49 protein-coding genes (1 of these 49 running past the window's edge) are annotated in these 57,671 nt (G+C 38.8%); 17 read left to right on the plus strand and 32 right to left on the minus strand.

The features are described from left to right. Positions 1–130 precede the first annotated feature (130 nt). The 3 genes from Rain11_RS04340 to apaG all read right to left on the minus strand — a co-directional run bounded on the left by Rain11_RS04340 (position 131) and on the right by apaG (position 1,906). Positions 131–847 (minus strand): LytR/AlgR family response regulator transcription factor, encoded by a 717-nt coding sequence (locus Rain11_RS04340; RefSeq protein WP_101358118.1) that lies wholly within the window; start codon positions 845–847, stop codon positions 131–133. A gap of 25 nt (positions 848–872) precedes the next feature. Further along, the gene (locus Rain11_RS04345; RefSeq protein ID WP_101358119.1) at positions 873–1,391 is read right to left on the minus strand and encodes a C40 family peptidase; all 519 of its coding nucleotides are present in this window, start codon (positions 1,389–1,391) and stop codon (positions 873–875) included. A 128-nt stretch (positions 1,392–1,519) separates the two neighbouring features. Next, complete coding sequence (gene apaG, locus Rain11_RS04350; RefSeq protein WP_101358181.1) at positions 1,520–1,906, minus strand: Co2+/Mg2+ efflux protein ApaG; 387 nt, start codon at positions 1,904–1,906, stop codon at positions 1,520–1,522. Between the two features lie 134 nt (positions 1,907–2,040). Between apaG and Rain11_RS04355 the strand changes: the two genes are divergently transcribed. Then, entirely contained in the window at positions 2,041–3,345 is a 1,305-nt protein-coding gene (locus Rain11_RS04355) for a prenyltransferase/squalene oxidase repeat-containing protein (RefSeq protein WP_101358120.1), read from the plus strand. Between the two features lie 49 nt (positions 3,346–3,394). Here Rain11_RS04355 and Rain11_RS04360 read toward each other — a convergent pair whose 3' ends face one another. Continuing rightward, positions 3,395–3,700: an ArsR/SmtB family transcription factor gene (locus Rain11_RS04360; RefSeq protein ID WP_101358121.1), complete on the minus strand. Its 306-nt coding sequence runs from the start codon at positions 3,698–3,700 to the stop codon at positions 3,395–3,397. Positions 3,701–3,817: 117 nt separating this feature from the next. Here Rain11_RS04360 and rsmA point away from each other — a divergent pair, with 117 nt between their 5' ends. Then, a complete protein-coding gene (gene rsmA / locus Rain11_RS04365; RefSeq protein WP_101358122.1) occupies positions 3,818–4,591 on the plus strand; it encodes a 16S rRNA (adenine(1518)-N(6)/adenine(1519)-N(6))-dimethyltransferase RsmA in 774 nt (257 codons plus the stop codon). A gap of 74 nt (positions 4,592–4,665) precedes the next feature. Continuing rightward, positions 4,666–5,250, plus strand: coding sequence for a ClpP family protease (locus tag Rain11_RS04370; protein WP_101358123.1), 585 nt, complete (start codon positions 4,666–4,668; stop codon positions 5,248–5,250). 98 nt (positions 5,251–5,348) lie between these two features. Here Rain11_RS04370 and Rain11_RS04375 read toward each other — a convergent pair whose 3' ends face one another. Beyond that, positions 5,349–7,523, minus strand: a complete 2,175-nt coding sequence (locus Rain11_RS04375) for a sodium-translocating pyrophosphatase (protein WP_101358124.1) — start codon at positions 7,521–7,523, stop codon at positions 5,349–5,351. Between the two features lie 200 nt (positions 7,524–7,723). Here Rain11_RS04375 and Rain11_RS04385 point away from each other — a divergent pair, with 200 nt between their 5' ends. Beyond that, positions 7,724–8,011, plus strand: a complete 288-nt coding sequence (locus Rain11_RS04385; RefSeq protein WP_101358182.1) for an ATP-dependent Clp protease adaptor ClpS — start codon at positions 7,724–7,726, stop codon at positions 8,009–8,011. 77 nt (positions 8,012–8,088) lie between these two features. Here Rain11_RS04385 and Rain11_RS04390 read toward each other — a convergent pair whose 3' ends face one another. From Rain11_RS04390 to Rain11_RS04445, 12 genes are all read right to left on the minus strand, one after another. Then, positions 8,089–8,322 carry a hypothetical protein gene (locus Rain11_RS04390; protein ID WP_133121503.1) on the minus strand — a complete coding sequence of 78 codons (234 nt, stop codon included), beginning with the start codon at positions 8,320–8,322 and terminating at the stop codon, positions 8,089–8,091. Between the two features lie 144 nt (positions 8,323–8,466). Then, positions 8,467–10,185, minus strand: a complete 1,719-nt coding sequence (locus Rain11_RS04395) for a DUF1501 domain-containing protein (protein ID WP_101358127.1) — start codon at positions 10,183–10,185, stop codon at positions 8,467–8,469. A gap of 26 nt (positions 10,186–10,211) precedes the next feature. Next, positions 10,212–12,011, minus strand: coding sequence for a DUF1800 family protein (locus Rain11_RS04400; RefSeq protein ID WP_101358128.1), 1,800 nt, complete (start codon positions 12,009–12,011; stop codon positions 10,212–10,214). A gap of 109 nt (positions 12,012–12,120) precedes the next feature. Beyond that, positions 12,121–12,840 (minus strand): SDR family oxidoreductase, encoded by a 720-nt coding sequence (locus Rain11_RS04405; protein ID WP_101358129.1) that lies wholly within the window; start codon positions 12,838–12,840, stop codon positions 12,121–12,123. Further along, positions 12,813–13,418, minus strand: a complete 606-nt coding sequence (locus tag Rain11_RS04410; RefSeq protein ID WP_165778077.1) for an acyl carrier protein phosphodiesterase — start codon at positions 13,416–13,418, stop codon at positions 12,813–12,815. Before Rain11_RS04410 ends, Rain11_RS04405 begins: the two co-directional genes overlap by 28 nt. A gap of 13 nt (positions 13,419–13,431) precedes the next feature. Beyond that, positions 13,432–14,223, minus strand: a complete 792-nt coding sequence (locus Rain11_RS04415) for a DUF2306 domain-containing protein (protein ID WP_101358131.1) — start codon at positions 14,221–14,223, stop codon at positions 13,432–13,434. A 92-nt stretch (positions 14,224–14,315) separates the two neighbouring features. Beyond that, positions 14,316–14,930 carry a HupE/UreJ family protein gene (locus tag Rain11_RS04420; protein ID WP_101358132.1) on the minus strand — a complete coding sequence of 205 codons (615 nt, stop codon included), beginning with the start codon at positions 14,928–14,930 and terminating at the stop codon, positions 14,316–14,318. 41 nt (positions 14,931–14,971) lie between these two features. Beyond that, positions 14,972–15,493: a hypothetical protein gene (locus Rain11_RS04425; RefSeq protein ID WP_101358133.1), complete on the minus strand. Its 522-nt coding sequence runs from the start codon at positions 15,491–15,493 to the stop codon at positions 14,972–14,974. A gap of 70 nt (positions 15,494–15,563) precedes the next feature. Next, complete coding sequence (locus Rain11_RS04430) at positions 15,564–16,007, minus strand: DUF4920 domain-containing protein (protein ID WP_101358134.1); 444 nt, start codon at positions 16,005–16,007, stop codon at positions 15,564–15,566. 107 nt (positions 16,008–16,114) lie between these two features. After that, on the minus strand, positions 16,115–16,654 hold the full coding sequence (locus Rain11_RS04435) for a DUF4199 family protein (RefSeq protein WP_133121504.1): 540 nt from the start codon (positions 16,652–16,654) through the stop codon (positions 16,115–16,117). Positions 16,655–16,765: 111 nt separating this feature from the next. Then, a complete protein-coding gene (locus tag Rain11_RS04440) occupies positions 16,766–18,580 on the minus strand; it encodes an acetate/propionate family kinase (RefSeq protein WP_101358136.1) in 1,815 nt (604 codons plus the stop codon). A 172-nt stretch (positions 18,581–18,752) separates the two neighbouring features. Continuing rightward, positions 18,753–20,459 carry an AMP-binding protein gene (locus tag Rain11_RS04445; protein WP_101358183.1) on the minus strand — a complete coding sequence of 569 codons (1,707 nt, stop codon included), beginning with the start codon at positions 20,457–20,459 and terminating at the stop codon, positions 18,753–18,755. A 215-nt stretch (positions 20,460–20,674) separates the two neighbouring features. On the opposite strand from Rain11_RS04445, the gene Rain11_RS04450 reads away from it, so the two are divergent. Continuing rightward, a complete protein-coding gene (locus tag Rain11_RS04450; RefSeq protein ID WP_101358137.1) occupies positions 20,675–22,051 on the plus strand; it encodes a tetratricopeptide repeat protein in 1,377 nt (458 codons plus the stop codon). Between the two features lie 63 nt (positions 22,052–22,114). Here Rain11_RS04450 and Rain11_RS04455 read toward each other — a convergent pair whose 3' ends face one another. Together Rain11_RS04455 and Rain11_RS04460 are read right to left on the minus strand one after the other, a co-directional pair. Continuing rightward, complete coding sequence (locus tag Rain11_RS04455) at positions 22,115–24,634, minus strand: ATP-dependent Clp protease ATP-binding subunit (RefSeq protein WP_101358138.1); 2,520 nt, start codon at positions 24,632–24,634, stop codon at positions 22,115–22,117. Between the two features lie 42 nt (positions 24,635–24,676). Further along, positions 24,677–25,297 (minus strand): WbqC family protein, encoded by a 621-nt coding sequence (locus tag Rain11_RS04460; protein ID WP_101358139.1) that lies wholly within the window; start codon positions 25,295–25,297, stop codon positions 24,677–24,679. Between the two features lie 275 nt (positions 25,298–25,572). Here Rain11_RS04460 and Rain11_RS04465 point away from each other — a divergent pair, with 275 nt between their 5' ends. The 7 genes from Rain11_RS04465 to Rain11_RS04495 all read left to right on the plus strand — a co-directional run bounded on the left by Rain11_RS04465 (position 25,573) and on the right by Rain11_RS04495 (position 35,493). Continuing rightward, positions 25,573–27,543, plus strand: a complete 1,971-nt coding sequence (locus Rain11_RS04465) for a T9SS type B sorting domain-containing protein (protein ID WP_101358140.1) — start codon at positions 25,573–25,575, stop codon at positions 27,541–27,543. Positions 27,544–27,778: 235 nt separating this feature from the next. Continuing rightward, positions 27,779–30,502 (plus strand): 2-oxoglutarate dehydrogenase E1 component, encoded by a 2,724-nt coding sequence (locus Rain11_RS04470; protein WP_101358141.1) that lies wholly within the window; start codon positions 27,779–27,781, stop codon positions 30,500–30,502. An 81-nt stretch (positions 30,503–30,583) separates the two neighbouring features. Next, entirely contained in the window at positions 30,584–32,410 is a 1,827-nt protein-coding gene (locus Rain11_RS04475) for a T9SS type A sorting domain-containing protein (RefSeq protein WP_101358142.1), read from the plus strand. Between the two features lie 80 nt (positions 32,411–32,490). Beyond that, a complete protein-coding gene (locus Rain11_RS04480; RefSeq protein ID WP_101358143.1) occupies positions 32,491–33,039 on the plus strand; it encodes an RNA polymerase sigma factor in 549 nt (182 codons plus the stop codon). A gap of 27 nt (positions 33,040–33,066) precedes the next feature. Beyond that, positions 33,067–33,789: a hypothetical protein gene (locus tag Rain11_RS04485; RefSeq protein WP_133121505.1), complete on the plus strand. Its 723-nt coding sequence runs from the start codon at positions 33,067–33,069 to the stop codon at positions 33,787–33,789. 137 nt (positions 33,790–33,926) lie between these two features. Next, complete coding sequence (gene recR / locus Rain11_RS04490; protein ID WP_101358145.1) at positions 33,927–34,538, plus strand: recombination mediator RecR; 612 nt, start codon at positions 33,927–33,929, stop codon at positions 34,536–34,538. A gap of 43 nt (positions 34,539–34,581) precedes the next feature. Next, the gene (locus Rain11_RS04495) at positions 34,582–35,493 is read left to right on the plus strand and encodes a CPBP family intramembrane glutamic endopeptidase (RefSeq protein WP_101358146.1); all 912 of its coding nucleotides are present in this window, start codon (positions 34,582–34,584) and stop codon (positions 35,491–35,493) included. Here Rain11_RS04495 and Rain11_RS04500 read toward each other — a convergent pair. The 4 genes from Rain11_RS04500 to Rain11_RS04515 form a co-directional block, all read right to left on the minus strand. Further along, positions 35,490–36,491: an NAD-dependent epimerase/dehydratase family protein gene (locus Rain11_RS04500; RefSeq protein ID WP_101358147.1), complete on the minus strand. Its 1,002-nt coding sequence runs from the start codon at positions 36,489–36,491 to the stop codon at positions 35,490–35,492. The genes Rain11_RS04495 and Rain11_RS04500 overlap by 4 nt on opposite strands. A 1-nt stretch (position 36,492) precedes the next feature. Beyond that, positions 36,493–37,866, minus strand: a complete 1,374-nt coding sequence (mnmE, locus tag Rain11_RS04505) for a tRNA uridine-5-carboxymethylaminomethyl(34) synthesis GTPase MnmE (RefSeq protein WP_101358184.1) — start codon at positions 37,864–37,866, stop codon at positions 36,493–36,495. A gap of 17 nt (positions 37,867–37,883) precedes the next feature. Then, on the minus strand, positions 37,884–39,251 hold the full coding sequence (locus Rain11_RS04510; protein ID WP_101358148.1) for an MATE family efflux transporter: 1,368 nt from the start codon (positions 39,249–39,251) through the stop codon (positions 37,884–37,886). Between the two features lie 142 nt (positions 39,252–39,393). Next, entirely contained in the window at positions 39,394–40,650 is a 1,257-nt protein-coding gene (locus Rain11_RS04515; RefSeq protein WP_101358149.1) for an aspartyl protease family protein, read from the minus strand. A gap of 131 nt (positions 40,651–40,781) precedes the next feature. Between Rain11_RS04515 and Rain11_RS04520 the strand changes: the two genes are divergently transcribed. Then, on the plus strand, positions 40,782–43,853 hold the full coding sequence (locus Rain11_RS04520; protein WP_101358150.1) for a M16 family metallopeptidase: 3,072 nt from the start codon (positions 40,782–40,784) through the stop codon (positions 43,851–43,853). Between the two features lie 98 nt (positions 43,854–43,951). Here Rain11_RS04520 and Rain11_RS04525 read toward each other — a convergent pair whose 3' ends face one another. Together Rain11_RS04525 and cdd are read right to left on the minus strand one after the other, a co-directional pair. Then, positions 43,952–47,452: a methylmalonyl-CoA mutase family protein gene (locus Rain11_RS04525; RefSeq protein WP_101358151.1), complete on the minus strand. Its 3,501-nt coding sequence runs from the start codon at positions 47,450–47,452 to the stop codon at positions 43,952–43,954. A gap of 90 nt (positions 47,453–47,542) precedes the next feature. Beyond that, complete coding sequence (cdd, locus tag Rain11_RS04530; protein ID WP_101358152.1) at positions 47,543–48,034, minus strand: cytidine deaminase; 492 nt, start codon at positions 48,032–48,034, stop codon at positions 47,543–47,545. A 70-nt stretch (positions 48,035–48,104) separates the two neighbouring features. Between cdd and Rain11_RS04535 the strand changes: the two genes are divergently transcribed. Both Rain11_RS04535 and Rain11_RS04540 read left to right on the plus strand, forming a co-directional pair. Continuing rightward, positions 48,105–48,638 carry a GNAT family N-acetyltransferase gene (locus tag Rain11_RS04535; RefSeq protein ID WP_101358153.1) on the plus strand — a complete coding sequence of 178 codons (534 nt, stop codon included), beginning with the start codon at positions 48,105–48,107 and terminating at the stop codon, positions 48,636–48,638. An 8-nt stretch (positions 48,639–48,646) separates the two neighbouring features. After that, positions 48,647–49,012, plus strand: a complete 366-nt coding sequence (locus Rain11_RS04540; RefSeq protein ID WP_101358154.1) for an MmcQ/YjbR family DNA-binding protein — start codon at positions 48,647–48,649, stop codon at positions 49,010–49,012. Here Rain11_RS04540 and Rain11_RS04545 read toward each other — a convergent pair. The 5 genes from Rain11_RS04545 to Rain11_RS04565 form a co-directional block, all read right to left on the minus strand. Beyond that, the gene (locus tag Rain11_RS04545) at positions 48,997–49,992 is read right to left on the minus strand and encodes a beta-ketoacyl-ACP synthase III (RefSeq protein WP_101358155.1); all 996 of its coding nucleotides are present in this window, start codon (positions 49,990–49,992) and stop codon (positions 48,997–48,999) included. The two genes, Rain11_RS04540 and Rain11_RS04545, sit on opposite strands and share 16 nt — an antisense overlap. Before the next feature lie 12 nt (positions 49,993–50,004). Further along, positions 50,005–50,943: a phosphate acyltransferase PlsX gene (gene plsX, locus Rain11_RS04550; RefSeq protein ID WP_101358156.1), complete on the minus strand. Its 939-nt coding sequence runs from the start codon at positions 50,941–50,943 to the stop codon at positions 50,005–50,007. Between the two features lie 32 nt (positions 50,944–50,975). After that, positions 50,976–51,167, minus strand: coding sequence for a 50S ribosomal protein L32 (gene rpmF / locus Rain11_RS04555; protein ID WP_101358157.1), 192 nt, complete (start codon positions 51,165–51,167; stop codon positions 50,976–50,978). 18 nt (positions 51,168–51,185) lie between these two features. Further along, the gene (locus Rain11_RS04560; protein ID WP_133121506.1) at positions 51,186–51,725 is read right to left on the minus strand and encodes a YceD family protein; all 540 of its coding nucleotides are present in this window, start codon (positions 51,723–51,725) and stop codon (positions 51,186–51,188) included. Positions 51,726–51,800: 75 nt separating this feature from the next. Continuing rightward, entirely contained in the window at positions 51,801–52,121 is a 321-nt protein-coding gene (locus Rain11_RS04565; RefSeq protein ID WP_101358159.1) for a hypothetical protein, read from the minus strand. A 124-nt stretch (positions 52,122–52,245) separates the two neighbouring features. Here Rain11_RS04565 and ruvX point away from each other — a divergent pair, with 124 nt between their 5' ends. Next, the gene (gene ruvX / locus Rain11_RS04570) at positions 52,246–52,665 is read left to right on the plus strand and encodes a Holliday junction resolvase RuvX (RefSeq protein ID WP_101358160.1); all 420 of its coding nucleotides are present in this window, start codon (positions 52,246–52,248) and stop codon (positions 52,663–52,665) included. Here ruvX and Rain11_RS04575 read toward each other — a convergent pair. Together Rain11_RS04575 and Rain11_RS04580 are read right to left on the minus strand one after the other, a co-directional pair. After that, positions 52,654–53,409, minus strand: coding sequence for a polysaccharide biosynthesis/export family protein (locus tag Rain11_RS04575; RefSeq protein ID WP_165778078.1), 756 nt, complete (start codon positions 53,407–53,409; stop codon positions 52,654–52,656). The genes ruvX and Rain11_RS04575 overlap by 12 nt on opposite strands. A 140-nt stretch (positions 53,410–53,549) precedes the next feature. After that, positions 53,550–54,152: a DUF937 domain-containing protein gene (locus Rain11_RS04580; protein ID WP_101358162.1), complete on the minus strand. Its 603-nt coding sequence runs from the start codon at positions 54,150–54,152 to the stop codon at positions 53,550–53,552. Positions 54,153–54,341: 189 nt separating this feature from the next. Here Rain11_RS04580 and ileS point away from each other — a divergent pair, with 189 nt between their 5' ends. Further along, a protein-coding gene (ileS, locus tag Rain11_RS04585) for an isoleucine--tRNA ligase (RefSeq protein WP_101358163.1) crosses the window boundary here: on the plus strand, positions 54,342–57,671 show its 5' portion. The gene runs 87 nt beyond the window's last position; 3,330 of the gene's 3,417 nt are visible here — the first part of the coding sequence; the start codon lies at positions 54,342–54,344; the stop codon falls past the right edge of the window.

Genomic DNA, 57,671 nt, shown 5'->3' on the forward strand with positions numbered 1-57,671 from the left:
GTCAATTTGTGGTCTGGAATTATTGCCTACAAATTCCTAGATAAAAAGCCCACTATTAGAGATTTTCAAGAAAAAAATCTACTTACAAATTTTGAACTTTTTCAAGATATTGCCGCTTAACTCACGTTATTTAAAGCTTATTTAGGTTTTTCAAAAACTCTTCTCGATAGGTATTGCCAATGGGGAGCGTTTTTTCTCCAATCAGAACATTTTGATTTTCTTCAATGCTTTTCACTTTTTGCATATTCACAATATAAGACCTGTGGATACGCTTGAAATACTTGTAGGCACTTAATTTTTCCTCAAAGTATTTCATTGTAGCATATACCACATATTGCCGTTTGTCTTCGGTATGTATTAGTACATAATCGGAAAGAGCTTCAATGAATAAAATTTCATTGAGCGGCAGGCGTATTAGTTTTCCTGAAACCTTTACAAAAATTTCAGAAGCACCGCTATCGCTACTGATGTTTTCTTTCTCCTCAACCTCTAAAAATTGTATGGCTTTCTGTATAGCTTTCAAAAAACGAGGGTATTCGGGGGGTTTTACAATATAATCTATGGCATCAAGTTCAAAGGCTTGGAGAGCAAACTCGGTTTTAGACGTAATAAGAATAGTAGCAGGTTGTTTTTTGAGCATTTTCAGCAAATCAAGCCCACTCATTTCGGGCATATCAATATCCAAAAGCAAAATATCTATGTTGTTTTTTTGTAAAAAGTGATAAGCCTCAATCGGATTGGCAAAAATTGCCAATAGTTCCAAATTAGGAGTTTTTTGGATATAATTTTTGAGTAGTGTAAGTTGTATGGAACTATCATCAACAGCGATGCACGAAAATTTTTTCATAAAATAAAATTTTAGTGTTTTGAGGTTATTCTATTACCCGTACCGCGGTTACGATAAGTGGCTTCCAATATTTTGAAAAAAGTTGGCTTTCCATAACACCTTTGGAAGTAGAAGCGTGAATAAAAATAACATCTTTGCCCGCCTCTTTTACAGCACTTACCACGCCCACGTGTGTAATTTTATTACTCGCTTTCACCGATTCTTTGAAAAACACTAAATCTCCTTTTTGTAAATTTTGTAAAGATACTTTTTTGCCTGCTTGGGTTTGGTCGCCTGCTATGCGAGGCAATTTGATGCCCACACTCTCGTAAGCCCTGCTTGTAAGTCCTGAACAATCAATGCCTTTTTTGTCGTTTCCCGCATATTTGTAAGGTGTTCCTAAATATTCCTTGGCTGTCTGAACTACTTTATCAACTTTCCAAGCGTTTTCTGGCTGATTGTTGTTTAAGCTATTACTGCTTTGTAAAACCTTTTTCTGCGAAATACAGGCTGAAAACAGAATAGCCCAAACCCATACAAATGTAATAAATGATTTTTTATTCATAAGTTTTATTTGAAAATTTTTTCAAGTTTTAGATTTAAGTTAATGTTTGGGCAATTATATTTCTCAGTTTATATTTGTCTAACCTCCTGTGCTTACAAGCTCATTTAACATTAAAGAATTAGTAAAAATCAATTCAACCGATAAGGTACAACGAGCTTAAATTCAGGAATGATGACGGTGAGTTTCTTGCCGTCCATCTGACGCTGCATAGTGTAGCTACCTCGCATTTTACCAATTTCCGATTTCAAATTACAGCCCGAAACATATTCATAAATATCCCCTGGTTCCAGAATAGGTTGCTTCCCTACTACACCTTCTCCTTTTACCTCCGTAACTGTACCACAAGAATCATAAATTATCCAATGCCGTGTGAGCAGTTGAATAGTATGATTACTTCCATTTTCAATACGAACCTTATAAGTGAAGGCAAAATGCAATTGCTTTGCATTGGAATATTCGGGGTGATATAAAGTCTGTACACTTACTTTTACCCCGTCTGTAATTTGGGTAACCATAAAAACAGCGTTGTATGTATCAAAATTACAAAAATCTTGGAACATCTCACCAAAATTCTAAATTTTTTTGTGGAAAATTCAAGTGGCTTTCATCTCAATAACAAAAATATGTTCCACTTCAAAATTTTTGTCTTATGAAAGCCATTTTGAAATTTTCCGCTTTTGGGGTTGCCGCTCTTGCTTCAGTTTGGGCAGGCGTTGAAACAAATCGGCTTTTTACGAGCTATTCTGATGAAAATCAGCACCCGAAAGGTTGCGTTTATAGAACCATTATGGGCGAGGAAAGTTCGGAGGGAGAAGCTATCTACAAAACCCCTGAAAATGTAAAAAGTTCTCTCAAAAAAGGGCTAACTTGGGTAGTACAAGCCCAACAAAATAATGGTGGCTGGGGAGCAGGTTTGCATAGCCGCCAAGATATAGTAAATCCTCACGCCGTAAAAACTGACCCTGCCACTACTGCAATGGTACTAATGGCACTACTTCGCAACGGGCATACCTTCTCTCAAGGCGAATATAAAGAAAATGCTAAAAAAGCTCTGGAATATTTGCTCAATGCCGTAGAAAACGCCTCACCTCAATCTTACAACATTACCACAGAAACAGGTACGCAAATTCAAACCAAATTAGGACAAAACATTGATGTAGTGCTTACCGCCCAGTGTCTTGCCAATTCATTGGATTACTTGCAAAATGACAAAAAACTTCAAGAACGTACCCAAAAAGCTCTACAAGTCTGTACTCAAAAAATACAAATGGCACAAAACACTGACGGCAGTATTCGTGGTGCGGGTTGGGCAGGTGTTTTACAATCTTCTTTTGCTACCAATGCATTAGAAACTGCCCAGAAAAAAGGCATCAAGGTTGATGATGAAGCACTACGCAAAGCACGCGACTATCAGAAAAAGAATTACAATGCCCAAACAGGCGAAGTAAATACCGATATGGGAGCAGGTATTGTGTTATATTCAGTTTCGGGTTCTACACGTTCAGCGGCGAAAGAAGCTCGCGAAGCCGAAGACAAACTTACAAAAGCTCGCAAGGAAGGCAAAATTTCTCAAAATGCTCCTGCCACAGAAGAAAATTTAGAAAAAGCGGGCTTTTCACGTTCCGAAGCCAAAAGATATGCCAATGCTTATCAAACTTATCAAAAAGCCAAAGAAGTTGCCCAAGACGATAATGTAATGGTAGGTTTTGGGAATAATGGTGGAGAAGAGTTTTTGAGCTATTTGCAAACAGGCGAATCTTTGATTATTGCCAAAGATAATACTTGGAAAAAATGGTATAACAATATTTCAGGCAGGCTCGTCAAAATTCAAGAGGAAAATGGAAGTTGGCGAGGGCATCACTGCATCACAAGTCCTGTTTTTTGTACTGCTACTTGCTTGCTGATACTTTCAATAGAAAACGATTTGCAAAAATTAGAAGATTTAGGCAAATAAAAATAGTTTTATCCAAACATAGAGACGCAAAAATTTGCGTCTCTATGCTCTATTCTCCAACCAAACGCTCAATTGTTTCTAAAATTTCTTTGATTTTAGGGCTACCTAACATATATTGAATATTTTTCCCTTCTCTTTTGCTTGCAAGCACGCCGCTATTTCGCATATTTGCCAAATGATGCGAAGTAAGCGACTGCTCTAAATCCAAAGTTTCACAAATATCAGAAACAGTCATTTTGGGGTTTTGTAGCAATAAAAGTACAATATTCATTCGGATAGGGTGAGCCATCGCCTTCAAAAAAGCCGTAACCTTTTTATTGGGAATGGTAGGAGTAGTTTTTGTTTTTTTCGCCATAACTACTTAATTTTCAGTGGTGTTCTTTTTTTTAATAAAAGTTTCGCAAGTTTTTGATTTTTTTCAAGTATTACAAGGTAATTTTTTTCATTTGTCTAACTTTCTTACAATTACATTATGGTAAAGCCCAAAAAACATTTAGGACAACACTTCTTAAAAGACCTTACAATAGCTCAAAAAATAGCCGACCTTTTACAAAGCCCAGCAGAAATACCAGTTTTAGAGATTGGAGCAGGTACGGGGGTTCTGACACAATTTCTGTTGAACAAGCCAAATCCCCTTTATATTATTGAAATTGATAGCGAATCTATTCGGTACTTAAAAGAACATTTTGCAACAATAGCCACTCAAAACCGACTTTGGGAAGGTGATTTCTTGACTATGGACTTACACTCCAATTTTTTTTCAAATATAGCAATTATCGGTAATTTTCCCTACAATATTTCTTCACAAATTTTTTTCAAAATTCTTGAAAATCGCAAGCAGGTTGTAGAAGTGGTGGGTATGCTACAAAAAGAAGTAGCCGAACGGCTTGCCTCACCACCGGGTAGCAAGGAATACGGCATTTTGAGTGTACTTTTGCAGGCTTACTACGAAGTAAAATATCATTTTACGGTATCAGAAAATGTGTTCCAACCTCCTCCCAAAGTAAAGTCAGGCGTTATTCGCTTACAAAGAAATTCTACCCAAATATTACCTTGTAATGAATTACTCTTTTTTGAAGTAGTAAAAACCGCCTTTAACCAAAGACGCAAAACCCTGCGAAATGCTTTGCAAAAATTTATCAGAACAGAAAGTTTTAAGAATGAAAGTATGCTTCAAAAACGTGCAGAGCAACTTTCTGTATCAGATTTTGTTTTTCTTACGCAAAAAATTCAAGAGCAATCATAATTTTTTGCATATTTGCATAAATAGTTCTGTAATTTTTAATGTTTCTCAATTGAACGATAAACCCTTTTTAACCTATGATTAAAGCCGAAGATTTGCAAGAATTGCTTGCCGAAATTGGTAGTGCTAAATTTGAAAAAGAATTTTTAGCCCAAAGAAAAGTATTTCTGTGGGGAGCAGTACACGACGAGTCGGCAAAATATGTAGTAGATAGATTGCTCTATTTGGAGGCGAAAGATCCCGGTAAAGAAATTACTTTCTATATCAATAGCCCAGGCGGAGTTGTTACATCAGGAATGATTATCTACGACACAATGCAAATGATTAGCTCGCCTGTAAGTACCGTTTGCATCGGGCTTGCTGCCTCAATGGGTTCTATTTTGCTTTCAGGTGGTAAAAAAGGCAGAAGATTCATTTATCCAAGTGGTAGAGTAATGATACATCAGCCTGCTATTGGAGGCTATATTCAGGGGCAAGCCAGCGATATTGCTATCACTGCCAAAGAAATCTTGAAAACCAAAGAGTTAGGTGCTAAAATTTTAGCCGAAAACTGCGGTAAAAGCGTTGAGCAAATAATGAAAGACTTTGACCGCGACTACTGGATGAATGCCGAAGAATCCGTAGCCTATGGTATTGTTGATGAAATTGTAACAAAAATCTAAAAAGAAATGAGGGCTTCATTATTTTGAAGCCCTCAATCTTTGTTTTTTTTATCAGCTCTAAAAATCACGAAATCAAATTTTACAATTCCTAAAATTGCTTAGCTCTTATTCTGCTTTTGCACAATCATTTTAGATGTTTCAGTATTTTGAGATGTTTTGATGAATGTTTTGGGTTTGGCAATATAGGGGGCTATCACCAATGCCACAATAGAAGTAAGTTTAATAAGGATATTCATAGAAGGTCCTGAAGTATCTTTGAAAGGGTCGCCTACTGTATCACCTGTTACGGAAGCCTTATGAGGCTCTGATTTTTTGTAATAGGTTTGTCCGTCTATTACTACACCTTTCTCAAAAGATTTTTTAGCATTATCCCAAGCCCCTCCTGCATTAGACTGGAACATTGCCATCAGTACTCCTGAAACGGTAATACCTGCAAGCAATCCACCAAGTACCTCTGCCCCAAACACAAAACCTGTAACCGCAGGCACTATCAAGGCAATAGCTCCGGGCAAAAGCATTTCACGAATGGCGGCACGAGTAGAAATAGCCACGCACTTTTCGTATTCGGGACGAGCTTTGCCTTCCATAATTCCTTTAATTTCACGGAACTGACGGCGAACTTCATTCACCATATCCATAGCGGCTTTTCCAACAGCATTGATAGCCAAAGAGGAGAAAATGAAAGGTATCATTCCTCCTACAAAAAGCCCTGCAAGTACTTTGGCGTTAGAAATATCAATTACTTCAATGCCTGCCGTACCCATAAACGCCGCAAACAAAGCAAGCGAAGTAAGTGCCGCTGAAGCTATTGCAAAGCCTTTTCCTACGGCGGCAGTAGTGTTTCCTACGGCATCAAGCACATCTGTTTTCTTACGTACATTTTCTTCCAACCCTGCCATTTCGGCAATTCCTCCTGCATTATCGGCAATAGGTCCAAAGGCATCAATAGCCAATTGCATAGCGGTAGTTGCCATCATACCCGCAGCGGCAATCGCCACGCCATACAAACCTGCAAAATAATAAGAACTCACAATACCCGCCGCAAGAATAATAATCGGTAATGCAGTGGATTCCATACCTACCGCCAAGCCTCCAATAACATTGGTTGCGTGTCCTGTGCCTGATTTTTTAATGATAGATAACACAGGTCTTCTGCCCATTGAAGTATAATATTCGGTAATCCAACTCATCAAAGCCCCTACCAAAAGCCCTATGGCAACCGACCAAAATACACCCATTGATGTAAATACTTCGCCACGAATACTCATTTGTGCAGGCATTACCAATTGTATCACAAAGAAAGAAGCAATAGCAGTAAGCACAATAGAAGCCCAGTTGCCTATGTTCAATGCACCTTGCACATTACCATCTTCTTTGCTTATTCTTACGAAAAGCATTCCAACAATAGAAAAAATAATTCCAATACCAGCAATCAGCATAGGAAGTAAAATAGGGGCAATACCTCCTACGGCATCAGCTGATTTAATCTCTCTGCCCAAAACCATAGTGGCAAGGATAGTAGCCACATACGAGCCAAACAAATCAGCACCCATACCCGCAACATCACCCACATTATCACCCACATTATCAGCAATAGTTGCAGGATTACGAGGGTCGTCTTCGGGGATACCTGCTTCTACTTTACCTACAAGGTCTGCTCCTACGTCAGCGGCTTTGGTATAAATCCCCCCTCCTACACGTGCAAAAAGGGCAATACTTTCCGCTCCAAGCGAAAAGCCCGTAAGTACTTCCAAAGCAATTTCCATTGATTCTCCATTGACATTGCCATCTTTTACGAAAAGAGCCATAAACAAAATAAACAAGCTACCCAAACCTAACACTGCCAAGCCTGCAACACCTGTTCCCATTACAGAACCTCCTGTAAAAGATACTTTCAAGGCTTGTGCCAAACTGCTACGAGCCGCCTGTGCAGTACGAACATTGGCTTTAGTAGCTATTCGCATACCTATAAAACCTGCAATAGCAGAAAATACTGCTCCTACCACAAATGCAAAAACAATTAGCGGGTGCGATTTTTCATTGGTTTGAGAAAGAAAAAATAAAAGCAAACCTGTAATTACTACAAAATACGCAAGCACTTTGTACTCGGCTTTCAAGAAAGCCATAGCTCCACGAGCAATGTTCCCTGCAATTTCTTGCATCTTCTCTTCACCTGCGTCTTGCTTACTCACCCAAGCTGATTTGAGGTAGGTAAAAAGTAACCCTACAACACCTAAAATGGGTACTACATACAATAGGAAAGATAAATTCATACGCTTTTTGGTTTTTATGAGGTTGAAAAATACAAATATACACTTCAAAAAGGAGTGCAAATATAAGTTTTGCTGGAAAATGTTTTACAATTTTTTTTGGAAAAATGTAACATTTTCATTCTTTTTTCGTTTGTTTTTCCTGAAAAATGAATTATTTTTGTGAAAGTCTTTTGGGTTTCACGCTTAAAATTTTGAGCATTATGGGCAACAAACCCTTTACAAACCCCTCGGTAGAGGAGGATATTCTACTTGATGAACTTGAACTCCGAGAACACGAATTAGTTGTATTTAACGATGATGTCAATACTTTTGACCACGTCATCAGAACACTGATTGAAATTTGCAAGCACACCCCCGAACAAGCCGAGCAATGCACTTGGATTATTCACTACAAAGGCAAATGCACCGTAAAATTTGGCTCTTTTGATGAGCTTGTTCCTATGCGTCAGGGAATTTGTGATAGAGGTATTTCAGCAGAAATCTTTTAGATTGGTTTCAAAACATAAAATATTAAGCGACCGCATCGGCAGTGTTCGGTCGCTTATGTATTTTTTAGCACAAGTATTTATACCAAAGTTTTAGTCTTGATTTTATCTCCGTGCCACCTATCTACGAGTAAATCTTCAATTTTTCCGCCCGGTGGCAAATCTATAATGGGGAAATCGTTATTTCCACCAATACCACCATCATCATCAGAATCAGGTGGATAAGGGTTTCTACGAAGGTTACGAAGCATTATTACCGTCATTATGGCAAAAATGACAGAGAAGAATATTAAATAAACAAATACGCCCAACATAAGCCGAAATTTTACGAAAGATAAGAAAATTTCAACAAAAAAGCAAATAAAAATAAGCAAAAACATTACCAAAAATGAATTTTGGTGAAATATTTTCTAAAAAAATAACAAGTAAATCAAAATAAGTGTTTGGCTGAATTAAGATTAAATTTTCACCAACTTTTTAGAGGTTCGTATTTGCTCGGTTTCAAGCGTATAGACATACGTACCTGCACGCAAGAAACTTAGATTGGCAATAAAAGAGTGCCTGCCTTCGGATACAAATTCATTCATTAATATTGCAATGAGATTGCCTTTCATATCCTGCAACTTAACCCTCACAAAAGAAGGCGTATTGATGTAAAAGCCAAAGTTAGCTTCCGCTTTCACGGGATTAGGATACACATCTTCCAAGCGATAGCGTTCATTCAAAAAATTATCCAAAGAGGTCAGACTTTTGTTGAAAAGCGGTATGGTAAGCGAAGGATTAAAATTAGGAAAAATAATAGGTATTTTAGAGGGTTCTACTTCAAACCAATCTTGCAGAATGGTATTGAAAACAGCTCTATAATCTGTAAAATCGCCTATGGCATCGGAAAGATTACCGCTACTTTGTGCTTTACGCAAATCCGTATTTTTACCAATCACACCTGGGTTAATTTTATTACCAAAAACAAACATTGGTGCTACAGTGCCGTGGTCGCTACCATAGCTGGCATTAGATTTTGCCCTTCTTCCAAATTCAGACATTGTAACAGTAACTATTCTACCTTCAAGCCCCCGCAAACGCAAATCTTCCTGAAATGCCTTCATTGTAGCAAAAATATGGTAAGTAAGAGCGGCGTGAGCCCCAAGAGAGTTATCGTAGCGTTCTACTTGATTGATATGCGTATCAAAACCACCTATTCGCACCAAATACACTTTGGTCATACAGCCCCCCGCAATTAGGCGAGCTATGATTTTGAAAGGTGTTGCCAAAGGATTGTTCAAAAAGCCATTAGGAGCGGCAAGCGGATAGCGTTCAGGGTAATTGACTTGCGTATTTCCGCCTCTATCATAACACTCTTTGAGGCGTTTAGCATAGTCGTAAGTACTATCTTCAATACCTAAAATCCAATTGAGTTCATTGGCATATAGCGAACCATTAAGCGAAGTGGGTGGAAAGCCCCTATCATCAATTTGTTTCAAAATCTCTTCATCGTAGCCGGGCAAGGTGCTTACCAAGCCAAAAAAAGTATTCGGACTTGGAATAGAAATTGCCGTAGGAATGGTATCTTCGGTATGAAAGCCCAAAGAAACATCACCCCCGCTGAACTCTAAACCCAAAGGGTCTAACATATCATTATTGGGGAAATCATCGGGAAACTTGGGATTTACCCCGCCTGCTCCTTCAAATTCAAGTTCCAAATATCTACCTATCCAACCCGATGTGATTCTATCATTCGCTCCTACTCCACCAAACCAAATATCACGCCCTTTGAAATGAGAACCATTCATATTTTCGTAACCCACATTTTGTACGATATTTACCTTACCCATATCGTACAATTGTTTCAAAGGAAGCATATCGGGGTGCAAGCCGAGTTGTTGTTCATCGGGGAGCAGGTTATCCAGCTTGATATACTTACGAGAGCCTGTATCGGAAATGGCTATATTAGGGCGTAAATTGTAGTATTCAGCATACTGATTGATAGGAATGGTCTGATTTAAGCCATCATTACCGCCGTGCAGTTGCAAAAGAATGAGAATTCTATCGTTTTTGCTGGCTTTGGCAAGAGCCTGAATTTGGGGCAAGCCATAAAGTTGCTTAAAAAAAGTACCCTCCAAAAAGAATGTTCCTGCGGTAGCCAGCGAGGCATTGCGTATAAATTCACGGCGTTTCATAAGCAAATGTTTTTGTTTGAATAAAGTTAAAAAAGCTGATATTCAGGAGTTTGTAGTATAGCTCCTAAAAGAGCCTTCAAAGGACCGCGAGCATTACTTTCAATAATAGCGGGGTTAGCACTATTCCACCCAAATACCCAAGCATTGAAACGAGCATCGGGGTCATTAGGATTCACCCCTGCAATATCGCGTATGTGGTAGAAAGCAAAATAATTCATTCGCTTTTCTGTTATTTCCGAATTTTCTTGATACAAAGGCAAGAACTCGCGAGCAACGTGGCGAGCAAGATCTTTGGCTACGCTAATACCTCCTACCACCGTCGGTGTGGTTGCTATGGTGTTGGTAATGCCACTCAAAGCCGTATTTTTTGCCCAAGCATACACATCAACCCCAAAACCTAAATTTCCCTCAAATAAATCTCTGACGAATTTGTAGCGATTAGCCAAATTGTTCGTAGTAATCCAATTTCTCTGATAATTGGGGGCTTGATGATAAGGTTCGTAACCTGCCACATCATAAGGCTCAAGAAAATCTAAGCCCATTTCCATCAGCACGCCTGTCATCATACTCATTTTTTCGTAAAATCCTGCGTAGTTGCTATCGTGAGTAGGAATTTGCGAAGCGAGCATACTACGGAAATAACGCATCAAACCCAAAGTTACTTCCAGAGGCGATTTTATCATTGCTCCAAACTTGTCATCAAATTGTCCATTGTTGGAGCTTGTTCCAAACTCAAAGAAATGTTCGCTGGCGAAAAGCCTACGCATTACCCCTGATATTCTAAAACCTTCACTCTGCATTTGAAAAGCCAAAGGCACAATAATATTAGTTTCTACGGCAGGCGTAATTTCGTGATGCACAAAGAAACGATACAACCTTCTGACAAAATATTTGGCGGCAAGCGAAATATTATCGGTATCACGTTTATTGAAAATGGCATTGATGAGCTGTACAACTTCGTCCAAAGCACTGGCGGCGGTTGGTTGCCCTGTGGGTGTAAGTAAGGCAGGGTTCGGTATGATATTCACTCCTAAAACCTGCTTGATAGTATTATCGTGTAGGAAAGCTTCTCCAAACTGATTTACCCGCACAACACCCGTAGGCAAGCCCGTGTCGGGGTCTATGGTAGCCGTATTGATGTTAGAGGCAGGATTAAAAAAATCATCAGTTTTCCAGCCTGTTAGTGCCTTTGCGGCTTCCCTGATGTCATTTTCAGTATAATTGGTATAATCGCCAGCACCACGCGTTTCTCCTTTGCCCAAAGTAAAGAGTTCAAGCAGTTCTCTTGCGAAATTTTCATTTGGAAGTCCTTTTTCGTTGGTTCTGCCGTCCAAGAAAATAAGCATTGAGTTATCCAAAGAGGCTTTAAGAATAAGCTGATGATAGCGATTGAAATTTGGGTTAGTGTTAGTGAAATCATTGAAAAGATAACGGCGAAAAAGTTGGTTTTGATAATATAAAAAACGACTATTCCCTACTACCCCTCTTTTAGTTGTGATAATGGTATGCAAAAAAAACGTTAATTTTTCGAAGGCTGTATTATCTTCATACATTTTACCGAGCCACCAAATACGAAAAGCCTCTTCTTGCTTAAAATCTTCTTCATTGGCTTGGGGTTTATTGGCGGGGTTAGTCCAGTCGGCACCTGTAAAACTACGAGGGGGCGTGGGCATCGTGAAGCTCAAAAGCTGATTAAGAGCTGTGTTGATATTTATTCCTTGAAAAGTATTCACATCAGCCTTACTATATCCAAAAGTAAGTCTTCGCAAAAGATGCTTGGCTCGGTTTTCGCCCAAATTGCCAGTAATAGGGTCTAATGCAGGCATATCAATTTCAGTTTTAGCCTTTTACTATAACTACGACAATTTGGGCAAAAAGTTTCAGTAAAAAAAAGAATAATCTTACATTGTGTTTGTATTCTTGTTTTTCAAATTTTTATCCAATATCTCCCAATTGTGGGCGGATAAGAATTTCTTCTACTACACTTTGTGGCGAAAGTTGAAAGCAAGTCCAGAGAGCATCGGCAACATCTTGGGGCTTCATAAATCGTTCGGGAGGCAAATCTACCCCCGCCCAACTATCGGTAAGTGTAGCCCCGGGCAAAATAGCCGTAACCCGAATATTATGCGTTTTGAGTTCGGCACGAAGCACTTTGGTCATTCCGTAGAGGGCAAATTTTGAGATGCAGTACGAACCGCCATTGGTATAGGCTGTAATGCTTGCCGTTGAGCAAATCGTGAAAATATGTCCTTGCTGACGGTTCATCATCATTGGTAATAATGCCCTTGTCAAGTGATAGGCACTATACAAATTGGTTTCTATCATTGCCTCCAAAGTGCCTTCTGTTTCGTTGTGGATTTGTCCGGGCAGAAAAAAGCCTGTGTTATTCACCAAAACATCAATTTGAGCAGTTTTGCTTTTCACAAATTCGGCAAATTTCTTCACTTCTGCTTGGTTTGATAAATCGGCAGGAATAGCGTGCAAAGGAATATTGGGGAATTTTTGAGAAATTTCGCTTACGAGTGCCTGTACATTTTCGGATTTGCGAGAGCAAGTAAAAATTTGAAAACCATTTTGAGCGAATTTTTCTAAAACTGCTTTCCCAATGCCTTTGGTGCCTCCTGTAACTACAAGGGTGGGTTTTGATTTTTCCATTCTTTTTGCCATTTTTCTACAAAACTAATGATTTGAGGAAAAAACTCCTCAAACTCTTGCTCATAAAGCATATAATTTTCACGCAAACATTCCGTAGCATTGAGCAAATTTGAAGGGAACTTCGTACGCTGGCTCATTCCTTCAAAAACTCTTTCTATGCCTTTCAAACTCTGATAATGATAAAGCCAATTTTGCTTTTGCATATATGGAAACATATATTGAATTTTAGGTGGCAAAAGCGAAAAGTTTTCTTGCACTTGTCCATAAAAATTTTGTGTAAAAGTGTGCAAATCTTGTAAATGATATTTTTGCCAATTTTTCGCAAGAAAATGGTCGTAAAATATATCAATTGCTACCGAAGCGTATTTTCCTTGTGTGGAATACAAACGCTCAATGCCCTGTAAAACAAGCGAATGTTCGTCTGTGAAACTATCAATAGCTCTATGCAAATGAATGCCTTTTTGAATTTCAGGCTCATACTCTTCCCACTGATTGCCTTTGATGGCATCGGCAATAAAATTTCCTATCCGAATTTTCTCCGACTCGCCTGAAAGAAAAATATGGGCTAAAAAATTCACTGCGAATATGTTTTTAGAGTTTTTTCATTAGTTTTTTGCTAATTTGCGAAGCTATCAAGATTTCTACTATCGCAAGATTGGGTAGCCAACTCATTACTGAAAGCATCACATAAATTTCGGTGCTATTCCAACTATCAAGCAGTTTGAAATAGCCTATTGCAAACATATACAAACGCAAAGTGATAGCCGAGAAAGTCAGAGCGTAGCTACGCAACATAAAATTGGCGTGTTCTATCCATTTTCTTTGTAAGGCTTTGCGATATGCTTGCCACGTAAAAATCCACCAAATAATCGTTAGAATGGTGAAACTAACTTTTGAAACTAAATTACCATTGGCATAAAAAGACATCACCAAACCCGCAGGGGCAGAAACAAACAAAATTACTGCTACATACAATTTTCCAATATTTCTGTGCCAAACGGCATTTTCAAACATCAAGTTTCGTGAAAATTGTGTCGCCCCTGCCAGTAGTACCAAAGGCGAAGTAAAAATATGAGCATAAAAAACACTCATATACAAATACCTTTGCCAAGCCTCTCGCTTAAATAAAATTTCATATTTAGTAAGCAGAAAGTCTATTTGTAACTCCCAAGAAGTATAAGGCAAAGTAATCAGGAGCATTCGGTAGGTGAAATAAAACACACAAAAAGTGGCAAAAATTTTCAGCCAAGCCCACTTTTCTTTCCAAAGCAAAGGGAACAGCACAACACAAGCCACTATCACCAAAAGCCAATATACACTAAAAAACTGACTTTGTGTAATGGTTGCCCATTCGTGCTTAAAATAATAAAAAATTAGGTTCATTGAGCGTATTTTGCAGAAATAACTGCAAATTTTATGCTGAATTTTCTTACGTGGCGGGGGCTTCGCCTTTGGCGAAGCCCCCGCCACGTAACTTAACTTTCAAAAACTCTTGACAGCCAAATACTCACCGAAGCCCCAAAAGCAATTCCTGAAAGAAAAGTTGTCCAAGTGAAGTTTTTTACTCGTAAAATCTGCGTAAAGATGAAAGCTACTATCAAGAAAATAAATATTATCAGGACTTGCCCAACTTCAATGCCTACATTGAAAGCAAAAAGTGGCAAAGCGATACCCGATTTTTCAGCACTTGAGCCAAACCACTCGGCACGATTGCTCGTAAGAAGTTCGCTCAACTGATTAGAAAACGCCGCTCCGTGTACCAAACCAAAAATAGCCGCCACCAAATATTTTACAAACATTTTGGTTTGCACTTGGGCTTGACTCACGTTCATAAGTGCTGTTAGCATTATACTGAACGGAATAAGCCAGTTTTCAACCAAAGTGCTATCAATGCGGATAATTTTCAGGGTTACTAAAATAAGTGTAACAGTATGCCCAATAGTAAAAGCCGTAGCAAGTAGAACTACTTTTTTCCAATCGCTAAAAAAATAAGAAGCACAAAGGGCTATCAGGAATAAAATATGGTCTTGGGCATCAATGCCTACAATGTGATGAAAACCTGTACTAAACCAAATTTGAAAAGTATCCATTGAAAACAAAATTAGGAGCTATTCGCTCCCAATCTATCATTTTAATCTTGAATTTCCAACTTTTTAATTTTTTTCACTACACCAGTACAATGAGTTTGGTGGCAACTGATACAAGTCTGCACTACCACTTTATAGAGCTGAATGCGTTTTTTTTTATCTTTTTCTTCATAAAATCTGTTCAAATTATCCATAAAGGCTTTTGCCATATCAGGATAATTTTCCTGTTTGGTATCATTATCGGTGGGGGTTGCATTGTGCAAATAGGCAAATTTTTCTTTCAAATCAGTAGGTAATTCGCCTTTTAGAACCAACTTTTTTATGCTATCCATATCATCATACATTTCACGCATAAGCACGGCAAGTTCGCTACCTCCATTAGGGTAGAGCGTGCTATCGGTGTATTTAGCATAATTCAGTTTAGGTTTGGGCGTGATGGAAAGATTTTGTGTTGCCTTATTTTCTGTTTGAGTTACCTTCTGTGTATTTTCCTGCTGTTTTTGACAACACATTAAGAAAGCCCCCCAAATGAACACAAGCCCAAACAAAAAAATATTTTTTTGCATAAAAGTCTGATTTCTTTATTCACTCTCCCTGCTTGCATTATTTTTTCAGCAGGCAGGGAGAAATGAGGAATTATTTTATAATTACACCTTTTGCCTCAAAAGTGATTTCTTCTTTGGGTTGTGTAATAGCTTCTATTTCTTTTTTAGATTTGCCTGCATCTTCGGCATAATGGCGAAGCGTAGCCACATCAATCACTTCTTTCATCGCTACTCCTTCAATAATTGCAGTTTTACCTGCGGCATTTTTAGGCACAAAAAAGCCGTAATCCTTGAACTTGATACGCATAGACGAGCCATTGCCCAAGTCCATTTTCATCCAACAACCTTTCTTCTGACAAACTTCCTCAATTTTCCCTTTTAATTTCACATTGAGATTTTGTTTGTCTTTCATCAAAGCAGGCAGTTGTTTTACCTCTACGGCACCCGTTTCAGAGATTTTTTCACCAAAATACTTTTGAGCCGAAACCCAAGAAAATATTCCAAATAATACAGCTGTGAGCAATAATTTTTTCATCGTTTTTGAAGTTTTAATTTTCACCTGCAAAGTAACGTAAAAATTTTTTCAAAAATTTCAAAATTTATTGTTTTTCCTACAATTTTTATTCATTCTAAAACCAAATTTTACTTGCTTTTTTTCTTTTTGGTATCACCGCTCCGAAAAGCAGTTGCCCCTACAAGCGAAACCATCAGTAAAATAATACTTTTTGCTCCAAATTCCCGTAAAAGATACCCAGCAATTGTGAGTTTTTGATAGCTTTCAAGCAATTTTTGGTAATCTTGGGGTGTTTTTACTCTTTTGAGCCAAGTTTCTTTGTTTTCAGTAAGTTCTTTGAGCCATTCATTTTTATATGAAAGCAAAATGTTCTCGCTAATAGCGTACCCCACCACAATTGTTAAAGCAAAAGCTACAAACATCGCAAAACTCACCAAAGCCCCTAAAACCAAACCTTCCTGAAATTGTAAAATCCCCTGATTGACTTTTAGTTTGTAATAAAGCATTGCCCAAGCAGGGAAACCTACAAAAAACACCCAAGCAAAACCCATAGGCAAGCTATTCAGCGGACTTTTGTAAAATATTAGTATCAGTGCCGTGAAAAGAATTATACTACCACTGCTCACCAAAGCGGTAGCCCGAAGCGTCTGAAAGAATTTTGCTCGCATACCTTTTTTTGCCCAAAAATCTATATTTTGAGTGATATTGCCAAAAAAAAACGATGCCCTCATTTGAAAGTGAAGGCATCGGTAAGGGACAAAATACATTTTGGAGAAAGTTTATTGTACTTTTTTCTTGGTAAGCAATCCGCCTGCTCCTGTGTGTATCAAAGCTCCTTCTGCTCCTTGGTTCAATTCTGCGGCATTGGCTTCATCGGTATCAATGTGCATTTCCAACTTAAACTTATCCGAGACACGTATCAGTACATTGCCAAAAGTAAGGCTTCGCTCCTGATTTTCTACGCGTACCTCAACGATGTCCTTATCTTTTACGCCAAAATACTCGGCATCATCAGGGTGCATATGAATGTGCCTCCAAGCACAAATGACCCCTTCTTTGAGTTCCAATTGCCCCGCAGGACCAATCAACAATAGCCCCGGTGAGCCTTCGGTATGTCCTGATTCGCGAATAGGTGCATCTATGCCCAAAAAGAACTCATCTGTACGAGAAATTTCTACTTGGTCTTTGGGACGAGTAGGACCCAAAATTCGCACTTTTTCAATTTTATTTTTCGGACCTACCAGCGTAACCATTTCATTGCAGGCAAATTGACCGGGTTGTGAAAGTGGCTTCTGCACCGTCAGTTGATAGCCTTTTCCAAAAAGAATTTCCACACTTTCTTGGGTAAGATGAACGTGGCGAGCCGAAACAGCAATAGGAATACTGCGTGGCGGTTGCCCTTTGAACTTACTTTCTCTAATAACTTTGGCAGTTTGCTCAGCAATAGAAAGTTGTTCATCTGTCTTTACTACCAAAATTTTACACTTGCTATTAGACGCCGAAATATCTTCTACCCAATCTACTCCCACAAATTTGAGCATTTTATTTTTTTGCTCATCAAGAATTGCTCTCAAAAAACCCAGTTTTTGCACAACTTTATAGCGAAGTGAAGCACTATTTTCGCCTATACCTGCTGTAAAAATAATGGCATCTACGCCTCCCATCACCGCCGCATAAGCCCCAATGTATTTACGAAGTCTGTGCACAAACATATCAATAGCAAGTTGGGCATCAATATCACCTTCGGCGGCACGCTCTTCAAGGTCTCGCATATCATTGGTGCCTGCAATACCTTTTAAGCCACTTTCTTTATTAAGCATATCGCTGATTTCCTGCCAAGTTTTTCCTTCTTTCTCCATTAGATATGTAACCACACCAGCATCAATATCGCCACTACGCGTACCCATTACCAAACCTTCCAAGGGGGTCATTCCCATACTTGTTTCTACGGATTGCCCATACTCAATGGCACAAACACTTGCTCCATTACCCAAATGGCACGAAATTAGGCGTAGGTCGTGCAAATCAGTTTCCAAAAATTTAGCGGCTTGTTCAGCAACGTATTGATGGCTTGTGCCGTGAAAGCCATAACGCTCTATATCGTGCTTTTGTATCAGATTTTTGGGCAAAGCGTAATTTTTAGCCCTTGGAGGAATCGTACTATGGTAGGCGGTGTCAAAAACAGCCACGTGAGGGACGTCAGGAAAATATTTTTTGGCAATTCTTACACCCAAAAGATTGATAGGATTGTGTAAAGGAGCTAAACTGAACAAACCTTCTATTTGTTTTTCAACTTCTTCTGTAATAACGACAGGCTCATCAAAAATTTTACCGCCGTGTACAATTCTATGCCCCACCCCTTTCAACTGGCTTTTATCAATCTTTTCTAAAAGCAGTGGAAAGGCAAAGGCGAGTGCATTTTCGTGTCCGCTTCCTTGGCAGGTAAGCACTTCGGTACTTCCCGAAAACTTAACTTTGGGTTCGGGTTCGGAAATTCTATCTACACTCATTACAGCAATTCTTTTGCCCGAAGTTACATCAATTACTTCAGCTTTTACAGAAGAGCTACCACAATTAACAACCAAAATTTGCATAAAAATACAGGGTTTAAGTGGAAAAATCTACCCAACAAGTTTAGAAAAAAAATACATTTTCTACAAATGACTTACATCAATTCTTTGTAAAATTTTTATGATTTTCGGCAGAAATAAGCAAGGGCTTCGTTTGTCAGTGAAGCCCTTGTCCAAAAATCTTGCAGAAATTCAACTACTCCCAAACTACCATTTTATCACTGCTCATTGCTTTGGCAAGTAAAGGAGCGTACCTATCTTCCAAAATATTACGTTTTATTTTGAGCGTAGGCGTAAGCATACCATTATCTACCGTCCAAGCCTCTTTGGTAATGATAATTTTGCTGATACGTGCATAGTTCGGAAGCCCTGCATTTACCTCCTTACAGCTATGCTCTAAACTTTTGCTAACTTCATCTTTGCTGGCTTTCAGACCAATTTCAGAAAGTACTACCAAAGCCACAGGTTGGTCAAGTGTGCGACCTGTAACACAAATCTGCTCTATAAAATGATTGGTAGCAAATCCCCATTCAATAGGGGCAGGAACAATAAACTCTCCCTTGGTAGTTTTGAAAGTATCTTTCACTCTACCCGTAATTTTCAAGAAACCTTGGTCATCAAGTTCTCCTACGTCGCCTGTGTGTAGCCAACCTTCGCTATCAATAACTTCGGCAGTTTTTTCAGGGTCTTTGTAATAGCCTTTCATAATCCAAGGGGCTCGCATCTGAATTTCACCATTTTGGGGGTCTATGCGGAGTTCTACACCGGGAAAAGGCTGTCCTACGGTACCTATTTTCATATTATCCTCACGCATAATCGTACAAGCGGCGTGGTTTTCTGTCATTCCATAAACTTCCTGAATTCTGATATCTAATTTATGAAACCACTTCAAAGTTTCAGCGGGCATAGGGGCGGCACCTGTTACAATCATTCGGGCACGAGAAAGTCCAAGTTTCTTTTTAATTTTCTTTTTTACCAGACTTGAAATTATCGGCAAACTTAAAAGAAAATTGAGCTTTTTTTGGGGCATTTTCGCCAAAATACCCATCTGAAACTTTATCCAAATTCTTGGAACTGCCAAGAAATGCGTTGGTTGAGCATCTTCTAAATTTTTACCAAAAGTATCAATGGACTCTACAAAAGAAACCGTGCCTCCACACTGAATGCTAAATGCCTCTACGATACATCTTTCTGCAATATGACAAAGTGGTAAATAGGAGAAAAATTGGTTGTCGTTGTGATTGAGATGTAGAAACTGAATATTTGTTTCCATAGCCATAGCCGTATTAAGGTGCGTAATCATTGCACCTTTGGGCGTACCTGTGGTTCCAGAGGTGTAAATAATGGTAAAAACCTCATCTAAATCAGGTTTTACGTTTTCTTGTAAAGGTTCAATTTTAGGGGCAATGCTTTCCCATTGCAGAAGTTCTTTGGCGGGGCTATCGGGCAGAGCAATTGTTTTCACATTAGCAGGGATACCCTCTTTCATTCCTTGCCAATTATCCAATTTCCCTACAAATAAAATTTTACATTCACTATGCACAAGCACCTGATTGAGTTGCTCGGCATTGAGAGTAGGGAAAAAAGGCACAGAAATACAATCTGCCATTGCGATTGCCAAATCCGTAATTATCCAATAACTATGATTTTTGGAAACCAAACCAATATGGCTTTTAGCAGGTACTTGCTCACGTATCCAAGTGGCAATTTTACGAGCCTCTCTGCCCGCTTCGGCGAAAGTAAAGGTCTTCCACGTATCGCCATAGGGCTGTCGGAGAAAAACTTTGTCGGGCATTGTTTTTTCCCAGTGATAAAACTTCTCTATCATTGTTTTGAGCGTGCTACGCTCAGGGAATTTAGTGGGAATAGAAAATGATTTGTAATTTTGTGTGAGTGTTGCCATAAGATTAAAATTTTGTGAATAAGCATACATTTTTTTAGGCTATAAACGCTTTAATATAAAAAGTGTTTGCAAATTTTCAAAATCCTGAAAGGAATTTTTACGAGTCATATGTTTAAATTTCAGCCCTAAATTACGAATTTGAAAAAAACTAATTTATCTTTGCAAGAAAGAGAAAAAAACACTAACTTTCTACGAAACTTGATAATCTTTTCGCTATGAATGTCAATGAACTTATCAGGCAATACGAGGCAATGCTTCACGAAAAACGCTCTGCACGTTTTTCTGAAGAAGAATACGAAGATATCATAGCTTTCTATGCTGAAAAAGGGAAATACCACGAAGCCCTCAAAGCCACTCGTTTAGCCTTGCAAGAATATCCCTTCTCTACCGAATTTCAACTCCAACAAGCACAAATGATGCTTTTGGTTGGTGAATATGAAGAGGCTATGGAAATTATTGAAAACTTAGAAAATCTTTTTCCACAAGATTTAGAAACCTTGATGATAAAAGCCAATGCTTTATGTTTTTTGGGAAAATATGAAGATGCCGTGAAAATTTTAGATGATTTGACCGAAAAGCACCCCGAGGCTATTGATGAAATTCATTTCATCACAGGACTTATCGCTCAAAATAGTGGCGATTACAATAAGGCTATCAAATTACTACAAAAAGTTATTTTGCATAATCCCCAGCACCCTCACGCTACAATTGAGCTAATTTATTTACTCAAAAGCCTGAATAGATTGCAAGAAGGCGTTGATTTTTTTCAGAAAATCATTGATGAAAATCCTTACAATGCTTCGGCTTGGTATCACGTAGGCGAATTTTACGAAGAAATGCACAAATTTGCTGACGCTCTGCAAGCCTATGAATATGCCACACTTATCAGAGAAGACTTTGCCGATGCCTATTTTGGAATGGGTGTTTGTTATATGAATCTGGGTAGTTTTTTAGAAGCCCGACAAATGTTCTTGAAAGTTTTAGAATTAGACCAAGCTGATGCTGACTTGTATTGCCATTTAGCCGCTACTTACGAAAAAACAGAAAACTATCATCAAGCTACTGAATACTATCGTAAAGCCATAAAATTAAATTCCCACTGGCACGAGGCTTGGTATGGAGTAGGTTGTTGTTTGTATGCACAAGAAAAATGGATAGAAGCCCTAAATGTTTTCAAAAAAGCCATAGAATTAGATAACAATAATCCTACTTATTGGCTTGCTCTTGCCGATACTGAATACAATTTTGGTAATACATTCTCTGCTCTTGAAGCCTATCAAACTGCCGCCGAATTAGACCCCTCCCAAGCCGATGTTTGGCTCAACTGGTCTATGGTTTTTTATGAGCAAGGTGATTATCACAAAGCTCTCGCCACTATTGAAGAAGGATTGGCAGAAACTCCTGATGAACCGCAACTCATTTATCGTCAAATAGCTTATATGCTCTCTATGGGCAGATACAAGGAAGCCTTGCAAAGTTTGGAAGTCGCTTTAAGCACTCATTACGAGCATCATACCCTTTTGTATGAGTTTTTTGAGGATTTAGAGGTACAAAAAGCCTTGTTTAGGCTAATTCAACAATACAAAGAGTAAAAAGAAAAGACCTGCAACAAGTTAATTTTGCAGGTCTTTTGACTATGTTTATGGGGAAATTTTCTAAACAGCTTTGGTATCTTTTACTGAAAAAGTAAGCACTTCACCCTCACCCGAATAGTCTGCAATGAGTGTGTCGCCTTGCTCCATTTCATTTTTGAGAATTTCTTCAGCGATAGGGTCTTCAAGATATTTCTGTATGGCTCTTCCCAAAGGTCTTGCTCCATATTGCGGGTCATAGCCTTTTTCGGCAAGAAAATCTTTGGCTTTTTCAGTAACTTCAATGTTGTAGCCTAATGCCTCTATACGAGCAAATACTTTTTTGAGCATCAAATCAATGATTTGGTGTAAATGATGCTTTTCAAGCGAGTTGAAAATAATCACATCATCAAGACGATTGAGAAACTCAGGAGAAAAGGCTTTCCGCAAAGCATTTTGGATAGTAGCTTTCATCGCATCGTCCATATTTTCGGTACGAGCTTTGGTAGCAAAACCAATACCTGTTCCGAAATCTTTCAAATCTCTCACACCGATATTAGAGGTCATTATGATTATGGTATTTTTGAAATCCACTCTTCTACCCAAGCCATCGGTAAGGATACCATCATCAAGCACTTGAAGCAATATATTGAAAACATCAGGGTGGGCTTTTTCAATTTCATCAAGCAATACTACACTATAAGGCTTGCGTCTGATTTTTTCGGTTAGCTGTCCGCCTTCTTCGTAACCTACATAACCGGGAGGAGCCCCCACAAGGCGAGAAACGGAGAACTTTTCCATATACTCGCTCATATCAATACGCACCAAAGCATCTTCCCTATCAAAGAGATATGTAGCAAGCACTTTGGCAAGTTCAGTTTTCCCTACCCCCGTAGGTCCCAAGAATACAAATGAACCAATAGGTTTTTTGGGGTCTTTCAGCCCTACACGCGTACGTTGGATAGCCTTAACGAGTTTTTCAATGGCTTGGTCTTGTCCAATGACTTTACCTTTGAGGGCTTCGCCCATTTGTAAAATTTTCGCACTTTCGCTTTGAGCAACCCTTTGCACGGGAATTCCTGTAACCATTGCCACTACTTCTGCGACATTTTCGGCAGTTACGGTGTAACGTTTCTTTTTAGTTTCTTCTTCCCAAGCAAGTTTTGCACGCTCTAACTGGTCTTGCAGGCGTTTTTCTTTATCACGTAATTGAGCGGCTTCTTCATATTTTTGACTTTTTACGACGAGTGTTTTTTCCTTCTTGATATTTTCAATCTGCTCTTCTAATCTTAAAATATCATCAGGCACTTGGATATTATTGATATGCACTCTTGCCCCTGCTTCGTCCATTATATCAATGGCTTTATCAGGCAAAAATCTATCAGAAATGTAGCGGTCAGAAAGTTTTACGCAAGCCTCTATGGCTTCTTTGGTATAATAAACGTGGTGATGGTCTTCGTATTTATCCTTGATATTGTGTAAAATTTCAATGGTTTCATCGGGTGTAGTTGCCTCTACCATTACCACTTGAAAACGGCGAGCTAAAGCTCCGTCTTTTTCAATATATTGGCGATATTCGTCCAAAGTCGTAGCCCCAATACATTGAATATCACCACGAGCCAGTGCAGGTTTGAACATATTAGAGGCGTCCAACGAGCCACTTGCCCCCCCTGCTCCTACAATAGTATGCAATTCATCAATGAACAAAATTACATCAGGCGACTTTTCAAGCTCATTCATTACGGCTTTCATACGCTCTTCAAATTGCCCGCGATATTTAGTTCCCGCCACGAGTGAAGCCAAATCAAGTGTAACAACTCTTTTATTAAAAAGTACACGAGAAACCTTTTTCTGCACAATTTTCAAAGCCAAGCCTTCTGCAATAGCTGTTTTACCAACTCCGGGCTCACCAATCAGGATAGGATTATTTTTCTTGCGACGAGAAAGAATTTGAGCTACCCGTTCAATTTCTTTCTCTCTGCCAATGATAGGGTCTAATTTGCCACTTTCAGCCATTTTGGTTAAATCCCTACCAAAATTATCCAGAACAGGTGTTGAGCTTTTAGATTTTTCTTTACCCTCACGAATACCTCCGCTTCCGCTTCCAAAAATTCTACCTTGGTCATCATCAGCATCATCAGTATCAGGACCTGCGTGTGGAATGGTATAATCTTCATCTTCCAAGGCTCTCTTCACATTTTCATAAGTAACATTAAACCTTGCAAGTATTTGAGAGCCGAGATTATCTTCTTCTCTAAGAATAGAAAGCAAGAGATGCTCTGTGCCAATCACATTGCTTTTGAAAATACGTGCTTCCAGATAGGTTACTTTCAAAGCCTTTTCCGACTGCTTGGTTAGCGATATATTAGCAATATTTTTTACATCGTGAGTGGCTGTACCTTTGATAGTTTGCTCAATTACATATTTGAGTTCATCAAGCGAAACGCCAAGTTGTTTGAGTACCTTGACGGCTTTGCTGTCTTCTTCTTTCAATAAGCCCAGAATAATATGTTCTGTGCCTATGTAGTTGTGTCCTAAACGCAAAGCCTCTTCTTTGCTATGCGAAATAACCTCTTTTACTTGGTTAGAAAATTTTGCTTCCATTGGCTACAAATGCTTTTCAGTTTCTTAAACAATTCTATTCTGTTATTTGTTCGGGATACTTTGTTCTATGATTAAGGAACTTTGCTTACCCTCACAGAAAATTAAGTCTATCACACTTAGATTCTCCTCAAATTTATTGCCAAACACTTGCAAATAAGGATAAGGTTTGTAAAAATCTTTGATTTTATCTGTTTTTTTAGGGTGTATTACTGAACGTAAATCCTGCCAATCAGGACTTAAATCTACATATTTTTCAGAGAAAAACCAAATTTTTTGCCAACCTAAAATTTTTAGACAATTTGTCATTAAGTTTATATTCAAATCTAACAAAAAGGCAGGCTTTTGGTACAAAATATTTTGAAAACTCTCTGCAAAATATTCAAAAAAGGGTGCTTTCCCATACGCCGAAGCAATACTACGCCAATGTACATCTACCCAGTTTTCACTATAATCTATGCGTATATCTTTGAAAACTTGCTTACCCAAGTGTTTTATGGGTACGCTCAAAAGCATTTTTCCCTGCGAAGTATTGATATAGCACCTATTACGATAGCTCTGTTTCTCATAATATTCAAAAATCTCTAATTCAATTTGCTCTGCCTTTCGCCAAGCACAAAAATATGCTATGCTTGGTAGATATTGAGGTTCTATAATTATATGCATCAGAACGAATTAAAAAGCAAATAACGAATATTTTTTGGTATAAGCAAAGAAAAACGAAATTTTACACCAAAGATTTTTCAAGAATTATAAATTTTCTGTGATTTACGAGATTTGTTTCTGTTTTTTCAAAAATTTGCTATGACAAAAATCACCCCAAAATTATCTATCATAAAACAAACAAAATTGTATTTTTTTCAAAAAAAACCAAAAAAAATTCGGCTCTTACAAATAAATTTATTATTTTTGCAGATAAAAATTCTTAAAACAAGAACGCAATGAGAAAAATTTTACTACTTTTCTTGCTTATTAGTTTTGGAAATTACATTGCCCAAGCTACCCACATTGTAGGGGGAGAGTTACAAATGACTTTTCTTTCAGGTACCACTTACCGAATGACTTTGAATATGTACTGGGACAGAGTTTCCGTAGTAAAAGACCCAAATATTAATATCGGCTTTTATCGCAAGTCTAACAATACACGTATTCAAATCTTAAATCTACCGCTTGTGCAAGAAACTGACCTTCAATTTCCTGTGGATACTTGCACTAATCAAATTCTTTTACGCTTTACCAAACTTGTTTATGAAGCACAAGTAACACTTAACCCTGCGAACTATTCTGACCCACAAGGCTATTATGTAACTTGGGAAAGATGTTGCCGAAACAATGCTATCACCAATATCGTAGCCCCAGGCAACGCCGCTAATTCCTTCTATTTAGAGTTTCCTGCTATTATTCAAGGGGGTAATCCTTTTATCAACAACAGCCCTGTGTTTCCTACACCGCAAACGAGCTATTTATGCTTAAACAATAGCTTCACTTTCCCTTTCGGAGCTACTGACCCCGATGGCGACCAACTCGTATATTCAATGGTTACGCCCTACAATGGCATTGCTTCTAACTTTAATGCAAACCCAACCCCTCCTGCAACTTATAGCCCTTATCCTCCCCCTGAAATTACTTGGGCAACAGGCTATTCTGCTACAAATGCAATTCCCAGCAATGTAGGACAGCCCCTCACCGTAAACCCTACAACAGGTCTGCTTTCGGGCAACCCAGGCAGAACAGGATTATTTGTTTTTTCAGTACGTTGTGAAGAGTACCGAGGTGGTGTAAAAATCGGAGAAGTCCGCAGAGACTATCAGATTTTAGTAAAAAATTGCCAAGAACTAAATCCTAATCCCGAAATACGCTTACAATTGCAAGACAATAGCATATACAGCGAAAATACCTTATACGAATTAGATGCCAACAAAGGTTTATGCCTAAACTTACAACTTTTTGACACTCCCAACCAGAATATCCGTTTAACTTATTTGCCTCTTAATGCCAACGCTCAAAGACTAACACAAAATAATTACCGACCTTTCCGAAATGCTAATAATCAGCCTGTTGGTGGTGTTAGTATCAATAGTTCAGGCATTGGTGTAGTGCGTTTCTGTTGGCGAGAATGTTTGTATAGCTTCCGAGGAGATGAAATCTTTGAGTTCGGTATCGTTGCTGATGACCAAGGTTGTCCTGTAAAAGGACTTGATACACTTTTTGTAAAGTTCAAAGTCAAGCCCCGTTTCAATAATCCACCTTCACTTTCTATTATTTCGGCTACACCCAATTTTAATGTTCCCACGCTTACAGCAAATCCTTATTTGCCCGCAGGGCAAGAGGTAAAAGTTACCTTCCAAGCCTTCGACCGAGATAATGATTCCCTTAAAATCTTTGCTGTAGGCAGAAATTTCAATATAGATAGCCTTGATATTACTTTTACACCCAAAGAAGGCAAAGGACGCTTTACCACTGATTTCATTTGGAAACCTGATTGCAGATTTATCAATATCAATGGACAGAATGATGAATATTTAGTGGATATTTTCCTTGTGGAAAAAAATAACTCCTGCGATATTGCCGATGCTCAAATGACTATCAAAATAAAAGTTCGTGATGATTTTTCTAATGTAGATGGATTTTCCCCTGCAAACATCTTCACTCCTAATGGTGATGGCATAAACGATTACTTTGAAATGGAAAATTTGCCCGCAGTCGCAGATTTCAATAGGTTTTTACCTGCTGATAATTGTTTATACAAATACAATGGCATTAAAATTTACAACCGCTGGGGAAAGCCCGTATTTGAAAGCAAACAACGTGATTTCAAATGGGACGGCGGCAACCTTCCCACAGGAGCATACTTCTACGTAATAGATTACACCTCACGAATTTTCAAAGGAACAGTAACGATAATGAAGTAAAATTTCTTTCTCACCCATATTACAGAGCCTTTGCCTACAAGCAAGGGCTTTTGTTTTTTTAGCATATCTGCTTAAACCATTAACATTTACCAAACAAAAATTTCACTTTCTTACCTCCTGTTTCCTGCCTCTTACATCATAACAATTCCCCCTCTTTTTACGTATAGCTTGCAAAAAATTTGTTAGATTTGCAAAATTTCTTTATTTTTCGCTTTTCATTCAACCTTGCAAGTTTATGGATAAATATTCGTATATCGCCAATGCACACGGCAATTACGTAGATGAATTGTACCGTGCTTACAAAGCTGACCCTACTTCTATTGATGAATCTTGGCAAAAATTCTTTGAAGGATTTGAGTTTGCTGAAAACTACAATGGTAATGGCTACGCCTCCGAAGGTTTAAGCCCCGAAATGGCGGCAAAAGAGGCAGGCGTTTCTCGTCTGATTTTTGCTTATAGAAGCAGGGCTCATTTACGCTCAAAAACCAACCCCGTCCGCCAACGCAAATCCCGCAATCCTTGGCTTGATTTAGAGCTTTTTGGTTTGAGTGAGGCTGATTTAGATACGGTTTTCCAAGCTGGCAATGAGCTGGGAATAGGTCCTGCTACTTTACGAAAAATTATTGATACGCTCAAATACATCTACGAAGGTACTATCGGCTTTGAATTTACGTACATACGCGAACCCGAAGTGTTTAATTGGCTTCGTGATAAATTTGAAAAAGATGCCCTTGCTTTCAACCCTTCTATTGAGTTCAAAAAAAGAATTTTACACAAACTCAACGAAGCTGTTGTTTTTGAAAACTTTTTGCATACCAAATTTTTAGGGCAAAAACGCTTTTCTTTGGAAGGTGGCGATAGTGTTATTCCCGGACTTGATGCCCTTATCAATAAAAGTGCCGAATTGGGGGTAAAGGAAGTAGTTATCGGAATGGCACACCGAGGCAGGCTCAATGTGCTTGCCAACATTATGGGCAAAACCTACGAGCAAATTTTCAGCGAGTTTGAAGGAAAATCCAGCCCCGACCTCACAATGGGCGATGGCGATGTGAAATACCATATGGGCTTTGCCAGCGAAATTACTACTCCCGAAGGTAATACCGTAAGTTTGCGTTTAGCTCCTAATCCTTCACATTTGGAGGTAGTAAGTTCTGTTGTGCAAGGTTATTGCCGAGCCCAAATTGATGAGGAACTTTTTGATGAAAAGTATATTTTACCCATAATGATACACGGCGACGCCGCTATTGCAGGACAAGGATTGGTATACGAAGTAGTACAAATGGCAAAATTAGATGCCTATAAAGTTGGCGGAACCGTACACGTAGTAATCAATAACCAAGTAGGTTTTACAACTGATTTTGACGAAGCTCGTTCCAGTATCTATTGCACAGATATTGCCAAACTCATTGATGCTCCTGTTCTGCACGTCAATGGTGATGACCCCGAAGCAGTTGTTTTCTGTTTCCAACTTGCCGCAGAGTTTCGTCAGAAATTTCAGCGTGATATTTTTATTGATTTGGTTTGCTATCGCAGGCACGGACACAACGAAACAGATGAACCTCGCTTCACTCAGCCCAAGCTCTACAATGTAATTGCCAAACACCCCTCGCCACGCGAAGTTTATGCTCAAAAACTTGCCTCTTTGGGTAGCATTGACGCAAAACTGATTGAAGAAATGGATAAAGAACTTCGGCAGATGTTGCAAGTTCGCTTGGACGAAGTAAAACAAAAACCTTTACCTTACCACTATACACAACTTGAAAAAGATTGGCAAAAATTGCGTAAAGCTCGCCCCGAAGATTTTGATGCTTCACCCAAAACTGCCATTTCTTGGGAAATGATTGAAAAAGTAGGAAAGGCACTCACCACAATCCCCGAAGGGTTCAAAACTATCAAGCAAATTGATAAACTTCTGCAAGATAGAAAAAAAATGTTTTTTGAAGAAAAACGCTTGGATTGGGCTTGTGGCGAACTTTTAGCTTATGGCTCTTTGCTTTTAGAGGAAAAAATTGTTCGTATGAGCGGGCAAGATGTAAGACGAGGAACTTTTTCCCATCGCCAAGCCGTATTGCGTGATGCTGAAACCAATGAGCCTTATTTCCTTTTAGACCATATCGTACCTAACCAAAAACAGCCTTTCCGTATCTATAACTCACATCTTTCGGAGTTTGGGGTAATGGGATTTGAGTTTGGTTACTCTATGGCAAACCCCAATGCCTTGGTTATTTGGGAGGCTCAATTCGGTGATTTTGCCAATGGCGCCCAAGTAATTATTGACCAATTCCTTTCTGCTACCGAAAGCAAATGGAATCAGCAAAATGCTTTGGTGCTTTTGCTTCCTCACGGCTACGAAGGGCAAGGTCCTGAACATAGCTCGGCTCGTTGGGAGCGTTTCTTGCAACTTTGTGCCGAATACAATATGGTAGTAGGTAATTTTACAACCTCTGCCAATCTGTTCCACGCTTTGCGTAGGCAACTGGCTTGGGAGTTTCGCAAGCCTTTGGTGGTAATGTCGCCAAAATCATTGCTTCGTGCCGAAGAAGTTTATTCTCCTATTGAGGATTTCATCAATGGTTCTTTCCAAGAAGTACTTGATGATAACTACGCAGACCCTAAAAAAGTGAAAAAAGTACTTCTTTGCAGTGGTAAAATCGCCGTTGATTTGTACCGCTATCAGCAAAAAAATGAACGCAAAGATGTGGCAATAGTACGTTTAGAACAACTCTATCCTTTCCCTCAAAAGCAATTAGAAAAAGTTTTGAGCAAATACAAAAAAGCCAAGCAAGTTTGGGTGCAAGAAGAGCCGCTCAATATGGGTGCATACAGCTTTATGCTGATGCATTACGATAGAAATTTAGAGGTAATTTCTCGTAAAGCCAGTGCCTCTCCTGCTACTGGTTACAACAAAATTCACGAAAAAGAACAGCAAGAAATTATCCAAAAAGCATTTGAGGCATAATTTTTGCAAAATTGCTTGATGTAACCCGCAAGCGACAGCATCATTGGAAGTGGTGTTGTCGCTTTTCAAAATTTTTCACGTATGCTAAACAAACTTTTATTCACTTTCTTTTTTGTTTGTTTTGGGGCAAAATCAATTTTTGCTCAAATCAAAATTTATCCTATCACCCAAAAACAACAACAACCAACAAATACTTTACAAAGAACCGCCCCTTTGAATTTGCCTTTTTTTGATGATTTCCTTGGTAAAGAAATTGATAACAACCTTTGGCAAAATGCAGGGGCAAGTGTTACCAATGGCATTGCCAAAAATCCTAAAAGCAGAGGCGTTGTAACTTTGGATAGCTACAAACAAAACGGAAAAGCCTACAATATTACTTCGCCTATTGCCGAAGGCTACTCCGATACGCTTACTTCTCGCCCCATTGATTTAAGTGGCTATTCTCCTGCAAGCAATGTATTTTTGAGTTTTTTTGTGCAAGAACAAGGTCTCGGCGAACAGCCCGATAACAGCGATTTTTTGCTCTTACAAGCCAAAGATATAAACAACAATTGGCTCAATATTTGGCAGAAAAATGGCAATTCTACCCCAACAAACGAGTTTGAGCAAGTAATTTTTCCGCTTACCAACCCTAATTTTTTTCACGTTGATTTTCAGTTTCGCTTTTTGCGTTATGGTAGAATTTCAGGAAATTTTGATGTTTGGCATATAGATTATGTGTATCTAAATCACAGCCGAAACCCTGCTGATACTTGCTATCCTGATATTGCTACACGTCAGAGCATAGGCGGGTATCTGAAAAAACTTTCTGCAATGCCTCTCAAACATTTCAAAGAACACCCTAATCCTGCTTCACTTCTTGCAGATACTTTATTTTTCAGAGTAAAAAATTTGAGTTGTAATTTCAGGGTCATCAACTACACTGCCGAACTCAACGACCAAATAAGCAATAGCAACCTTTTAGCGAGTTTGCCCATTACTGCTCCTGTTTCAAATCCTTTCATCATTTTTCCTGATGATGATTTTGTTCTCAAAGTAAAACCACAAAATTTTTCCTTGCCACCTTCGGCTACTAAACTCCAATTAGAAACCAAACTAACTATCAATGTAAGCGATGGAAATACGGTTATTCCTCCCATAGATTTTAGAAACAATGATACTATTCGGCAAGTAACAATTTTGGATAATTATTATGCCTACGACGATGGCGAAGCCGAATATGTAGCGGGGGTTAATCAGCGTTTGGGTAGAATTGCAGTTCGGTTCGTTTTGCCCCAAGAAGCCCAACTTTCTGATGTAGATATTTGCTTTTTGCCTTTCATCAAAGATATGAGCAATCAGACTTTTGTACTTTCTGTTTGGAAAAAAGTAAGCGGTAGAACGCAAGAAGTGCTTTTCCAAAAGGCTTTCCCTATCAAATACCCCAGCCAACCGAATGGTTTCGTTCGCTTTCCTGTGGATAGTTTTCAGACTCTTTATGTAAAAGATACCATTTTCGTGGGCATACAACAAACTACTGATGATTTGCTTGCTATCGGTTTTGATGCCAATAACAATTCTTTTGATGAAGTTTTTTACAACATTGCAGGCATTTGGGAGCAAGAAAGCAACATCAGGGGCAGTTTGATGATTCGTCCTGTATTCAGAAATGATGCTATCACGGCTTTGAATGAAAGCCCTGAAAGTTTTATTCAAATTTTTCCCAACCCTGCTCAAAATTACGTTCAAATTACAGGAATTTCTCCCCTTCGTGTAGAACTCTACGACTTACAAAGCCGAAAGCAAAATTTTTCTTGGGATAAAACTACCCAACAATTACATTTCAATCTTGCCAAAGGTCTGTATTTGCTCAAAATACAAGACCCGAAAGGAAAATGGTGGCAGAAAAAATTAGTTGTAAATAACTAATTGAGCATTTTGAAAAGTTATGCTCAAAAAAAATAAAATTTTTTGGTTACCTTTCAGCGTTTTGCTGTATCTACGTACAAATGAGAGATGAGGAAATTTTAGAGCGTATCCGTAAAGGTGATGAAACTGCTCTACAATATCTTTACAAGAACAATTACCGAACTATTCTTCGCTTGGTTGTCAAAAACAACGGCACAGAAAGCGAGGCAAAAGATGTTTTTCAAGATGCTCTCATTTTGCTTTGGGAAAATGTCAGAAAAACTGATTTTACACTGACCTCAAAACTGAGTACGTACTTATACAGCATTTGCCACAATTTGTGGCTTAAAGAGTTAAAGAAAAAAACGAGATTTTCGGATAAAGACATACCCGAAGCAACTATCACGGAAACCCATAGCTGGGAGCGTGAAGAGAGAATTAAAATTATGCAATCTTGCATACAAAAATTAGGTGAATTGTGCCGAAAAATATTGCAGTATTACTATTTTGATGAACTTTCTATGCAAGATATTGCCGAAAAGTTGGGGTTAGCCAATGCCGAATCGGCGAAAAGTAAAAAATATAAGTGCAAAAAAGAATTAGACGAAATAATTAAAACACATTTTTCCACCAAAGATTTATTGGATTGAGTTATGAAGGACACTAAATTTTATGAAATGGATTTTATTGAGGCTTATGTGAAAGGGAAAGTGTCGGAAGCCGAAAACCAAATTATGCAAAAACTTATTTCCCAAGATGCCCAGTTGGCATCAGAAGTTGAATTGCAAAAAGATTTGCAAGAAGCATTGGCACGTACTCGCAGAGCCGAACTCAAACAATTGCTTCAAAACACCCCTGTTCCTACTTCTACTTTTGCACCTACTATCTCGCAATGGATTGCAGCTAGTTTTGGCATAGTAGGTTTGGTAGCAATGATTTGGTTTTTTGTGAAATATTGGGGTAGTGAAAAAACTAACCAAAAGCAGGCTGTTGTTTTGAAAACTCAAAATGAAACCTTGAAAAAAGACGAATCTAAACAAGTTGTTGAAAACACCACTACAACTACTGAAAACTTTGCAAGCCAAAATACTCAAAAACTTACAATTGAAAACAATCAAAAGCTAAACGAAAGCAAAAAAGCAGAAAAAAACAAAGATTTTACCAAAGAAATTTTCTATCAATATGATGGCAAGAACGTTCTACAAATCTTTGGGGACTTTAGCTATGAAATTTTAGAAAATATCCCTACCAAAGATGGTGAAAAGAATTTCATATTTGTTCAAAACAAATTCTATGAATTAGTGCCTACTCCCGAAGATGAAGTGAGAAACTTAAAAGAAAATGAAGTTAAAAATCCTGATTTGATACGTTTACTTTCCGAAAGGTTAAAAAACAAATAGCAAAGTAGTCCGCTCAGTAGCGGACTTTTTTATGCTCTCACCGAGAAATCTTAGCTATATTCCTCAAAAATCCATACTTGCAAATGTAGAGAAAGATTTTTAGTTTTGCGGTGTATTCCGTCCTTGCAAAAAATTATATGACCTCTTTTCCTTCCAAACTTATTGAAGATGCCGTGAGTGAGATAGCCAAGTTGCCGGGCATTGGTAGAAAATCAGCTTTTCGGATAGTTTTACATCTTTTGAAACAAGAAACTTCTTTTACTGAAAACTTAACATCAGCTCTTACACGTTTGCGTAATCAAATTCGTTACTGCTCACGCTGTTTCAATATTTCTGATGAAGAAGTTTGTTCTATTTGTACAAGCTCTCAACGCGATACAAGCGTTATTTGTGTAGTAGAAAATTTCAAAGATTTGCTCGCTGTTGAAAATACAGGGCAATTTAGGGGCTTGTATCACGTTTTGGGCGGGCTGATAGCACCCATTGAAAATATCACACCCGACAAGCTCAAAATTCAAGAGCTTATTCAAAGAGTTGAGAATGAAAACATTTCGGAAATTATTTTAGCTCTCTCGGCAAGTATAGAGGGCGATACCACTGCTTTTTACATCACCAAACAGCTCAAACATCTTACTCATCTGAAAATCACATCTTTAGCTCGCGGCTTACCTATTGGTAGCGAATTAGAATATGCCGATGAAATCACATTAGGCAGAAGCATTCAAGCAAGAGTAGCTTATGGCATATAATAGGTGAAAAATGTTTTTAGACATACAATACTAATTTTTTTCAATGAAAAACACGCACCCTCTTTTCAATCTGATTATTATTACCTTGGTAGTTTTCGGAGCTTCGGTAGTAGCTCAATTTGTGGGCATACTCACAGCCTCATTGGTAGTAGGCAAAGATTTGGTTGAAGTTACAAATATTTTACTTGAAAAATCCAGCAATTTTCCCCAACAACGAGAAATTCTGTGGATTATACAGGCTTTTTCTTTGCTTGCAGGTTTAGGCGGTGGAGCTTTCTTGTATCAATCGTGGGTAGCACGTGGCAGTTTTTCAGATTTGAACCTTAATCCAAAAATAGATAGACCTGCTTTGCTTTGGGTAATAGCTGTTTTCTTTTTTGTTTTACCGCTCATTGCTCAAATTATGCAGTGGAACAAGGAAATTCATTTCGGAATTTTTGATGAGTCTATCCGCCAAACCGAAGCAGAGTTAGAGCTACTTACCCAAAAACTTACTCAAATGCACGATTTCGGTGATTTTCTTATAGTGCTTTTGATAATTGCCATTATACCCGCCTTTGCTGAAGAGTTTTTATTTCGTGGGCTTGTGCAAAATGAATTTCTGCGTTGGTTCAAAAATCCGCACTTGGCGGTTTGGGTTACAGGAGCAATTTTTTCAGCTATTCATTTTCAGTTTTTGGGCTTTTTCCCCAGAATGATTTTAGGGGCATTGCTGGGATATGTGTATGTATGGTCGGGAAATATTTTCTATCCAATGCTTGGGCATTTTGTAAATAATGGCGTACAAGTGCTTGCCTTGTACTTAGCTCAAAGAAACCTTGTCAGCGAAGAAATAGGCAAAGATGATTATCAATTCCCGTTTCTGGTAACTCTTTCTTTTGGACTACTTTTTGCTATTTCTTTACATTTTTTCTATAAAAGGCAAAAAGCAAATGCTCAAACTTTTGAAACTTAACCCTTTGAACCCCCACTTAACCATTCCCAAGTTTTTTGCAAGCCAATTTTCAAGGGAGTGATAGTGTAACCTAATTCTTTTTGAGCTTTTTGGCTACTCACTTGCCAATCGTACAAATATTTTTTCACAAATGGCGGTGTAATGAGCGGTGCAGAACCTATCAGGCGGGTTTTTAGCATTTGCAAATGAGCAAAACCACTCATAACAGGTACAGGCAAAGGCATAAGCCAACGTTTCTTCCCTGTAATTTCTGCAAAAGTTTCAAAAAGCTCTTCATAACTAACATTTTCGCCTCCTAAAATGTATCTTTCTCCATTTTTACCTTTCTGCATTGCAAGCAAATGCCCTTGTACAACATCATCAATAAAAACATAATTGCCAATTTTTTTACCATTGCCGGGCAAAATTCGCCACTTGCCTTGTGCATATTTTTCTAAAAGCATTGTTACGGCATTGCTTTGAGAACGTTGCCCTCCGCCATACACACGCGTAGGATTGACCGTAACCACTTCTACTCCTTTATCCAAGAACTTTTGGACTTCTTTTTCTGCTTGGGCTTTGGTTTTTTCATATTCGGTGCTTAATGGGACACGCAAAGGGGTATTTTCGGTAATCATTTCGCCATTGAGCGAAGCACCTAAAACCCCCGCCGTAGAGGTCAGCACAATGCGTTTTAATCTCAATTTAATTGCCGTTTGAACGATATTTAATGTACCTTGCACATTCATTTCGTAAAAGCTATGCGGATTTTTATCCCAGACTTTCGCCTGTGCCGCCAAATGATACGCCTGCTCACATTCCTGCATAGCCTTTTGGATTTTTTCTGCCTCCAGTAGGTCTCCCTGAAAAGGAAACACATTCGGCAAGTTACTAAACATCTCTTTGGCTTTGGAAATAGAACGCACCAAAATATGCACCTCATTTTGAGGATTTTCGGCTAATTTCTTAACCAACTGCTCACCTACAAAGCCTGTAGCTCCTGTTACAAAAATTTTCATATTATTTCCCGATACAAAATTTTGAAAAAATGTAATCCAGTAAGTCTTCGCTTGTTACTTCGCCAATAATTTCCCCCAAATACCGAATAGCCTCACGAATATCCGCCGCCAGCAAATCGGTTGTAATCGCTGTTTCAATATCAGCCAAAACTTTTTGCAAGGACTGATACGTTTTGGCAAGGGCATCGTAATGTCTTACATTGCTGATAACAATATCCGAATGACTTATTTTTTGCTTCTTGACAAGCTCAATGAGGTTTTTTTTCAGTTTTTCTATCCCTTTTTGTTCTTTGGCAGAAATACACAAGGCATTAAGTGTTTTTTCCAATTCAGCAATTTTTTCAGCAGAAAGTTTATCTGTTTTGTTGAATAAAATAAAATAAGGCTTTTGCAGATTTTGCAGTTCTTTTTGCAAAAAGTCAAGATTTTCGCTCATTTCTGAGCTATCCACAAGGTATAAAATCAGAGAGGCTTCCTGCATTTTTTGCTTGGCACGCTCTACGCCAATGGCTTCAATAGTATCTTGCGTTTCACGCAAACCCGCTGTATCAATGAAACGAAAACGAATGCCGTCCAAAACGATTTCATCTTCAATAATATCGCGTGTTGTGCCTGCAATATCCGAAACTATAGCTTTTTCCTCTTGCAAAAGCGTATTGAGCAAAGTAGATTTTCCTGCATTAGGCTTGCCCACAATAGCCGTTGGAATGCCATTTTTCAGCACATTCCCCCAAGCAAAAGATTGCAAAAGCTCATTTACGTATTGCGTAACATTTTGAAGAAAACTTTTTAGCTCTGCTCGGTTGGCAAATTCTACATCTTCTTCGGCAAAGTCAAGCTCTAATTCCACAAGTGCCGCAAAACGAATAAGCTCACTACGTAACTCTTTGATTTTCTGCGAAAATCCACCCCGCATCTGTTTCATAGCGACCTGATGAGAGGCTTGTGAGGTAGAAGCTATCAAATCGGCAACGGCTTCGGCTTGGGCAAGGTCAAATCTACCATTCAAGAAAGCCCTTTTGGTAAATTCGCCTGCCTCTGCCATTCTTGCCCCTTTGGAAAGCAAGCGTTTTAAGATTTGCTCTACAATATAAGGCGAACCGTGGCAAGAAATTTCAGTGCTATTTTCTTTGGTAAAGGAATTAGGCTCGTGGAAAACACTCACTAATACCTCATCAATAATTTCACCTTTTTCACTTCTGATTGTTCCAAAATGAATGGTATGCGAAGGAACTTGGGTTAAATCTTTGCCTGAAAAAATTTCATTGGTAATTTCTATGGCATTTTTTCCTGAAACCCGAATTACTGCAATAGCACCTACCCCCGCAGGGCTTGCAGGAGCTACAATCGTATCGCTAAGTGTATGTGTAAGCATTCGTTTTTGGGGCAAATTTACGCAAATTTCAATTTTTCTTTACGCGTAAGGTAGAAAAAACGTCCTGTAAGGAGTACCGCCGAAGTAATAAGCCCCAAAGTAAGCCCCAACCATATTCCCTTTACGCCCAAATCGGTATATTTGCCCAAATAAAAGCTCGCAGGAATGCCCACTATCCAGTAAGCAAAAAGGGTTATCATTGTAGGAATATTGACATCTCCTATGCCTCGCAAAATACCAACCCCTACGGCTTGCACACCATCAGCAAGCAGGTAAAATATGAATATGAAAAGCAGCCCTTTCGCTATTTCCATAACTGCAAGGCTGTTGTTTTTGTAAAGAGCAATGATATTTTCGCCAAATCCTTGCAAAATCAGAGAACAAAAAAGCATAAGAAGGCTTACCAAAAGTATGGAAGCCATACCCGAACGCATTACCCGCTCACGACTACCAATGCCCAAAGCTCCCCCAACCGAAATAGCCCCCGCAAACGAAACCCCCGCCGCAATCATATACGTAATGGTAGCTATGCTCAAAATAATGCCGTGAGCGGCAAGAGCCTCCACCGCCAACCAACCCGATGCCACCGTACAAAATACAAACACGCCTGTTTCAAAAAAGTACTGCAAACCGCTTGGAATACCTAATTTTAAAATTTGTGAAGTTTGCGTTTTGGTAGAGTTTCCTGCGAGAATATTAGGCAAAAAGGAAAGAAAAAAATTAGATTCCAGCACATACACTATCATCAAGCAAGCCATTACTACCCGTGCAATCAGCGTAGAAAGCCCCGAACCATACAAACCCATTTCAGCAAAGCCTAATCTGCCATAAATAAGCACCCAATTAAAAAAAACATTCACCAAAAGTCCCACTACCGTGATTACCATTGCGGGCATTGTTACGCCCAAACCATCGCTAAAATGCTTCACAGCCAAAAAAAACATCATCGGAAACATTGAAAAAGCTATTACTTGCAAATAGCTCTTTGCCAAACTTTCTACGTTCTCTTTTTGCCCAAACCAGTGAAAGTTCCAACTAATAACAAGCAGTAAAAGGGTAAGCAAAAAGCCTAAACTAATAGAAAGTTTCATTCCTGCAAAAAGATATAATCCACACTCCTGACCTCTACCCGAACTTTTGGCTTTAGCCACGAGTGGCGAAATAGTTGCAAAAACCCCTATTCCCAAACAAGCCACCAATATAAAAATGATATTAGCAATCGCCGCTGCTGCCAAAGGGGCATCATCACGCAGTTTTCCGACCATAATATTATCCGTTACGCCCATAAGCACACTGCTGATTTGTGCCACAATAATCGGTGAACTAAGCCGTAACATCTTTACAATCTCTCGCCAATACAAGCGAATAAAAAAGCGAATACGCATAAAAGCGAAGGTTTAAGCCTCTGATTAGATTGAGTTGCTACTTTGTTGGTTTAATGAGTTTTTGAAAATTTTTACAAGTTGGTAAATTTGTAAGTTTTTTTACAAAATTGCAAAAATTTAGCCGTATTTTGGTCAAAATATACTAAATTATACGTTTGGTTCTGAAAGATACTACCTGCAATTTGCCCGCTCTGCGAATCAGTAAATTCAGGGTTTGTTCTTTGGCATCTATAAGTTCATAAACTTGCGAAATATTAAGCAAAGAAGTAAAATGATTGTTGATAGCCAAAATTTCATCACCAACTTGCAAACCTGCTCTATGGGCTTCGGAAAGCGGGTGAATAGCCACAATTTTATATTCTCGGTAAAACTTTCCCTGTGAAATTAGTTCCAAACCCGAAAAACCTATATCAAAACCTTTATTATATTTCAGGTTAGGCGAAAAAATGCAAAACTGCTGTGGGTAGTTTAGTGTAACATCAAAACGCTCTAAAATGCCCATTCCAATACTACCATTACGACTTACCCCCTCATCACGAAAAGCTACCAAAGAGCTATCAGGGAAGGTTGTAAGTACGTTGAGCCAAGAGAATTTCCCGATTTGCAGTTGTTTAATTCGTGCTATTTTACCCAAAACTACTCCATTAACAGCCACTCCCAAATTACTTTGAATGTGCTTTTTGGGTAGCTCAATTCCCTTTCGGGTACCTATATCCAAAGAAACCGAATGCCCTGCTCCTGTATCTATGAGCAATCGCAAAGGAATAGTATCGTTGCTTTCATTTACGTAGGAAGCCCAAATGTAAGGTTTCTGGCGTTGCAAAGTAATTTTATGAATTTGCGAAGGTTTGCATTTCGGCAAAATTTTTTCTGTAAAATATTGCGGCTCGTAGATAAGCAGTTCTTTTCTGATATAATCAATTTTTACCACCAAGTTTCTGAAAAAATCATAACCCACAATCCCGCAAATACGCATACCTGCATAGGTAGAAATATAGTGTAAGGTCTGTGAGCAAACCAAAACATTTTGCTGGGAAGCTACTAAACTTCCTATCTGTAAGTGCTGTTTGGGAACAAGGTAACTTGTAATAATTTCTCCAATACCCCCACCTTTTACAATCACCTTTCGCAGATTTGAGGTATCCGCTTGCATAGTTTGCAAAAAGGTGCTATCAATAAAAATGGTAGTCCCCACTCCTGTATCTAATACAAAATTAAGCGTATCGGCTTTTTCGTTGAGAAATAAAGGTACAACAATGAGATTGTTGGCAAGTTGAAAAGAGATACGAGTAAATTTTCGGTTGAGTTTAGCAAATTTGAATCCACTGCTCATCTCTTGCGAAAAAGCAGTAAAAAACAAAAAATAAAATACAATCCCAATAGCTTTATGAAAGTACATTGGAAAATTTTTATACTTAACGCCTGTAATTCTTTCTTGTTAAAAAATGTATTTTTCTACGAAAAAATTACATTTTAGCAATAATTTTTTAGCTTTGCAAACGTTTTCTATAAAACCAAAACTTTATCTATATGCTACGCAAAAAACTTATTTTCTCTGCGTTAGGTTTGCTTGTGGCTTTTTGGGCTATGGGGCAAGCCAAATTGGTGCAGAAGGTAACCAAAAAAGGAAATGAAATCGTTATCCCTTACGAAAAGTACGTATTGCCTAATGGGCTGACACTCATTATCCACGAAGACCATTCAGACCCTATCGTACACGTAGATGTAACGTATCACGTAGGTTCGGCACGGGAAGAAATCAAGAAATCGGGGTTTGCTCACTTCTTTGAGCATATGATGTTCCAGGGTTCGGATAATGTTGCTGATGAAGAACATTTCAAAATTGTTACCGAAGCAGGAGGCACACTCAACGGAACTACCAATCGCGACCGCACCAACTACTTTGAAACTCTGCCTGCCAATCAGTTGGAAGTAGCTCTTTGGCTAGAAGCCGACCGTATGGGTTTCTTGCTGGATGCCGTTACACAGAAAAAGTTTGAAGTTCAAAGAGCCACCGTAAAAAATGAACGTGGGCAAAACTACGATAACCGACCCTACGGATTAGTACAGGAAAATGTTGCAAAAAATCTTTATCCTTACGGACACCCCTACTCTTGGCTTACTATTGGCTATGTAGAAGATTTGGATAGAGTTGATGTGAATGACCTCAAAAATTTCTTTTTGCGTTGGTATGGACCTAACAACGCCGTTCTGACCGTGGCAGGTGATGTAAATCCAAAAGAAGTGGTAAAATTAGTAGAAAAATATTTCGGTTCTATCCCTCGCGGACCCGAAGTAAAAAATATGCCTCCAATGCTTGCCAAGTTAGACAAAGACCGCTACGTTTCTTTTGAAGATAATTACATTCGCTTTCCCCTTTTAGCTATGGTTTTCCCTGTACCTCAAGCCTATTCTGCTGATGAAACTGCTTTGGATTGCCTTGCTGAAATTCTTGGACAAGGGAAAAATTCTATTCTTTACCAAAAAATGGTAAAAACCCAACAAGCTCTGCAAGCCTCTACATTCAATAGCACCAGCGAACTTGCAGGCGAATTTTCTTTTCAGGTTATACCTTCGCAAGGCAAAAATTTAGCCGAAATGGAAAAAATGCTTCGTGAAGCTATCGCCGAATTTGAAAAAAGAGGCGTAACTGACGATGATGTCAAAAAATTTGTTGCTAAACAAGAAGCAAATTTCGTCAATCGTCTTTCAAGCGTTTCAGGAAAAGCAAGTTTGCTCGCCGCTTATCAAACTTTTACGGGTAATGCCAATTACATTACAGAAGAGCTTAAAAGAATTCGTAGTTTGAAAAAAGAAGATGTTATTCGTGTTTATAACCAGTACATCAAAGGCAAACCCGCTGTTATTTTAAGCTACTACCCCAAAGGACAAAGAAACCTCATTGCCGCAGAAGATAATTATACCATTGATAAATCGGGCTATGTAGCTCCTGATTACGGCTATGCAGGGCTGAAATACAACAAACCCAAAGATAATTTTGACAGAAGCAAAAAACCTGCTCCCGGTCCTAATCCGGTGGTGAAAGTTCCCAAAGTATGGCGTTCTGAACTCAATAGCGGTATTCAAATTTTAGGAACACAAAACAACGAAATCCCTACGGTTACATTGCTTTTGAGCCTGAAAAAGGGCGGTCATCTGAATTTGTATCCTGAAAAAGCAGGTACTGCTGACCTTTTGGAGGATATGATGAACGAAGGCACTGAAAACTACACCGCCGAACAATTCAGCCAAGAACTTGAAAAACTCGGTAGTTCTATTTCAGTAGGCGTAGGTGATGAAGGTTTGGAATTTAGGGTACAATGTCTCAAAAAGAATTTAGACAAAACGCTGAAACTTTTTGAAGAGCGTCTCTATCGCTCCAAATTTACCAATGAAGATTTTGAGCGTATCAAAAAACAAAATTTACAAGCTCTCAAAAATCGCCAAACACAAGCCACTTTTATCGCCTCTGATGTATATGGCAAACTTTTGCACGGCTTCAAAGAAATTAGAGCTTACGACAACGCAGGAACTATTGAAACCTACGAAAAAATCACTCTTGATGATGTTCGCTATTTACACGAAATGGCAAACCTGAAACCGGGTAAAGTGAGTGGAAATTTGGTTATCGTAGGCGATATTACCGACAAAGAGATTTTGCCTAAACTGGCATTCTTGGGAAAAGTTGGCAAAGGCACACCCGCCGATGATACGCCTGAGGCTCGTCAAGGTTTCCGCTTCAAATATACTCCCGAGCCTATTCAGCCTATTGCCAAAACGCAAATTTACCTTATTGATAAGCCCAAATCGGCTCAATCTGAAATTCGTATTGGCTACGTAACACCTGCTGTTAAGTTTGATGCTTTGGGCGAATCGTACAAAATCAGTTTGATGAACTATATTTTGGGCGGGGCTTTCAATAGCCGTATCAATCTGAATTTGCGTGAAGATAAGGGCTGGACTTATGGAGCAAGGTCTTCGTTTATAGCAGGCGACTACGATATGCGATACACAGCCAGCGGCGGTATCAAAATTCAAGCTACCGATAGTGCCGTATTTGAGTTTATGAAAGAAATTCGTAATTACGCCGAAAGTGGTATTACTGAAAAAGAACTTGCCTTCACCAAATCCTCTATCGGGCAATCAGAGGCTTTGCGTTATGAAACTTCTTTCCAAAAAGCCTCTTTCTTAAATCGTATTCTTACTTACAATCTGCCTACAAACTTTACTGAAAAACAAAATGAAATCTTGAAAAACATCAGTAAATCGGAAATTGATGCGTTGGCAAAAAAATATTTGCCTTACAACAATATGGCTATTGTGGTAGTAGGCGATAAAAACGTTGTTGGCAAAGGACTGATGCGTTTGGGCTATCAGATTACAGAATTAGATGTAAATGGTAAAGTTTTGGTAGAAGACCTCGCCAAAGCAGAAGCCGAAAAAGCTCGCTTGGAAGCTGAAAAAGCCAAAGCAGAAGCCGAAAAAGCTCGCTTAGAAGCTGAAAAGGCAAAAGCCGAAGCCGAGGCGGCGGCTCAAAAAGGTAAAAAGAAAAAGAAAGACCGCAAGAAAAAGAAAGCCAAAGATGCTGAAGCTACGCAGTAAAATTCAATGCCCACATTTTACCGATGTGGGCATTTTTTATACAATTTGCGAGAGCTTTTATTTCTAAGTCCTATTCAAGTTGAGCCATTTCTGAACTCTTACATATTTCTCCTATATTGTCCGCCTACTTCGTACAAGGCTTTTGACATTTGCCCTAAACTGCAATATTTTGCTGTTTCCATAAGAGCCTCAAAAATATTACCATTTTCCACCGAAACTTTTTGCAAATATTTGAGCATTTCAGGGGCTTTTTGGGCATTTCGCTTGTGGAAAGCATCACGCATAGCTATTTGATATTCTTTTTCTTCGGTAGTAGAGCGTATCACTTCGGCGGGTACAATGGTTGGTGAGCCATTGGGGTCTAAAAAAGTATTTACCCCAATAATAGGCAATTCGCCTGTGTGTTTTTTCATTTCGTAATACATACTTTCCTCTTGTACCTTGCTACGCTGATACATTCGCTCCATTGCACCCAGTACCCCACCACGCTCCGAAATAGCTCTAAACTCATTCAAAACAGCTTGCTCTACAAGGTCAGTGAGTTCTTCTATAATAAAAGAACCCTGTAAAGGATTTTCATTTTTAGCAAGCCCTAATTCGTGGTTAATAATCATCTGAATTGCCATAGCACGCCTTACACTCTCTTCGGTAGGTGTAGTGATGGCTTCGTCGTAAGCGTTGGTGTGCAGGGAGTTACAATTATCGTAAATAGCATACAAAGCCTGCAAAGTAGTGCGAATATCGTTGAAAGCAATCTCTTGTGCGTGCAAGCTACGTCCTGAAGTTTGAATATGATATTTGAGTTTCTGACTTCTTTCGTTGCCTCCGTATTTGTATTTGATAGCCTTCGCCCAAATGCGTCTTGCTACACGTCCTAAAACCGAATACTCGGGGTCCATACCATTGGAGAAAAAGAAAGAGAAATTGGGGGCAAAGTCATCAATGTGCATTCCACGACTTAAATAATACTCTACAAAAGTAAAGCCATTAGAAAGCGTGAGAGCCAATTGCGTGATAGGATTAGCTCCTGCTTCGGCAATATGATAACCCGAAATAGAAACCGAATAAAAATTGCGTACTTTGTGGTCAATGAAATACTGCTGAATATCGCCCATCATTCGCAAGGCAAATTCTGTGGAAAAAATGCAAGTATTTTGGGCTTGGTCTTCTTTGAGAATATCGGCTTGCACCGTTCCACGTACTACGGAAAGCGTTTCAGCTTTTATTTTTTCATAAACTTCTTTGGGTAAGACTTGGTCGCCCGCTACACCTAAAAGCATCAGCCCCAAGCCATCGTTTCCTTCGGGTAGAACGCCGTTGTAGGTAGGACGAGGTACATTAAGGTTTTTATAGATTTCATCAATTTTTGCCTGTACTTCTGCTTCCAAGCCGTTCTTTTTGATATAAAGTTCGCACTGCTGATCTATGGCAGTATTCATAAAAAAAGCGAGAATCATCGGGGCAGGTCCGTTGATAGTCATTGAAACCGATGTGGCAGGGTGGCAAAGATTAAAACCTGAATATAACTTTTTGGCGTCATCAAGCGTGCAGACACTCACGCCTGAATTGCCAATTTTGCCATAAATATCGGGGCGGTGGTCAGGGTTTTCGCCGTAAAGTGTTACGCTATCAAAGGCGGTAGAAAGCCTTTTCGCAGGCAAGCCTTTGGAAACGTAATGAAAACGCTTGTTAGTCCTTTCAGGACCGCCCTCGCCTGCAAACATACGTGTAGGGTCTTCGCCTTCACGTTTGAGCGGAAATACCCCGCTGGCATAAGGGAAAAAGCCGGGTGCATTTTCGGTTAGCAACCATTTGAGAATATCGCCCCAATCTTCGTATTTGGGCAAAGCTACTTTTGGCACTTTCGTCCCTGAAAGTGAAGTATGATACAAGTCTTGCTCTATGATTTTATCGCGTACCTGAAACTGATATTTTTCGGCTTTGTAACGTTTTTTGGTAGCCTCCCAATCTTTGAGCATCGCCTTACATTCAGGGTCTAATTTTTTTTCAAGCTCATTGTATTTGTTGATGAGGTCTTTGAGGTAATCAGGCTCACCTTGAATATGCTCAATCACATACACCAAATCTTCACTTTGCTCCTTGATTTCAATCACCTTTTTGCCAATTTCAGCACGAAGCATATCAATCGTGCCTTTGAGTTGGTACATCTGACGAGCAATAGCAGTTTGCTCTCTTACGAACTTATCATAATTTTCGCTAGTTTCGCAGATTTCAGCTAAATAACGTACCCTTTCAGGCGGAATAATATAGACTTTTTCCGACATTTTCTCAGTAATTTCAAAGTCGGATTGTAAAGCCGTAACGCCTGTTTTCTCTACAATTTTATCCATTATGTTTCGGTACAAAACATTGGTGCCTGGGTCGTTGAATTGGCTTGCAATAGTTCCGAAAATAGGTAATTTTTCATCAGGTGTATCCCAAAGTCCTTTGTTTCGTTTATATTGCTTACGCACATCACGCAGGGCGTCCAAAGAGCCACGTTTATCAAATTTATTGATGGCAATTACATCAGCAAAATCCAGCATATCAATTTTTTCAAGCTGTGTGGCGGCACCATATTCGGAAGTCATTACATACAAAGAAACATCAGAGTGTTCTACAATTTCTGTATCCGATTGCCCAATACCCGATGTTTCTACGATAATCATATCAAAACCTGCAAATTTGCAAATATCAATAGCATCTTGCACGTATCTGCTCAAAGCCAAATTGCTCTGACGTGTAGCAAGGCTTCGCATATACACGCGTGGGTGATGAATAGAGTTCATACGGATACGGTCGCCAAGCAAAGCCCCCCCTGATTTGCGTTTAGAAGGGTCTACGGAAATTACGGCTATGGTTTTATCCTCAAAATCCAATACAAAACGCCTTACGATTTCATCAATCATAGACGATTTACCAGCCCCGCCTGTACCTGTGATACCCAAAACAGGAATTTTTTTAGATTGCCCTTTCAGAATTTGGTCTTTAATTTCTTGATAAGTTTCAGGGAAATTTTCTGCCACTGAAATAAGTCTGCCAATAGCTAAATGACTTTTTTCACTTGCCATTTGCAAAAGCGTTTGTAAATCTTCTTGGGGCTGAGCGGCGGCAGAAGCGACATTTCCTCCACTACTCGTAGTTTTATACAGATTAAAAGTAGAAAAATCGCATTTTTGAAGCACATCGTTAATCATACCTTGCAAGCCCATAGCTCTGCCGTCGTCGGGGTGATAGATACGAGTAATGCCGTAAGCGTGTAATTCCTCAATTTCAGAGGGCAAAATAGTACCTCCACCTCCTCCGAAAATGCGTATATGTCCCGCTCCTTTTTGTTTGAGCAAATCGTAAGCATATTTGAAAAACTCCACGTGTCCGCCTTGATAGCTCGTAATAGCAATGGCTTGGGCATCTTCTTGGATAGCACAATCTACAATTTCGGCTACGGAGCGGTTGTGTCCTAAATGAATCACCTCGGCTCCTGTGCTTTGCATAATGCGTCTCATTATATTGATAGCGGCATCGTGTCCATCAAAAAGTGAAGCCGCCGTAACAATACGGATATGATTTTTAGGCTTATAAGGGGCAACTTGTTGCATAATTTTCAGATTTGCGTGAATTTTCAAGAAACCATTGTAGCAAATATAACAAAATTTAGAGGATTTTGTACGAAAACCAGAAAAGTTTTTCTACGAATTTTTTAGTAAGATTTCTTTTTCAAAATGAAAAGGTAGAAGGTCTTTTACTGCAAAAATTTTTATGATACTTGTTCCTGTGTAAAGCAAGACTTCTATATTTTTACCTTGTTTTTCCTCAAACTCCATCATTACTTGCCTGCAAGCACCACAAGGCGAAACATACTGCCATACAGCCTCTTTGAATCGTGCCATAATCATTATTTTTTCTATCTGTACATCAGGAAACTGCACCCCTGCCCGAAAAAGTGCTACTCTTTCGGCACACAAGCCCGAAGGATACGCCGCATTTTCCTGATTTATGCCCTCTACAAACTCGCCATTTGTTAAGTATAAACACGCAGACACCCAAAAATTAGAATAAGGAGCATAGGCTTTTTCGTTGATAGCTTTCGCTTTGGCAAGCAAAATGCGTTCTATTTCCGAAAGTTCTGCTTCATTTTCATAAACCTCATACCGAAAACTAAATTCTCTCGTTTTGCTCATTTTACCTAAAAAGTTAAATTTGCTCTTGAAGTAACTAAATTTTTGTCAATTTATTACAAAAAATCTGAAAATGCTCACTATTTGGCAAGCAACCCCCAAAGATTTGCCTACTCTATTGTATCTTGCCCAAGAAACTTTCCGTGAAAAATGGATACCCATTGATGGCAAAGAACTTGTAGAAGCCTACATTCAGCAAAATATGCAAATTTCTCATTTTCAGAATGCTCTGCTAAATCCTGATATTTCTTTTTGGATAGCCTTTTGGGAAGAAAAACCCTGCGGATACCTCAAAATTATTCGTAACGCAATTCCTGACAAATACATACATTTGGGAAAAAATTTTCTGCAAATTGAAAAATTATATCTTTTTGCTTTTGCCCACAGGCTAAAAATCGGCTCGGAACTAATGAAAATTGCCCTGCAAGTTGCTCAAAATGAAAATTTTGATGTACTTTGGCTCGGTGTATGGAGTAAAAACGAGCAAGCTATTCGTTTTTATGAAAAATTTGGCTTTCAGAAAATCGGTGATTGGATTTTTATAATGGGCGATAAAATTTGCGAAGATGAATGGATTATGGCAAAAGTTCTACCAAGATTGCAATAATTTTCCTTATGGATATTGAAGAACTACGCAATTACTGCCTTGCCAAAAAATGCGTAACCGAAGAATTCCCTTTTGATGAAGTAACTTTGGTCTTCAAGGTTTATGGAAAAATGTTTGCTCTTTGCAATATTGCCGAAGAGATATTATCCGTAAATCTCAAGTGCGAGCCAAGCAAAGCTCTTACCTTACGAGAAGAGTACGATTTCGTTTTGCCTGGTTATCATATGAATAAAAAACATTGGAACACTATAATACTGAAAGCAGGTATTCCGAAAAAGCTCCTTTGGCAATGGATTGATGACTCCTACGATTTGGTAGTTGCACAATTACCCAAAAAAGTTAAGACAGAAATACTTGGCTATACAGGGTCGTAAGCCCATTTGAGGTAGATAGCTCCCCAAGTAAAGCCTCCCCCAAAAGCGGCAAAGATAAGGTTTTGCCCTTTACGAAGTTGGCTTTCGTAATCGGTAAGGCACAAAGGAATGGTGGCATTGGTAGTATTGCCGTATTTGTGAATATTAAGCATTACTTTTTCGGCAGGAAGCCCCATTCTTTGATAAGTGGAATCAATGATGCGTTTGTTGGCTTGGTGCGGCACTAGCCAATCTATATCAGACGATTGTAAGTTGTTTCTTTCCATTACATTGAGGCAAGCCTCTGCCATACCTTGTACGGCATGTTTGAAAACTATTGCCCCTTCTTGATAAACAAAATGCTCACGTTTTTCTACGGTTTCGTGGGTAGGCGGTCTGCGACTACCGCCTGCTTTCTGGTGCAAATGTACCCAACCTGCCCCATCAGAACGCATCCAAGCATCAATAATGCCCAAATACTCGGTGGTAGGTTCAAGCAAAACAGCTCCTGCTCCATCTCCAAAAATAATACAAGTGGCTCTATCTGTATAATCAATAATAGAAGACATCTTATCCGCCCCTACTACAATCACTTTTTTGTAAGTGCCTGTCTCTATGAATTTAGATGCTGTATGCAAAGCGTAAATAAAACCCGAGCAAGCCGCCATTACATCGTAATGAAAGGCTTTTTTGATGCCTACTTCGTTAGCAATGAGATTGGCAGTAGCGGGAAAAACAAAGTCAGCAGTAGCCGTAGCACAGATAAGTAATTCTATTTCATCGGGGTGAGTGCCTGTTTTTTCTAAAAGAGCCTGAACTGCTTTTGCCCCCATATAAGAAGTTCCTAATCCTTCGCCTTTCAAGATGTGTCTTTCTTTGATACCTGTTCTTTCTGTTATCCACGCATCAGTGGTATCTACCATTTTTTCTAAATCTTGATTGGTGAGTACATCATCAGGAACATAAGTAGCAATTCCTGTAATAGCGGCTCTTATTTGCATAGCATACGTGTATTAAGCGTGAAAAGCATTTTTGATTTTCAAATGAACCCGGCTTTCTGCCATTTTTTTGGCTATGCCTATCATATTCTGAATAGCCAAAGCCGAAGAGATGCCGTGTCCAATCACCACATTTCCATTCAAGCCCAAAATAGGACTTCCACCAATGGCTTCGTAATTGAGTTGATTGAGGAAACTATCGTTGATTTGTTGTTTTTGAGCAATATCATAAAAAGATTCTGCCATTTTGAGAATAACATTACCCACAAAACCATCACAAACTATTACATCAGCCTTATCAAAGAAAATATCTCTACCTTCTACGTTGCCTGTAAAATTCAGCTGTTTGTTTTCTTTGATAAGATTGTAGGCTTCTTTTACTTGCAAATTACCTTTCCCTTCCTCTTCGCCTACATTCATCAGAGCTACACGAGGACTGGCTATCTGCAAAACATTTTCGGCGTAGATTTTTCCCAAAATAGCAAATTGTGCAAGTACTTCGGGTTTGCAGTCGGTATTAGCTCCAACATCTAAAATAACTGCTGTTTTGCCATTCAGTTGGGGTACGTGACTAATAATGGGCGGACGAAAAACTCCTTCAATAGCCTTAACACTAAACAATGCCCCTACCATCATCGCTCCCGTATTTCCTGCACCGCAAAAGGCATCTACTTTTTGATTTTGCAAGAGATAAAAACCTACCGCAATGCTGGATTTTTGCTTCTGTTGCAGGGCTTTGGTGGGGTGTTCGCCCATTTCAATTACCTCATCGGCGTGAATAATTTGCAGATTATTAGATGCAATACCATACCCATTTAGCAAGGCTTGAACTTCATCTTGCTTGCCTATTAGCAGGATTTGAGCATCTGAAAACTTTTTTGCCGCCAGTACAGCACCTTCTACGGTAGCTTGGGGGGCAAAATCGCCTCCCATTGCATCAATGGCAATTTTCATAAGGCTACTTTAAGCATTAAAGGTGAAAAAATTTACACTTTTTCGTAGCCTTCAATCATCAATTTGCCATTATAGTATAAATTGCCATCTACAACGTAAGCACGGTGCATTACGTGAACTTCACCTGTTTCTTGGCAGGTAGTAAGAGGCACAGCCGTAATTTTGTAGTGTGTTCTACGCTTATCTCGGCGAGTTTTTGATATTTTTCGCTTAGGATGTGGCATAGTCGTAAGATTTTGGGTTTATGATTTTTTATTCTCTAAAAGTTTTTTAAGTTCTGCCCAACGAGGGTCTATTTCTGCGTTTTTCTCTTCTGTTTCTTTTTTTAATTCTTTTTCTTCACTGCTATACACCAACTTGATATCCCCTTCGTTACTTTTTTCTTGGTAACGTGGGTGAAGTTTTTTCATTGGTACGGCGAGCATAATTAGCTCGTAGATGTATTGAGCAACATTGATTTGCGGCGTACCTTTGGCAATAAGTTCAAACTCATCATCAAGTACTTCGTTGTGGTCGGAAAACTGCAAGACTTGTTTGCCCTGTGTTTGAAAAGGATATGAAAATATATCCAAACTTCTATCGCATACAAGCTCCAGATTCCCCTGAATATCAAAATCCAACTGCAATAAAGCATCGGATTTCCGCAGTTTCATTTTTACCTCAAAGTTGCCGTTCTGCACCAAAGACTCTTCAAAAAACTCAAAAAAAGCTCTGTTCCCACTCCAAGTATAATGATAATCCTTATTTTGAAGTTTGGCAATTTCAACGGTATATTCCTGCAAAATACCCACCTTTCTCTAATTAAGGACGCAAAATTAGAGATTTTTCGGCAAAGTAAAAAACTTTTTTGAAAATTTTTATTTTTTCTCTTCTTCCTTTTTCTCCTCGGCTTGTTTCTTTTCTTTCTCTTCGCTACCTGTCATTTTGTTCCATACGCCAGCAACAAAATTTTTGGCTTTACCAAGAGCTTCTCCTGCCTCTTCTGCCAAGTCTTCTAATTTTTCTTTGGCATCTTCGGCAAAATCTCCCAATTTCTCTTTCGCACCCTCAGCCCAATCACCCAGTTTTTCCATAAAACCTTCCTGTTGAGCTTCCTTTTTGAATACTTCTAAAGCCTTTTTGGCTTGCTCTTCTGTAATGCCTGCCTCAGCAACGAGCTTTTTTACTAATTCTTCCATAAAAAAAGGATTATTTTTCAGGCGAAAGCTACAAAAAAAAATAACTTATCCTCTAATTTTTTGTAAAAACTTATCAAAAATTTTAATTTCAAGCTCATATTGCAAACATTCAAATCTAAACTTTATGCCCCGAGTCCTTGCCATAGATTATGGTTCAAAACGTGTAGGGCTTGCCGTTACAGATAACGAGCAAATCATTGCTACCGCTTTGGAAACCGTATCCACAAGCGAAATCTTTGATTTTTTAGAAAAGTATTTGCAAAAAGAACCCGTTGAGGCTTTTGTGATTGGCAAACCCAATGCCTCCATTCAAAACGAAAGAACACTTGCCATAGAGGGTTTTGTTAGCAAAGTACAAAGCAAATTTCCTCAAATACCGATTTTTTTTGTAGATGAAAGTTTCACAAGCAAAATGGCTATGCAAACAATGCTTTCTGCAGGCAGTAAAAAGAAAGACCGCCGCAAAGAATCAGGCAATTTGGATAAAATCAGTGCAACCATTATTTTGCAAGATTTCTTAGAACAACGCAAACTAACGCGATAACAAAAATATTGTCAGCACGAAAGTTGTCATACTTGTAACAAGACTAATCACAGGTGAAGCATCACTAATCGCTTCCAAGAAAGTTTTACGAATAGGCTCTACATAAATAATATCATCGGGCTGAAGTTGCAGATTTACTCTTCTCATTCCTTCCACAGTAGAAAGGTCTATCACAAAAACATTCGGGTTTTTCAAATCGCCACGTATCAGGCGAATATTGGTAGCACGCGTATCGTTGGGCATACCTCCTGTCTGGGCTAAAATTTCCACAAGTGTAGTGTTTTCATTGAGCAATGGCACTACTTCACCTTTTGCCCCCTTAAAAACAATCACCCTTTTATTGAGAAATTGCGTTCGGACAAAGCAATTTTTGTATAAAACCGCATATTTTACAGAAAGTAAGCTATCGGCTTGGCGAGCCGTAAGTCCTTCCAAAGGCACTGCTCCCACCACAGGCAGATATACGCTTCCATCTACTTGTACGGTATAGGCTGTAAAATTTACAGGATTATTGAGGGTTTGCTGTTGCTGCTGTTGGTTTAGTAAATTAGGGTTGCCAATGCCCGTACTGGGGTCGGGCGGATTTACACCTTCCAAAGCTCCAATATACTGAATAAGTTGCCCTTGGTTGCTATAAAGGCGAAAAACCAATCTATCAAAAGGTTTAATGCGGTAATTATCTTCGGCATTCATTTTGGCGAGTAGTACTTTATCGTAAATAAGGTCGCCATTTGCCTTGAACATAATATTTTGATTATAAAGCCGACAAGACGTTAGGATAACTGCCAAAAGTAGTAACGGAAAAACTCTCATAACTTCATAAAAAAGCCAACAAACTCATTTTCAGAATTTGTTGGCAATTTAAGAATTTAAGTGAAAAGATTTTACTTTTTCTCGTTTTTATTGCTGAAAAAACTGCTCATAAATTTGGAGCCAATATCCATAACATCATCTAATACACTGCCGTCCCTATCTAAAAATTTTTGGATAAAGCTCATTTCTTGCTGGGGAACTTGTTGTGTTGTGGTATTTACGATATTAATTACTCCTTTTACATCTAAGCCTTGTTGTTTTTTCTGCTGTCCCAAGAATTCCAACACTATGGGAGCAACGGCGGCAAGAATATTGCCTACGGTTTCCATACCTACGCCCGCACTTTTACTGATTTGATTTTGGGCATTTTGTTGAGTATTACCTAACACGTGTCCCAAAATTTTCATTCCGTCTTGGATAATATTTTGAGAATTGCTGGTCAGTGCAGAAGTAATATTATTCAGAAGGTTTCCATCGTGTTTTTCAAGAGCTTTATCCAAAGATTTTGCCCCTTCTTCTTGCTGAACGTTTTTGTTCAAACCGCCAAGAATCATAGGTAAGCCCATTGCAACTACCTTTTGCACAGCCTCTTCATTTACACCAAATTGTTGAGCCATATTTTTGAGCGTATCGCCCTGCAACAGCCCTGTTAAGCTTTGAAATAGATTTTCCATTAGATTTCTTGATTTTCTTTGCCAAACTTCCACAAAATAGAAATTTTAAATGAAAAAACCAAAACATATCAAAAAAATTGAAAGTGCGAGAGGATTTCTTGGAGAGAAACAAAATTGCAATTTGCAGATTTACAATTTTTTCCTAACTTTGCCCTCCCAATCAGCTCTGAAAGTTAAATTGAATAGGTTATGTTGTATCCCGAACACAAAAATTTACATTACGCCGAAGTAGCCCAAGAGGTACTTAAATTTTGGAAAGAAAATAAAATTTTTGAAAAATCCATTTCTCAACGAGAAAAAGCTACCGAATTTGTTTTCTATGAAGGTCCTCCTTCGGCAAATGGCACGCCCGGTATTCATCACGTAATGGCTCGCACCATTAAAGATATTTTTTGCCGCTATAAAACCCTCAAAGGTTTTCGTGTAGAACGCAAAGGTGGTTGGGATACGCACGGCTTGCCCGTAGAATTACAAGTAGAAAAATCTTTAGGCATTACCAAAGAAGACATTGGTATAAAGATTTCCATTGAAGAGTACAACCAAAAGTGCCGTGAAACCGTAATGATGTACACTGACCAATGGAATGACCTTACCGAAAAAATGGGCTATTGGGTAGATTTAGAAAATCCTTACATTACTTATGAAAATAATTACATTGAAACACTTTGGTATTTACTCAAAAAACTTTACGAAAAAGGCTTGCTTTACAAAGGCTACACGGTTCAGCCTTATTCGCCTGCGGCAGGTACGGGTTTAAGTTCTCACGAACTCAACTACCCTGGCACTTACCAAGATGTCTCTGATACATCTATCGTTGCTCAATTCAAAGTTATTCTGAATGAAAAATCTGCATTCTTATTTGAAGACGAAAATGAAGATGTAAGAATTTTAGCTTGGACAACCACCCCTTGGACACTCCCTTCCAATTGTGCTTTGGCTGTGGGCGAAGAAATTACCTATGTCAAAATTAAAACCTTTAACCCTTACACGCACAAACCCATTTCAGTGATTTTAGCCAAAGATTTATTGCCTAAATATTTTTCTGATAAAGCCAAAGAACTCAAACTTTCCGACTACAAAGCAGGTGATAAACTCATTCCTTTTGAAATTGCGAAAGAATTTCAGGGCAAACACCTTCTGGAAATTCGCTACGAGCAACTTATGCCTTATGTAAGCAATGAAGAATTACAGAAAAATGCTTTCCGTGTTATTGCAGGCGATTTCGTTACTACCGAAGATGGTACAGGCGTAGTGCATACGGCTTCGGTATTTGGTGCTGATGACTTCCGTGTTTGTAAAGCCAATGGCGTGCCTTCGGTGTTGGTGCTTGATGAAAACGGCAAACCTTCGCCCCTTGTGGATAAAAAAGGAAAATTTGTAAAAGAGGTAGGCAAACATTTAGCCGAAGGTATCAAAAAGTATAATATCAAAACGCATAAAGAGTTCGGAGAAAATGATTTTTACGTAAAAAATTATCTTTCCGAAGATGAAAAGCAAGAAAATTACAAATCCACTGATGTAATTATTTCAATCATTCTTAAAGAAGAAAATAAAGCCTTCAAAGTAGAAAAGTATTTGCACAGCTATCCGCACTGCTGGCGTACAGGCAAGCCTGTTTTGTACTATCCTTTGGATAGCTGGTTTATCCGTACTACGGCTCTCAAAGAGCGAATGGTGGAACTTAATAAAACTATTAACTGGAAGCCCGAAAGTACAGGAACAGGACGTTTTGGCAGTTGGTTGGAAAACTTAGTGGACTGGAACTTATCACGCTCACGCTACTGGGGAACGCCGCTACCCATTTGGCGAACCGAAGACGGCAGTGAAGAAAAATGTATTGGCTCGCTTGCTGAATTAAAAGCAGAAATAGAAAAAGCCAATCAAATTTTAGGCTTGCAACAACCCACAGAACTACCTGATTTACACCGCCCTTATGTAGATAGAATTATTTTAGTTTCGGAAAAAGGCGATAAAATGTATCGTGAGCCAGATTTGATTGATGTTTGGTTTGATAGCGGTGCTATGCCTTATGCTCAGTGGCATTATCCTTTTTCTTCTCTCTCTTTGGGAGAAGGGCAAGGGGTGAAGCAATTCCCCGCCGATTTTATTTCCGAAGGCGTTGACCAAACTCGTGGCTGGTTTTTTACCCTTCACGCTCTTGCCGTGATGCTTTTTGATAGCGTTGCTTTCAAAAATGTAGTTTCCACAGGTTTGGTTTTGGATAAGAATGGCGAAAAAATGTCCAAATCCAAGGGGAATGTTATCAATCCTTTTGAAACCCTTGAAAAATACGGTGCCGATACAGTGCGTTGGTATATGGTGGAAAATGCCAACCCTTGGGATAACTTAAAATTTGATTTAGATGGTGTCATTGAAGTAAGAAACAAGTTTTTCGGTACTTTACACAATACTTACAATTTCTTTGCTCTTTATGCCAATCTGGATAAATTTATTCCTAAAAAACAAAATTTTGAACTCCCTCAAAATGCCTCTGAACTTGATAAATGGATTATTTCCAAACTTCAAACCACTATTTTAGAAGTAGAAAAGGCTTACGAAGACTATGAGCCTACAAAAGCCGCTCGTGCTATCAGCGATTTTGTTACAGAACACCTTTCTAATTGGTATGTACGACTTTCTCGGAAGCGTTTTTGGGTAGGTGAAATGACTGCCGACAAGCAAGCCGCCTACGAAACACTTTTTGAGTGTTTGAAAGTAGTTTCGCAAATGATGTCGCCCATTGCTCCTTTTTACGCCGATTTCTTGTATAGAAATCTGACAAGTCCTTTGCACTTGGGCAATGAGGTTTCTGTGCATCTAACAAACTGGCAAAAAGCGAATGAAAATCTCATAGATAAAGATTTAGAGCAAAAAATGGAATTGGCTCAGCACATCTGTTCGCTCACACACGCTTTGCGTAAAAAAGAAAAAATCAAGGTGCGTCAGCCTTTGAGCCGTATCCTTATTCCTGTGCTAAATCCAAAGCTCAAAGAGCAAATCAATGAGGTAACCGAACTTATCAAGACCGAAGTTAATATTAAGACTATTGAATTTGTTGATGACACTTCGGGGGTGCTTGTGAAGAAAATCAAACCGAATTTCAAGCGTTTGGGCGAAATTTACAAGGCTAAAATGAAGGAAGTTGCGAGCATTATTCAAAATTTTAGCCAAGCCGATATAAACCGCTTGGAGCGTGAAGGACTTTACGAAGCTCAAATTTCTGATGGCTTTATTACGCTCACAATGGAAGATGTAATCATTGAAGCAAGCGAAATAGCGGGCTGGTCGGTACTCAGTGAAAAGGGGCTTACGATAGCTCTGGACATTACGGTTACAGAAGAATTGCGTTACGAAGGCATTGCTCGCGAAATGGTCAATCGTTTGCAAAATCTACGAAAGGAAAAAAATTTAGAAGTAGCTGATAAAATTCAAGTACTTATTGAACGCAGTACCGCTGAAATTGATACAGCCCTTGAAAAACACAAAGACTATATCGCAGGCGAAGTACAAGCTGTTGCT

Origin of the sequence: Raineya orbicola (assembly GCF_002843425.1) — a bacterium.
GTDB classification, from domain to species: domain Bacteria; phylum Bacteroidota; class Bacteroidia; order Cytophagales; family Thermonemataceae; genus Raineya; species Raineya orbicola.

Coding starts and splice junctions, on each gene's coding strand:
- Rain11_RS04340 (WP_101358118.1), bottom strand. CDS start 847: ATGAAAAAATTTTCGTGCATCGCTGTTGATGATAGTTCCATACAACTT.
- Rain11_RS04345 (WP_101358119.1), bottom strand. CDS start 1,391: ATGAATAAAAAATCATTTATTACATTTGTATGGGTTTGGGCTATTCTG.
- apaG (WP_101358181.1), bottom strand. CDS start 1,906: ATGGTTACCCAAATTACAGACGGGGTAAAAGTAAGTGTACAGACTTTA.
- Rain11_RS04355 (WP_101358120.1), top strand. CDS start 2,041: ATGAAAGCCATTTTGAAATTTTCCGCTTTTGGGGTTGCCGCTCTTGCT.
- Rain11_RS04360 (WP_101358121.1), bottom strand. CDS start 3,700: ATGGCGAAAAAAACAAAAACTACTCCTACCATTCCCAATAAAAAGGTT.
- rsmA (WP_101358122.1), top strand. CDS start 3,818: ATGGTAAAGCCCAAAAAACATTTAGGACAACACTTCTTAAAAGACCTT.
- Rain11_RS04370 (WP_101358123.1), top strand. CDS start 4,666: ATGATTAAAGCCGAAGATTTGCAAGAATTGCTTGCCGAAATTGGTAGT.
- Rain11_RS04375 (WP_101358124.1), bottom strand. CDS start 7,523: ATGAATTTATCTTTCCTATTGTATGTAGTACCCATTTTAGGTGTTGTA.
- Rain11_RS04385 (WP_101358182.1), top strand. CDS start 7,724: ATGGGCAACAAACCCTTTACAAACCCCTCGGTAGAGGAGGATATTCTA.
- Rain11_RS04390 (WP_133121503.1), bottom strand. CDS start 8,322: ATGTTGGGCGTATTTGTTTATTTAATATTCTTCTCTGTCATTTTTGCC.
- Rain11_RS04395 (WP_101358127.1), bottom strand. CDS start 10,185: ATGAAACGCCGTGAATTTATACGCAATGCCTCGCTGGCTACCGCAGGA.
- Rain11_RS04400 (WP_101358128.1), bottom strand. CDS start 12,011: ATGCCTGCATTAGACCCTATTACTGGCAATTTGGGCGAAAACCGAGCC.
- Rain11_RS04405 (WP_101358129.1), bottom strand. CDS start 12,840: ATGGAAAAATCAAAACCCACCCTTGTAGTTACAGGAGGCACCAAAGGC.
- Rain11_RS04415 (WP_101358131.1), bottom strand. CDS start 14,223: ATGAACCTAATTTTTTATTATTTTAAGCACGAATGGGCAACCATTACA.
- Rain11_RS04420 (WP_101358132.1), bottom strand. CDS start 14,930: ATGGATACTTTTCAAATTTGGTTTAGTACAGGTTTTCATCACATTGTA.
- Rain11_RS04425 (WP_101358133.1), bottom strand. CDS start 15,493: ATGCAAAAAAATATTTTTTTGTTTGGGCTTGTGTTCATTTGGGGGGCT.
- Rain11_RS04430 (WP_101358134.1), bottom strand. CDS start 16,007: ATGAAAAAATTATTGCTCACAGCTGTATTATTTGGAATATTTTCTTGG.
- Rain11_RS04435 (WP_133121504.1), bottom strand. CDS start 16,654: ATGCGAGCAAAATTCTTTCAGACGCTTCGGGCTACCGCTTTGGTGAGC.
- Rain11_RS04440 (WP_101358136.1), bottom strand. CDS start 18,580: ATGCAAATTTTGGTTGTTAATTGTGGTAGCTCTTCTGTAAAAGCTGAA.
- Rain11_RS04445 (WP_101358183.1), bottom strand. CDS start 20,459: ATGGCAACACTCACACAAAATTACAAATCATTTTCTATTCCCACTAAA.
- Rain11_RS04450 (WP_101358137.1), top strand. CDS start 20,675: ATGAATGTCAATGAACTTATCAGGCAATACGAGGCAATGCTTCACGAA.
- Rain11_RS04455 (WP_101358138.1), bottom strand. CDS start 24,634: ATGGAAGCAAAATTTTCTAACCAAGTAAAAGAGGTTATTTCGCATAGC.
- Rain11_RS04460 (WP_101358139.1), bottom strand. CDS start 25,297: ATGCATATAATTATAGAACCTCAATATCTACCAAGCATAGCATATTTT.
- Rain11_RS04465 (WP_101358140.1), top strand. CDS start 25,573: ATGAGAAAAATTTTACTACTTTTCTTGCTTATTAGTTTTGGAAATTAC.
- Rain11_RS04470 (WP_101358141.1), top strand. CDS start 27,779: ATGGATAAATATTCGTATATCGCCAATGCACACGGCAATTACGTAGAT.
- Rain11_RS04475 (WP_101358142.1), top strand. CDS start 30,584: ATGCTAAACAAACTTTTATTCACTTTCTTTTTTGTTTGTTTTGGGGCA.
- Rain11_RS04480 (WP_101358143.1), top strand. CDS start 32,491: ATGAGAGATGAGGAAATTTTAGAGCGTATCCGTAAAGGTGATGAAACT.
- Rain11_RS04485 (WP_133121505.1), top strand. CDS start 33,067: ATGGATTTTATTGAGGCTTATGTGAAAGGGAAAGTGTCGGAAGCCGAA.
- recR (WP_101358145.1), top strand. CDS start 33,927: ATGACCTCTTTTCCTTCCAAACTTATTGAAGATGCCGTGAGTGAGATA.
- Rain11_RS04495 (WP_101358146.1), top strand. CDS start 34,582: ATGAAAAACACGCACCCTCTTTTCAATCTGATTATTATTACCTTGGTA.
- Rain11_RS04500 (WP_101358147.1), bottom strand. CDS start 36,491: ATGAAAATTTTTGTAACAGGAGCTACAGGCTTTGTAGGTGAGCAGTTG.
- mnmE (WP_101358184.1), bottom strand. CDS start 37,866: ATGCTTACACATACACTTAGCGATACGATTGTAGCTCCTGCAAGCCCT.
- Rain11_RS04510 (WP_101358148.1), bottom strand. CDS start 39,251: ATGCGTATTCGCTTTTTTATTCGCTTGTATTGGCGAGAGATTGTAAAG.
- Rain11_RS04515 (WP_101358149.1), bottom strand. CDS start 40,650: ATGTACTTTCATAAAGCTATTGGGATTGTATTTTATTTTTTGTTTTTT.
- Rain11_RS04520 (WP_101358150.1), top strand. CDS start 40,782: ATGCTACGCAAAAAACTTATTTTCTCTGCGTTAGGTTTGCTTGTGGCT.
- Rain11_RS04525 (WP_101358151.1), bottom strand. CDS start 47,452: ATGCAACAAGTTGCCCCTTATAAGCCTAAAAATCATATCCGTATTGTT.
- cdd (WP_101358152.1), bottom strand. CDS start 48,034: ATGAGCAAAACGAGAGAATTTAGTTTTCGGTATGAGGTTTATGAAAAT.
- Rain11_RS04535 (WP_101358153.1), top strand. CDS start 48,105: ATGCTCACTATTTGGCAAGCAACCCCCAAAGATTTGCCTACTCTATTG.
- Rain11_RS04540 (WP_101358154.1), top strand. CDS start 48,647: ATGGATATTGAAGAACTACGCAATTACTGCCTTGCCAAAAAATGCGTA.
- Rain11_RS04545 (WP_101358155.1), bottom strand. CDS start 49,992: ATGCAAATAAGAGCCGCTATTACAGGAATTGCTACTTATGTTCCTGAT.
- plsX (WP_101358156.1), bottom strand. CDS start 50,943: ATGAAAATTGCCATTGATGCAATGGGAGGCGATTTTGCCCCCCAAGCT.
- rpmF (WP_101358157.1), bottom strand. CDS start 51,167: ATGCCACATCCTAAGCGAAAAATATCAAAAACTCGCCGAGATAAGCGT.
- Rain11_RS04565 (WP_101358159.1), bottom strand. CDS start 52,121: ATGGAAGAATTAGTAAAAAAGCTCGTTGCTGAGGCAGGCATTACAGAA.
- ruvX (WP_101358160.1), top strand. CDS start 52,246: ATGCCCCGAGTCCTTGCCATAGATTATGGTTCAAAACGTGTAGGGCTT.
- Rain11_RS04575 (WP_165778078.1), bottom strand. CDS start 53,409: ATGTTCAAGGCAAATGGCGACCTTATTTACGATAAAGTACTACTCGCC.
- Rain11_RS04580 (WP_101358162.1), bottom strand. CDS start 54,152: ATGGAAAATCTATTTCAAAGCTTAACAGGGCTGTTGCAGGGCGATACG.